Below are 55,070 nucleotides of genomic sequence, written 5' to 3' on the forward strand. Positions count from 1 at the left end.
CCAGGCAAACGTCCGCCGGCTTGATGCGGCAGGCGAAGTCGATCATTTCCTGCGTGACGGCCGCTTCCAGGTTCATGCGCGTGAGCAATTGCGGCGCGATGGCGATCACGTCCGCATCCTTGATATGGCGGCGGTCTTCGCGCAAATGCAGGGTGATGGCGTCGGCACCCGCCTGCTCGGCCAGCAGGGCCGCGCGGATGGGGTCGGGATAGGCGGTGCCGCGCGCATTGCGCAAGGTGGCCACGTGGTCGATGTTGACGCCCAGGTCGATGACGGGGCCGGAAGGCTGCAAGAAGCTCATGGTGGTATCCGTAAAGTGCGGCTATGCTGTAAAGCACTACTATAGCTGCATTAAATCAATCAGTATCTGGCGCGTGTTCAAGGTGGCGCCGCCCAGCTGGTGGGCCAGCAAGAAACGCATCAGCAGCTTGCTTTGCGCCTGCGTGGCCACATCCGTGTATTCTTCGCGCTCCATGTCGAGCAGGGTCTTGCCCGTGATCTTGGGCCAGGCATCGGCGGCGCGTGCCGGACGCGGCCCCCGTTCCGGGTCCACCACGTACACCTGCCCCGCGTCGACGGCCTGGCGCGTGCCCGTGCAGCGCGTCAGGTCGGCCGCCACGCCCGTTTCCTTGAGCAGGGCGCGCTCGAACTTGCGCAGCACGATGGGCGGCGGCTCATTGTGCGCCAGTTGATTCAAGGTGGCAACGTAGTGGTCGAACAGGACGGGGTGCGGGTCGTCGCGCGCCAGCAGCTTCACCAGCAATTCATTCAAATAGAAGCCGCACAGCAAGGCCGTCTTTTCCAGCGGCAGCATGCCGCCCACCCATTCGGCGCCCGTCAAGATGCGCAGTTCGGATTTCCCCGTCCAGCCCGCTTGCAGGGGCTGGAAAGTCTGCAGCACGCCGCGCAACTGCGAATGGGGCCGCTTGGCGCCCTTGGCGACGAGCGCGATGCGGCCGTACTCGCGGGTAAACACGTCGACGATGAGACTGGTTTCTTTATGCGGATAGCTGTGCAGCACGAAGGCTGGCTGGCCCGTGACCTTGCCGTCGCGCGCGGGCGGACGGCTGCGCCGCGGTGCTGCGGGAGCTGCGGCCGGCGGCGCGATGGCTGCCGGCGCGGGGACGACGAGGGTGGCTGGCGCAGGATCGTGCAGCGCTGGCGTGGTGGTGCTCATGCGTGTGGCGTCGCCCCCGGGTTGCGGATTACTCGTAGCCGTAGGCGCGCAAGCCCGCCTCGTTATCGGCCCAGCCCGACTTGACCTTGACCCAGATTTCCAGGTACACGGGGCCGCCGAACAGCTTTTCCATGTCCAGGCGGGCCTGGGTGGAGACTTCCTTCAGGCGCGCGCCCTTGTTGCCGATAATCATGGACTTGTGCGTGTCGCGCTCGACCAGGATGGCGGCAAACACGCGGCGCAGATCGCCTTCCTGCTCGAATTTCTCGATCAGCACGGTGCTCGTGTACGGCAGTTCGTCGCCGACGAAGCGGAACAGCTTTTCGCGCACGATTTCCGAGGCGAGGAATTTCTCGCTGCGGTCCGTGATGTCGTCCGGGCCAAAGATGGGCTGGTTTTCCGGCAAGAAGCGCTTGATCTCGTTCTGCAAGCCTTCCAGCTGGAAATGCAGCTTGGCCGAGACGGGCACGATGGCGGCGAAATCGCGCATGGCGGCGATCTTTTGCGCGAACGGCAGCAGCACGGCCTTGTCCTTGACGCGGTCCGACTTATTGATGACGAGGATGCATGGCACTTCCTTCGGCAGCAAATCCATCACTTGCTGGTCGGCCGGGCCGAAGGTGCCCGCCTCGATCACGTACAAAATGACGTCCGAGGAAATCAGGGTGTTGGTGACGGTCTTGTTCAGCGTCTTGTTCAGCGCGTTCGAATGGCGCGTCTGGAAACCAGGCGTGTCGACGTAGATGAATTGCGCGTCCGGCACCGTCTGGATGCCCGTGATGCGGTGGCGCGTGGTTTGCGCCTTGCGCGAAGTGATGCTGACCTTCGCGCCGATCAGCACGTTCATCAGGGTCGATTTGCCCACGTTCGGGCGGCCCACGATGGCGATATAGCCGCAGCGGAAGTTGTCGGGCATTTTGGTGGCTGTCATGCTAGTGTCGATTCTGTGTAGTGCGAGCGGCGATCGCCGGGGCCGCGGGGGCCTGCGCGTCGTCGCTCTGGATGGTGGCAATGCCGGCCAGCTTGAGCTGGGCGGCGCGCGGTTTTGGCTTGCGGCTGGCGGCGGGCGACTTCAAGAGTGCCTGCTCGGCCACGTCCAGCGCCAGTTTGGCGGCGGCTTGCTCACCGGCGCGGCGGCTTCCGCCACGGCCGTAGACCTGGATATTCAATTTCGGCACCAGGCATTCGATCTCGAATTCCTGGCTGTGGGCGGCGCCGTGGGTGGCCACCACGTTGTACTGTGGCAGCGAAATTTTCTTGCTCTGCAAAAATTCCTGCAGCAGGGTCTTGGCATCCTTGCCCAGGGTTTGCGGATCGACCGAGTCGAGGATGGGGATATAGAAGGCGCGGATCACCGTGCTGGCCGCATCGAAACCCGTGTCGAGGAAGATGGCGCCCAGCAAGGCTTCCAGGGTATCGGCGAGGATGGACGGACGGCGGAAGCCGCCCGATTTCAATTCGCCTTCGCCCAGGCGCAAAAATTGCGACAATTCCAGCTTTTGCGCGATTTCGTACAGCGACTGCTGCTTGACCAGGTTGGCGCGCAGGCGCGACAGGTCGCCCTCGTCGATGGCCTTAAAGCGTTCGTACAGGATGGCAGCGACCACGCAGTTGAGGATGGAGTCGCCGAGAAATTCCAGCCGCTCATTATGCAAACTGCTGTGGCTACGATGCGTCAAGGCTTGCTGCAACAGGCCAGCATCCTGGAACGTATAGCCTAAACGGGTTTGCAATAGCTGAAGATTCATTGTTGTTTCTGTGTCATCTGAGTAATTCGGCTGGCCGCCGCGCGGGGAATCGGCGCGGCAGCCATGGGCGGTCTGTCTCTGCAGACCTGGCCGGCTTAGTGTATGCCGCCCACGCGTTTCGGATTGCTGAAGTTCATCCACACCAGGAAAGCCTTGCCGACGATGTTTTCGTTCGGCACGAAGCCCCAGTAGCGGCTGTCCGCACTGTTGTCGCGGTTGTCGCCCATCATGAAGTAGTTACCTGCCGGTACCACACACGTAAAACCGTCTTCGTTGTAGTCGCACGCTTCCTTGTGCGGGAAGTCCTTGACTTCACGCAAGTTCAACGTGGGAGCAGGCTCGTCGTTGAGGATGCGGTGGCTTACGCCCGTCAGGTTTTCTTCCAGCTGCTTGTGGTACACGGTGCTTTCATCGTCCAGGTAGTCGTCCAGCGGCGTGTACTGCACTTCCTTGCCGTTGACCGTCAAGCGCTTGTTTTCATAGGTGATTTTATCACCGGGCACGCCGATCACGCGCTTGATATAGTCTTGCGACATATCTTTCGGGTACTTGAAGACCATCACGTCGCCGCGCTGCGGGTCGTTCACTTCGATGATGCGCTTGTTGACGATCGGCAAACGGATGCCATAGGTGAACTTGTTCACCAGGATCAGATCGCCCACCAGCAAGGTCGGCACCATCGAGCTCGACGGGATCTTGAATGGCTCGTACAGGAACGAACGCAGGCAGAACACGAGGGCGATGACGGGGAAGAAGCTGCCCGAATACTCAACCCATGTCGGCTGGCGCAACAGGGCCGCCTCGATGGCGGCACGGCTGCCGCCGGCATCGGACTTGATGCCTTCGGCCGACAGCTTGGCCTGGCGCGCGTCGAACTCGGCCAGGGCGCGGTCGGCCGCCTTGCGGCGCTGCTTGGACAGGTAAAACACGTCGAGGCACCAGACCAGGCCCGTCAGCACCATCAGCACGAACAGGATTAAAGCGAAATTTCCTAAGATCACTTGCAGGTTCATTTATCGTCCACTTGTAAAATTGCCAGGAATGCTTCTTGCGGGATCTCCACGGAACCCACTTGCTTCATGCGCTTCTTACCCGCTTTTTGTTTTTCCAGCAATTTTTTCTTGCGGCTGATATCGCCGCCATAGCACTTCGCCAGCACGTTCTTGCGCAAGGCCTTGACGTTTTCACGCGAAATGATGTTGGCGCCGATGGTGGCCTGGATGGCCACGTCGAACATCTGGCGCGGAATCAGTTCGCGCATCTTGGCGGCCACCTGGCGGCCACGGTACTGGCTGTTCGAACGGTGCACGATGATGGCCAGCGCATCGACTTTTTCGCTGTTGATCAGCATGTCGACCTTGACCACGTCGGCCGCGCGGTATTCCTTGAACTCGTAATCCATCGACGCATAGCCGCGCGACGTCGATTTCAGGCGGTCGAAGAAGTCCAGCACGATCTCGGCCATCGGCATTTCATACACCAGCTTGACCTGGCGGCCGTGGTAGCTCATGTCGAGCTGGATGCCGCGCTTGGCGATGCACAGCGTGATCACGGAACCCACGTATTCCTGCGGCATGTACAGGTTGACGGTGACGATAGGCTCGCGCACTTCTTCGATGCGCGACGGGTCCGGCATCTTCGACGGATTGTCGACGTTGATCAGGGTGCCATCGCGCTGGATCACTTCGTACACCACGGTTGGCGCCGTCGTGATCAGGTCCATGTCGAATTCGCGCTCCAGGCGCTCCTGCACGATTTCCATGTGCAGCAAGCCCAGGAAGCCGCAGCGGAAGCCGAAGCCCAGCGCCTGCGACACTTCCGGCTCGTACATCAGGGCGGCGTCGTTCAGTTTCAGTTTTTCCAGCGAATCGCGCAGCGCGTCGTACTGGTTCGCTTCCACGGGGAACAGGCCGGCAAACACTTGCGGCTGCACTTCCTTGAAGCCGGGCAAGGGCTCGGCGGCAGGACGGCTGACCAGGGTCACGGTGTCGCCCACTTTCGCCGCTTTCAATTCCTTGATGCCGGCGATGATGAAGCCCACCTGGCCAGCGGACAGTTGCGGCAAGGATTGCGAACGGGGCGAGAACACGCCGATGTCTTCCACCAGCTGCACCGAGTCGGTGGCCATCAGGCGGATCTTGTCCTTCGGTTTCAGGGTACCGTTGACCACGCGCACCAGCATCACCACGCCCACATACGGGTCGTACCACGAGTCGACGATCAGCGCCTGCAGCGGCGCGTCCGGATCGCCCTTCGGCGGCGGCACCTTGGCGATCAGCGACTCGAGCACGTCCTGCACGCCCAGGCCCGTCTTGGCAGAGCAATGCACGGCGTCGGCCGCATCGATGCCGATCACGTCTTCGATCTCGGCAATGGCGTTCGGCGGGTCCGCGTTCGGCAAGTCGATCTTGTTCAGCACGGGCACCACTTCCACGCCCAGGTCCAGCGCCGTATAGCAGTTGGCGACGGTTTGCGCTTCCACGCCTTGCGAGGCGTCAACCACCAGCAGCGCGCCTTCGCAGGCGGACAGCGAACGCGATACTTCATAGCTGAAGTCGACGTGGCCCGGCGTATCGATCAGGTTCAGATTGTAGATCTGGCCATCGCGCGCCTTGTAGTGCAGGGCCGCCGTTTGCGCCTTGATGGTAATGCCGCGCTCGCGCTCCAGATCCATCGAATCGAGCACCTGCGCCTCCATCTCGCGGTCGGACAAGCCGCCGCACAATTGAATGATGCGGTCAGCCAGGGTCGATTTACCGTGGTCAATATGGGCGATGATGGAGAAGTTGCGTATGTTATTCATTAACTAATATATGTGCGAGTGACAACACTGCTTTAACAGGAATCAAGGGGATCATGTCCGGGCCAAACAGGGCCAGAAACGGGCGCCCCACTCATGATGAAAAAAGCGCTCCGAGCAGGACATCTGCATGCCCAGGCGAGCGCTTTTGAAGCGACAGAAGCTGCTGCCTCGGACAGTAGCTTTTTCGACCTCCCCATTTTACCGGATTTCAGAGTAGAAAGCCCGTCTTTCAGAGGCCGGCGCCGGGGCAAGGCCACAAATCTGCCTGTATTCAGCACCAGGATGGTGCAATACGGTGGAAATATTGCCAGTTAGGCTACACCAGGCAACGCCGCACGGCCGCTTCATCGAGGAAATAATGGCACAGCTCCGGCTGCGCCAGGTCGCCGAACAGGACCGGCACCAGCTCGTCGTAGCGGGCCAGCAAGGCGGCGTCCGGCGACGCATCGATATCGATGACGTCTACCGTGAACGGCTTGCCAGGCGGCTGCAGCAGGAGCAAGGCGTCGAGCATGTCCTGGCATAAATGGCAATAACTGCGGGAATAGAGGGTGAAGTGCATGGCCGGCAGGATACCGCATCCCGGCGGCGGCCGGGACGCGGAACAGTCAAATATTACTTCGCCGACGGACGCAGCGGCACGAACTGCGCCACATCGCCACGGCGCACCAGCACGGCCGCGGATTTCTTCGGATCGAGCTTGGCCACCAGCGCATTGAACTGCTTGGCATCCTTCACGGCAACGTTATTCAGCTGCAAAATGATGTCGCCAGGCTGCAAGCCCGCCAGGGCCGCCACGCCGTCAGCATCGTCGACCTGCACGCCGCCGTCGATTTTCAGCTCCTGCTTCTTGGCCGCCGGCACGTCGCTCACCTTCAGCCCCAGCGCATTGACCGCTTGCGCCTCCGGCTCCCGGGCACTCTTCTTGGCCGTTTTCTCGCCTTCCAGCTCGACTACGGTGACGGGAATGTCCTGCTGCGCGCCCTTGCGCCAGACGGTGACGGTGGACTTGCCATTGACCGGGGCGCCACCGACCAGGCGCGGCAGGTCGGACGAACGCTCGATGACGGTGCCGTTGAATTTCAGGATGATATCGCCCGGCTTGATGCCCGCCTTGTCGGCAGGACCGTCCGGCTCCACCATCGACACTTGCGCGCCCTTGGCGTTCGGCAAGCCCAGCGATTGCGCCACTTCCTTGCTCACTTCGCCGATCTGCACGCCGATGCGCCCGCGCACCACCTTGCCCGTCTTTTTCAGCTGCTCGCCCACGCGCATGGCTTCATCGATGGGCACGGCAAACGAAATGCCGTTATACGCGCCGGACAAGGTGGCGATCTGCGAGTTGATGCCGATCACTTCACCGCGCATATTGATCAGCGGGCCACCCGAGTTGCCGGGGTTGACGGCCACGTCGCTCTGGATCAGCGGCAGGTAGTCGCCCGTATCGCGCGACTTCGCGGAAATGATGCCGGCCGTCACCGTATTTTCAAGGTTGAACGGCGAGCCGATGGCGATTACCCACTCGCCCACGCGGATCTTGTTGGAGTCGCCGATGGTCAGGCGCGGCAAGTTGCCGCCTTCGATTTTCAGCAGGGCCACGTCGGTGCGCGCATCGGCGCCGATCACCTTGGCCTTGAATTCGCGCTTGTCCGTCAGGGTCACGTACACCTCATCGGCGCCGTCGACCACGTGCGCATTGCTCAGCACGTAACCGTCCGCCGAGATGATGAAACCGGAACCGACGCCGCGTTGCACTTCCTGTTCCTGCGGCACGGCGCGGCGGCCACCGCGCGGCGCCTGCTGGCGCGGCGTCGGCATGGCGCCGCCGAAGAAGCGGCGCAGGAATTCCTGCATTTCCTGCTCGTCCTGGCCACCCATGCCAGGCCCGGCGCCTCCCATTTTCAGGCGCTCGGTGGTGCGGATGTTCACGACGGCAGGACCGACGGCATCGACCAGGTCCGAAAAATCAGGCAGCTTCACGGCGGGCACGGCCGCCTGCGCTTGCGGCGCCAGGCCCAGCATGGTCGGGGCGAAAAAGACGCCAGCCGTACCGAACAATAAGGCGGAAAGCGTCTTCACTGAAAACGTCTTGCTGGCGGCACACATGTTTTTTTTCATGGAAAGGATCTTTTCGAATATTAAAACGGATCAGGCGATTGCCCGCGTGCATGATTCGCCGTCATCACGACCATTCCAGGGCAGGCACACCCGGGCGCACGCATGGCAAACCATGCAACAATATATCGCAAAAGCAAGATATTGCCTGCGCCTAGTGTCAATCGTGCAGAAGGCCGGTGTCAAGAGCGGAAGGTGGAAGTTAAGCCTCGCGTAAGGGACAAGAGCGCTCACCGGCGTTGCGCCAGCGGCCCCGCTTCCAGCGGCTCGGGCAAGCCCGGCGGCACGATGCTGCCGGAAACAGCCGCCAGCGCGCCTTCCGCCGCCGCGCCCCGATCATCGGCCAGGCGGCTGGCCAGCCGCGCATCGAAACCGGCCCGCAACTCATGGCCGCACAGATCCGAGCGCAAGGCATCGCCGATGCGCCGATAGGCGTCCCAGGCTTGCCGTCCGGACTCCGTGTCGAGGGCGGCAAACGCCAGCTCGAGCTCACTGGCCGCCAGCTCGCCATCGGCCAGGGCGGAAATAATCTCGTGCAATCGTGTGTGCGTATCCATGATAGGCCCTGCCATGTCAAGAGGATCGGTGCGGAAACCGGGCGCAGCCATGCCAAACCCCATACTCATCAGATTACCAGCGCTTGTCAATCGGCATGTCCAGCAAAGGCTTCAATTTCTCCGCGATCACTTCGCGCGCGCGAAAAATGCGGCTGCGCACGGTGCCGATGGGACAAGCCATGATCTCCGATATTTCTTCATAGCTCAGTCCCTCGATCTCGCGCAGCACGATGGCCGTGCGCAACTCGATGGGCAGCACATCCATGGCGGCGTTGACGGTCGCCGCGATCTGCTTGCTGGCCAGCACCGATTCGGGTGTATTGTTGTCGCGTAACTTGTTGCCGTCATCGAAGGACTCCGCCTGCTCGGCATCGGCATCGCTGGACGTGGCGGCGCGCCGCCCCTGCGTGACGAGATAATTCTTGGCCGTATTGATGCCGATGCGGTACAGCCAGGTATAGAAGGCGGCCTCGCCGCGAAAATGGCGCAGTGCCCGGTACGCCTTGATAAAGGTTTCTTGCACCACATCCTCGGCCTCCGCCGGGTCATGTACCAGGCGCGACACCAGGCGCATCAGCCGACGCTGGTACTTCGATACCAGGACGTCAAATGCCCGCTTGTCGCCCGCCTGCACCCGCTCGACCAGCAACTGGTCATACTCGCGCTCTGTCCTCACGCCCAATGTCCCTGTAGTCATGCAGCGTGGGCGCCTGTATGGATATAGAGTTGGCCCGCTGCAAGAAGTTCAGTGTTCGTCCCACTTTTATTCTTCCTCTCCCCGCGCCGCGATGGCCCGGCACGCCACGGCCAGCGGACGGAAGGCGGCACAGCCGCGCCTCCGCTGCGCCAGCACGGCCGTGCGTCGCCCCGCATCATCGGCCAGGCACAGCACCAGCAGCGACGGCCACAAGGTAGAGCCCGGCAACAAACGCCATACGGGCGGCGCCGGCAATACGGGTGGCGCTGGCGATGCCGGCGGCAATGGCGTCACCCCCGGCGCCCGCGCGGCCGGCATCGCCGCCCCGGCCGCCAGATCCCCGGGCGCCGTGCCATGTTCCAGATATACCGCCAGCCGCAGCTGCCCAACCGGCGAAATATCAAGCGCCCAGGGCTTTCTGCGCGCGCGCAGCAAAAGCAGCAAAAACGCGCCGCCAGCCGCACTCAGCACTGCACCGCAGCCCTCCAGCGCATAGCCGCCGACCAGTTCGCCAAGAGCGGAAGCAGGAACAGGCGCACTAGGCCACAGTCCGCACAAGGGCACGGCAGCCAGCACGGCACACAGGCCCAGCACCGCTTGCAGCCAGCGCAAACAGACAGGCGTGCGAATGACCACCGAGACAGCGATTGACATACAACATGGGAAAAAAAGGCGCGCCGGCAACATGCCGGGCAAATTCAGGCGCCAACGAATGTTGGCGCCGAATCAGCGCTCACTACGGTTTGACCGCAGCGAGCGCTTGAAAGTTCCTGCTTATTTCGCTTTGCCGAAAATCAGCGTGCCATTCGTGCCGCCGAAGCCGAACGAATTCTTCACTGCATAATCGATCTTCATTTCACGCGCCGTGTTGGCACAGAAATCGAGATCGCAAGCCGGATCCTGGTTGAAGATGTTAATGGTCGGTGGCGACACCTGATGGTGTACTGCCAGGACCGTAAACACGGCTTCCAGACCGCCCGCGCCGCCCAGCAAATGGCCCGTCATCGACTTGGTCGAGTTGACAACCAAATTCTTGGCATGCTCGCCGAAGGTGCGCTTGATGCCCATCACTTCCGCCACGTCGCCTTGCGGGGTCGACGTGCCGTGCGCGTTCAGGTACTGAATCTGATCCGGGTTCAAGCCTGCGTTGTTGAGCGCCGCGATCACCGATTTGCTGCCGCCGCTACCATCTTCCAGCGGCGAGGTCATGTGATAAGCATCTGCGCTCATCCCGAAACCATGCACTTCGGCATAGATCTTGGCACCACGGGCCACCGCGTGCTCGTACTCTTCCAGCACCATGACACCGGCGCCCTCGCCCAGCACGAAGCCGTCGCGGTCGGTATCCCACGGACGCGAAGCCGTTGCCGGATCGTCGTTGCGGGTCGACAAGGCGCGTGCCGAGGCGAAACCGCCCAGGCCCAGCGGCGACACGGTCGATTCAGCACCACCGGCGATCATGACGTCGGCATCGCCGTACTCGATCATGCGCGCTGCGGCACCGATGCTGTGCAAACCGGTGGTACACGCCGTAACGATCGCCAGGTTCGGGCCCTTCAGACCATATTTGATCGAAAGGTTGCCAGAGATCATGTTAATGATCGAGGCAGGCACGAAAAATGGCGAGATACGGCGCGGACCGCGCTTTTCGTACTCGGACTTGGTTTCCTCGATCAGCGGCAAGCCACCGATACCGGAACCGATGATGACGCCGATACGCTCGGCGTTCTCTTCGGTGACTTCCAGACCGGAGTCCTGGATCGCCTGGATGCCCGCAGCCATGCCGTAATGGATAAAGGTATCCATGTGGCGGGCTTCCTTACCGGAGATGTAATCTTCGATATTGAAACCTTTGACTTCACCGGCAAAATGCGTGGTGAATGGCTGTGCATCAAACTTGGTAATCGTGGCAATGCCGGATTTACCTTCAATGATTGCGCCCCACGCCTCGGCAATAGTATTGCCGACAGGTGAAACGCAGCCCAGGCCGGTGACAACAACACGACGGTTTTTAGAACGGCTCAAGCGATTCTCCTGAAGTCGGTCAGACAGGCTTAGGCCTTGACGTGTGCAGTGGCGTAGTCGATCGCCTGTTGCACGGTGGTGATTTTTTCAGCTTGTTCGTCAGGGATTTCCATTTCGAATTCGTCTTCCAGGGCCATCACCAGTTCCACGGTGTCCAGGGAATCGGCGCCCAGGTCGTCGACGAAGGAGGATTCGATTTTGATGTCTGCTTCTGCAACGCCCAGTTGCTCAGCGACGATTTTCTTAACGCGTTGTTCGATATCCGACATGTTATGGCTCCAAAGTGTGTGTTACGGAAAGTGCGCGCATTTTATCAGGTTTGCGCGTCCGAATACTAATTTCGGTGTCTGCTGCTAATTCGACCGAAGCTGCTGCTAAAAGATGCGATTATAGACAAAAACGGCCCGTGAATCATGCCACAAATGGCCGCCCCGTCTAGCGTTCACATCAATTCATGTACATACCGCCGTTCACGTGCAGGGTCGTGCCCGTGATATACGCCGCTTGCGGCGAGGCCAAAAAGGCCACTGCGGCAGCCACATCTTCCGGCTTGCCCAGACGGGACAAGGGAATCTGCGTCAACAGCGCCGCGTGCTGCTCTTCGCTCAGCGCCTTGGTCATGTCGGTATCGATGAAGCCCGGCGCGATGCAGTTCACCGTAATGTTGCGGCTGCCGATTTCACGCGCCAGCGCGCGGCTCATGCCTTCCACGCCGGCCTTGGCCGCCGCGTAATTCATTTGCCCCGGATTGCCCGACGAGGCAACCACCGACGTGATATTAATGATACGCCCAGTTTTGGCTTTCATCATGCCGCGCAGTACGGCGCGCGACAGGCGACCCACGGCGGACAGGTTCGTCAGAATCACGCTGTCCCACTCTTCATCCTTCATGCGCATGGCCAACTGGTCTTGCGTGATGCCCGCATTGTTGACCAGGATCGACAGGCTGCCGTAGGTTTTCTGCACTTCATCGACGACTTGCGCGCAGCGCGCCGCATCGGTCACGTTCAGGACCAGGCCCTTGCCCGTCACGCCTTCGGCGGCCAGGTAATCGGTGATGGCTTGCGCGCCGCTTTCCGAGGTGGCGGTGCCGACCACGGTGGCGCCCTGTTTGCCCAGTTCGGTGGCGATGGCGCGGCCGATGCCGCGCGATGCGCCCGTGACCAGCACGACTTGATTTGCTAAATTCATGAGTATCCTTAAAGATGGCTGGCGGCAGTCATCGTTGCGCTGCCGCTTGCTGTTTACTTGAGCTGCGTCAAAATGCGTTCCAGCGAGGCCTGGTCGACGATGGCGTCGCCCACCAGCACGGGATCGATGCGCTTGGCCAGGCCCATCAGGACCTTGCCCGGACCGCATTCGATCACTTGCGTGATGCCGTCGGCGGCCACTTTCTGCATGGTTTCCACCCAGCGCACGGGACTGGCCGCCTGGCGTACCAGCGCATCCTTGATGCCGGCCACATCGTTGACGATGGCGACGTCGACGTTGTTGATCAGGGCGATCTGCGGCGCGGCGAAAGTCAGGCCGGCCATGTATTCGCGCAGACGGTCAGACGCAGGCTTCAGCAGCGACGAGTGGAATGGCGCGGAGACGGGCAATTTCATGGCGCGCTTGGCGCCCTTGGCCTTGGCCAGTTCGCAGGCGCGCTCGACCGCAGCCGTGTGGCCGGCGATGACGACTTGCGCAGGCGCATTGAAGTTGACGGGCTCGACCACCAGGGCCGGATTTTCCGCCGCTGCTGCCGCGCACACGGCGCGCACGTCGTCATCCGACAGGCCCAGCACGACAGCCATCGTGCCCTGCCCGACGGGCACGGCTTCCTGCATGGCTTGCGCGCGGAAACGCACGAGCGGCACGGCATCCTTGAAATCGATGACGCCGGCGGCGACCAGCGCCGAGTATTCACCGAGGCTATGACCGGCAACGACCGTCGGCAATGGGCCGCCGGCGGCCAGCCAGGCGCGGTAGAACGCCACGGCGGCCGTCAGCATCACGGGCTGGGTGTTCGTCGTCAGGTCCAGCTCTTCCTTCGGACCTTCGGCGATCAGCTTGCCCAGGTCGAATTGCAGGGCATCCGACGCTTCGGCCACGGTCTGGGCCACGACCGGATTGCCGGCGAAGCCGTCGAGCATTGCAATCGCTTGCGAGCCTTGGCCTGGGAAAACAAAAGCAAATTGTGTCATGGTGACTCCGTTTTGATTTTTTGGTATTCGAGTTACGGTATGGCAGTTTCCTTACCCCAACGGCAAAGGCCGGGGCCAGTCCCGCCGGGTCTGACCCCGGCGCGAAACAGCTTACATCCTTGCCAGCACGGCGCCCCAGGTAAAGCCGCCGCCCACGCCTTCCATCATGACGTTGTCGCCCTTCTTGACGCGGCCATCGCGCACGGCGATGTCCAGGGCCAGCGGGATGGAGGCGGCCGAGGTGTTGCCATGCTGGTCCACCGTGACGACCATCTTTTCCAGCGGCAAGCCAAGTTTCTTGGCCGTGCTGTTCATGATGCGGATGTTCGCCTGGTGCGGGATCAGCCAGTCGATCTGGTCCGAGGTCATGTTGGCGTGCTCCAGCGCTTCGTGGGCCACTTTTTCCAGCACCGACACGGCCAGCTTGAATACGGCCGGGCCGTCCATGTACAGGAAGGCGCTGCCGTCGAGCGCGCCGCCGGCCAGGCTGCCCGGGACGCTGAGGATGTTCGAGTGGCGGCCGTCCGCGTGCAGCTTGGTGGCCAGGATGCCCGGCTCCGCGGAGGCCGTCATGACGATGGCGCCGGCGCCGTCGCCGAACAGCACGCAGGTGCCGCGGTCATCGAAATTGAGGATGCGCGAAAACACTTCGGCGCCGATCACCAGCACGTTCTTGTGCATGCCCGATTGAATGAAACTGTCGGCGGTGGCGACCGCATACACGAAGCCGCTGCAGACGGCTTGCACGTCGACGGCGGCGCAATTGTTGGTGATGCCCAGCTTGTTTTGCACGATGCAGGCGGTGCTGGGGAAGCTGCCGAAGAAATCGGGGGTCGAGCTGGCGACGATGATCAGGTCCAGGTCGTTGCCGTTCAGGCCGGCCATTTCCAGGGCCTTTTTGGCCGCTTCCACGCCCAGGTCCGAGGAATTTTGCGTCGGCGCCGCGTAATGGCGCGCCGAGATGCCGCTGCGCGAGACGATCCATTCATCCGACGTCTCGATGCCCTTGGCGGCGAGCTGTTCGGTCAAATCCTGGTTGGTGACGCGCTTTTCCGGCAGGTAGCTGCCGGTGCCGATAATTTTGCTGTAGATTTTGCTAAAAACAGTCATGCAAGTACCCGTCCACTAAATGGTAGAGCTTGTTGATGTAGGTTCGTCCGGTACTGGCGTGCGCGGCATCAGCTCGGCGATCAGGCTGGCCAGGTGCGCTTGCACGTCATTTTTTGCCGCATCAAAGGCGCGGCGCAAGGCCCATTCGAAGGAATAGGCATCGGCGCTGCCGTGGCTCTTGAAAACGAGTCCACGCAAGCCCAGCAGGCTGGCGCCGTTGTAACGCGACGGATTCAGGCGGTTGCCGATGGCTTTCAGGGCCCCGCGGGCGATCAGCGCGCCCAGCATGGTAATCGGATTGCGCTTGAATTCGGAAGTAAGCACGTCTTTCATGAAGCGCGCCAGGCCTTCGATGGCTTTCAGGGTGACATTGCCGACAAAGCCGTCGCAGACGACGATATCGGTGGTGCCCTTGAAGATATCGTTGCCTTCCACGTTGCCGTAGAAGTTCAGCGCGCCACGCTCGTGGTCGGCTTGCAGCAGCTTCGAGGTGAGTTTCACCACTTCATTGCCCTTGATATCTTCCGTGCCCACGTTCAGCAAGCCGATCGTGGGACGTTCGATGCCTTCCATGGCGGACACGAGCACGGAACCCATGATGGCGAACTGGTGCAGGTGATGCGGTTCGCAATCGACATTGGCGCCCAGGTCCAGCATGTAGGTGGGACCGTTCTTTTGATTCGGCAAGATGCTGCAGATGGCCGGGCGGTCGACGCCGGACATGGTTTTCAATACATAGCGCGACACGGCCATCAGGGCTGCCGTATTACCGGCGGAGACGGAGGCTTGCGCCACGCCGCTCTTGACCTGTTCGATGGCCACGCGCATGGACGAATCCTTCTTGCGGCGCAGGGCCACTTCCAGGGGGTCGTCCATGGTAACTTGTTCGGAGGCATGCAGTACCGACAGGCGCGGATGCGTGTCGGCTTTATGTTTTTTCAGTTCGGCACGGATCACGTCTTCCAATCCAACAAGGATCAGTTCGGCTTCAGGCTCATGTTTTACGAAGGAAATTGCTGCGGGGATAGTGACTGAGGGACCGTGATCTCCGCCCATGCAGTCGATAGAAATTTTGATTGTCATTTGGTTTGATTCAGTACCGCTGCGGGCTTGCGGCAAGATGTGAATCGGACTGGAGCATACCAAGGCGGCATATGTCACCACAGCTCTGGCAAGCTTGATTCAAAATGACGGTGTGCAAGATGAATTGCAGCCGATAAAAAAGAAGAAGCGGCGCCACGCCGAATAACCACGTAACACCGCTTTCATCTTACCCAACAAAAACGTCGATTACTCGTCGTTTTTGGTCTTCAGCACTTTACGGCCACGATAGAAGCCGTTAGGGCTGATATGGTGACGCAGGTGGGTTTCGCCGGTTACTGGCTCGACGCTCAATTGCGGCGCGACCAGGAAGTCGTGCGAACGGTGCATGCCGCGCTTGGAAGGGGTTTTCTTGTTCTGTTGAACTGCCATGATGACTCCTAATACATAAGTTCTAAAATTTTAGCACATTCGATTAGCAAATACATGCGAATCGAGTATCCCAGCGGCAAAGACTACCCGAAAATAGCCCGGACCGACATCGTTTATTACAATTACATTTCACTACACTTGCCATACTCGATTACTACACGCGTTTGACACGTTCTTTACTGGAAGCATAAAAACCTGCTGCGCTTCCCGCCATCGCCCCGATGTTGCCCAGCCTACCTTCGTACGCTTGCGCTACTCAAGACGCTATCGGGCCGCTCGCTACGGTTTTTGAGGCCCCCTACAAAACCACCACTACTACTTAACTTATTCTGGCTTCAAGTCTTTCAGTGCCGCGAACGGCGACTTCTTTTCAGTCTTGAGAGCATCGAGCTGCGCCGTATCGGGGCAGACGTCGTGTTTGGGTACCTGCGGCAGGGCCAGCAAGGCTTCATCTTCGATCAGGGCCGAGGCATCCATGTTGCGGCTGCCGACGATCACGTCGATCGTTTCATCGTTGATGATTTCTTCGATCTCGTCGGCATGCTCGTCATCCTTGCCCAGCATCAAAACAGTCGAAGAATCAATCGCGTAAGCATACGGAGTCAGGCAGCGCTGGCAAACCAGCTGAACGGTGCCGTTGACCGACAAGGTCAGTTGTGGGTAGCCCAGCTTACTGGTGCCGCCAACGACCTTCCAGGCGATCTCGCCGGAAGCATCTGCACAATCCTTGGTCAACCGGGTCATTTCAGCGACAGGAGTTACACCCTCGCGGCTCCCGCTGATACGACAAAAATCAAAGGCGTCGATCACAAAAGCATTCATTGGTAGAAAATTTCCCCGGAAAACCTGCGATAATAACAGGGTTTTTAGCACGGAGTCAAAGGCTATGCATCTTTTTTGACGCAGTAATTGCCATAAACATGACAACTTCATCAACACTGCCATGCCGCATGGAGCCTCAGTTATGGGCTCTGCGCCGTGGAACCACGTGAAATTCCACTGACATCGATTAGCGCGGCCATGCCGGCCGCCATCCACTACCGAATGATACCAACTTCCGCCCCACTGCGCTTGATTCTTGCATCGAGCTCGAGCTACCGCAAGGAATTGCTGCAACGCCTGCGCCTGCCTTTCGAGGTGGCCGTGCCCGATCTCGACGAAAGCCCCCTGCCAGGCGAAAGCCCCAGCGCCACGGCCCTGCGCCTGGCGCAAGCGAAGGCGCAGGCCGTGCTCGACCGCTATCCGGGCAGCCTCGTCATCGGCTCCGACCAGGTCGCCACCCTGGACGGCGCGCAGATCGGCAAGCCCGGCAACCACGCCAACGCCCTGCGCCAGCTGCAGACCATGCGCGGACGCCAGACCGTCTTCCATACGGCCCTGTGCCTGCTCGACGGGCGCCACTCGCCCGCCGTGGCGCAGGTGGAAGACGTCCAGACCCTCGTCACCGTGCGCGACTTGCCCGACGCCGAACTGGACGCCTACTTGCGCATCGAGCAGCCGTATGACTGCGCCGGCAGCGCCAAGAATGAAGGCCTGGGCATCGCCCTGCTCGAACGCATCGCCACCACCGACCCCACCGCCCTCACCGGCTTGCCGCTGATCGCCCTGACCGGCATGCTGCGCAAGGCTGGCGTGGCGTTTTTTACTTTTTAATCACCCTGGGGTCAGACCCGACGGGGGAGCGCGCTCGACTGGAGCACGCTCCGATCCCGAAAGAACTGCCCCCGGCCAATACAAAGCTAACAAGATGACCGGCACCCTGTACCTGATCCCCAACCACCTCGGCCTGTCCGACAGCCCCGCCGACCCGCTGGCCCACATCATTCCCGACCAAGTACGGCACATTACGTCGCAGCTCGACTATTTCGTTGCGGAAAACGCCAAGACGGCGCGCGCCTTCCTGAAACTGATCGGCAACCAGCATCCGCTGGCCAAGCCCTTGCAGGAAATCACCATTTCCGAACTCAACGTGAATACCCCTGCGCAAGCGCTGGCCGGCTTGCTGGCGCCGCTGCTGGCGGGACGCGATGCGGGCCTGGTATCGGAAGCGGGCGTGCCCGCCGTGGCCGATCCCGGCGCCGACCTGGTGCGCCTGGCGCATCAGCACTCTATCCGCGTGCGCCCGCTGGTGGGACCATCCTCGATCCTGCTGGCCGTGATGGCCAGCGGCTTGAACGGCCAGAGCTTCGCCTTCAACGGCTACCTGCCCACGGACGCCGCCCAGCGCGCCAAGCGCATCAAGGACCTGGAAAGCCGCTCGCGCAATGAAAGGCAGACCCAGCTCTTCATTGAAACGCCCTACCGCAACGCCGCCATGCTCGAGGCCCTGGTGGCGCACTGCGCGCCGTCGACCCTGATCTGCGTCGCCACCGACCTGAGCCTGGACACGGAAAGCGTGCAGACGTGGAATGGCGGACAGTGGAAGAAACAGCTGGCCGCCGGCAAGGCGCCGGACTTCCACAAGAAACCCACCGTGTTCTTGCTGCTGGGGCAGTAATCCCCCGTCCATAAAAAAACGCCACGGGTACATTCCCGTGGCGTTTTACTTTACCCCACTACGACAGTCACGCCACCGGCTCCCGCGTCATCAGACCCGGCGCGTGCCCGTGTTTTTCTGGCCGCCCTTGCCCGTTTCCAGCACGAACTTGGCGCCATCGTCGCGGCCCAGCACCTTCACCAGGTAGGGCATGACTTCGCGCAGCATCGGTTCCAGCGTGTACGGCGGGTTCAGGATGAACATGCCGCTGCTGTGCAAGCCGAAGCCGTCCGGCGACGGGGTGTTCACCGTCAGGGTCACGTGCAGCCAGTCCGAGCTTGGCAACTGCTTGAGCTTGTCGGCGAACTGGCGCGATTCCATGCGCTGCAGCACCGGGTACCAGACGGCATACATGCCCGACGGGAAGCGCACGAGCGCGTCTGCCAGCGTATCCTTGACCTTGCGGTAATCCATCTTGTCTTCGTATGGCGGATCGATCAGCACCAGCGCGCGGCGCGATGGCGGCGGCAGCAGGGCTTTCAGACTCTGGAAACCGTCGGCCTTGGTGATGATGACGCGCTTGCCGCGCACGGTAGGACGCTCGCCCTGGGCCAGCGCATGCGCCTCGACCTTGCGGAAGTTGTCGGCCAGAATCTTGGCATCGGCCGGATGCAGCTCGAACAGGCGCAAACGGTCTTGCTCGCGGCTCACCTTGTCGGCGCAATATGGCGAACCCGGGTAGTAGCGCATCTTGCCGCTCGGATTCATTTCCTTGATCAGCTTCATGTACTCGGCCAGCGAGGCCGGCAGGTCCGTGCGGCCCCACAGGGGCGCGATGCCCGTTTCGTACTCGGCGTTTTTCGAGGCATAGCCGCCGTCGAGCGCATACACACCCGCGCCGGAGTGGGTATCGATATAACTATAGGCGGTATCTTTTTGATTCAGGTACTGCAACAACTGAATCTGCACATAATGCTTCAACACATCGGCGTGATTACCCGCGTGAAAGGCGTGGCGGTAACTCAACATAAGCTGGCTAATTCCATAATAAAAATAAACAAAGGCGGGAGCGCTGACACCGGGCGGGGCATGAAAACAGACTGGAGGGGGTCAGGCTGCGGGGCCAGGAAACAGCATGGACCAGCGTAATCAGCGCGCAATTACCAGCATTATCCACCAGAAAGGTGCATTGCATCAAAAAACACGGATAAACAAGCCCATGCATTCCCGGGACTGCGGCGGCCGGGCGCGGTAGAATACGCGCATCGGGCGCCCCGCGCCCATCGCCCTACTGAATAGATACCGCCATGCACAGCCTGACCCTGACGACCGATAACCGCGCCGATGTCGCGGCAGCCATTGCCGGCCCGCGCTGGACGGTGGCCTGCCTGTGTGCGCTGTGGTGCGGCACCTGCGGCACCTACCGCGCCACGTTCGAGGAACTGGCCGCGCGCCACCCGGACGCGGTTTTCGTCTGGATCGACATCGAAGACCAGGCCGACGTGGTGGGCGACCTCGACATCGAAAACTTCCCCACCCTGCTGATCCAGCACGCGGACAACGTCGCCTTCTTCGGCACCGTGCTGCCCGACGGCGGCCTGGCGCACCGCATGGTGCAGGCCCAGCAGGCGCTCGGCGCCGAGGAGCTGGTGCGGCTGTCGACCAGCACGCAGGAGCGCCGCGACTGGCAGCGCGATTGCAACTTGCGCAACATGCTGGCCGCCACCCTCGACCAATAAACTCATCCCAGGCGCAGCGGCAGGCTGCGCAGCCGTTTCCCCGTCAGGCTGAACACGGCGCTGGCCACGGCTGGCGCGATGGGCGGCGTGCCCGGCTCGCCCACGCCCTCGGGATGTCCGGCGCTGGCGATGATGACGGTTTCCACCACCGGCGTCTGGCCCATGCGCAGCACGGGATAGTCGTGGAAGTTGCTCTGCTCGACTTTCCCCTCCTTGAAGGTGATCTCGCCGCCCAGCGCCGCCGACAGGCCGAACAGCACGGCCGACTCCATCTGCTGGGCGATGATGTTCGGATTGACGGCGATGCCGCAATCGATGGCGCACACCACGCGCTGCACGCGGATTTCGCCGCTTTCCACGGACACCTGCGCCACTTGCGCGACGATGCTGCCGAACGACTGGTGCAAGGCCACGCCGTGCGCATGGCCCGGCGGCGGCGTGCCCGCCTTCGCCACCGCCGCGTCGAGCACGGCCAGGTGGCGCGAATGCTGCGCCAGCATGGCGCGGCGGAAGGCGACGCCATCCTGCCCCGCCGCATGCGCCAGCTCGTCGATGAAGCCTTCCTTGAAGAACGCGTTGTGCGAGTGGCCCACCGAGCGCCAGTAACCGATGGGCACGCTGCTGTCGGCGATCACGTGGGCGACGCGCTGGTTGGCGATTTCATACGGCATGTCGAATTCGCCTTCGGCCGTGGTCTTGTCCGGCCCCGCTCCCGGCAAGCCGAAATTGCGCTGCAAGAACTGGTGCGTGATGGAGCCGCTGACGGATTTATTGTCCCAGGACGCGATGCGGCCCTGCGCATCGAGGCGGGCAGAAAAGCGCGCCAGCGCGGCGGGACGGTACATATCGTGCTTTGTATCCTGCTCGCGCGTCCACACCAGCTGCACGGGGGCGCCGTCGCACTGCAGCGCGATGGCCACGGCTTGCGCGACCATGTCCACTTCCAGACGGCGGCCGAAACCGCCGCCGAGCAGCAGCACCTCGATCGCCACGTCCTTTGCATCGACGCCGGCCACCTTCGCCGCCACGTCGACGGCGATGCCGGGCGCCTGGGTCGAGACCCACAGCATGACCTTGCCGCCTGTTACTTGCGCGGTGCAGTTGACGGGTTCCATGGCCGCATGGGCAAGGAACGGGGCGCGATACTCGGCGCTGACCTGGCGCAAGCCCTGCAGGGCTTGCGCCTCCACGTCGCCGCTGCTGTAATACGCGTGGCCCGCTTCGCCATCCAACAGGCGGGCAAACTCCGCATACACGTCGGCGCTGGACAAATTCGATTGCGGGCCGGCGCGCCACTGCGTGGGCAGGCTTGCCGCCGCCTGCCTGGCGCGCCACCAGGTATCGGCCACCACGGCGGCGCACGAGACGCTGCGCTGCGCCAGCTGCGGCGTCAGGTCCACCACCTTTTTCACGCCGGGCATGGCCAGCACGGGCGCCGCATCGAACGAGGCAAGCGTGTCGCCCAGGCGCGGCGGCAGGTGCAGGGCCGCGTACAGCATGCCGGGCGGACGCGCATCGATGCCGAAACGCGCGCTGCCATTGACTTTGGCCGGCGTGTCGCGGCGCGGCGCGGGCTGGCCGATCAGCTTGAAATCCGTAGGGGATTTGAGCACAGGAGCGCCCGGATCGATGGCCGCGGCGCGCTGCGCCAGGCTGGCGTAGCTGGCGCGCCGGCCGTCCGGGTGCATGACTTCGCCATCCTGGGTGCGGCACTGCGCGGCCGGCACTTGCCACTGCGCGGCGGCGGCCTGCAGCAGCATGGCGCGCGCGCATGCGCCGGCCTCGCGCATGGGGCCCCAGCCATCCTTCACGCTCGACGAGCCGCCCGTGACGATCACGCCCAGCTCGCGCGCGGCCTTGGCCACCGTCCATTGCGCCAGGGCCTTCACGCGGCCGTGGTCATCCGGATGGAAGGGCAAGCCGTCCGCGAGCATGGCGACATTGCCGAAGATTTTATCCATGGGCGCCTGGATCAGCCTGACGCTGGCCAGGGGCACGTCGAGTTCCTCGGCCACCAGCATCGGCAGGGCCGTATGCACGCCCTGCCCCATTTCGCTGCGCGGCATGGCCAGGAGGACGCTGCCGTCGGCTTGAATGGCCAGCCAGCCGTTCAGCGCCACGGCGCCATCGGCCACGGGCAGCGGCGCGCCGCCATGCAGGCGCTGGCGCGGCGGCAGCACGCCCCAGCCCAGCACCAGGGCGCCCACGCCGGCCACGCCGAGACCCAGGCCACCGAGCAGGAAACGGCGACGCGAGGTGTTTTTTTCTGCGGCCATGGCATACCCTTCATATTAGTTAATTGTCGATCCAGCGCTCCAGCATATCTTGCGCCAGCACCGGACGGCTATAGAAATAACCCTGCGCCAGCTTGCAGCCGTGGCGCAGCAGGAACGCCGCCTGCTCTTCCGTCTCCACGCCTTCGGCGATGACCGACAATTGCATGCTCTTGCCCAGCTGGATGATGGCAATCGCGATGGCCTCGTCGTTGACGTCCGTCGAGATATCCTTGATGAAGGAGCGGTCGATCTTCAAGGTTTGCACGGGCAGCTGCTTCAGGTAGGCCAGCGAGGAATAGCCGGTGCCGAAATCGTCGATGGCCAGGCCCACGCCGATGGCGTGCAAGTCGTTGATGAAGCCCAGCGCGTCGCCCGTGTTCATGATCACCGACTCCGTCACTTCCAGCTGCAGCCGCTGCGGCTCCAGCCCCGTTTCCTTCAAAATATCGGCCACCATGCCGGCGATGCTGCCCCGCTCGAACTGTTTCACGGACAGGTTCACGGCCATCTTCGGCACGCGCAAACCCTGCGCCTGCCAGCGCATCATCTGGCGGCAGGCTTCGTCCAGCACCCATTTGCCCAGCTGATTGATGAAGCCGCTGTCCTCGGCCAGGGGAATGAAGCGGGCCGGCGGCACCAGGCCCAGTTCCGGGTGGTTCCAGCGCACCAGCGCTTCCACGCCCACCAGGCGGCCCGTGTCGATTTCCACCTGCGGCTGGTAATTCAGGAAGATCTCGTTCTTCTCGATCGAGCGGCGCAAGAAGGTTTCCAGGCGCAGCCGCTCGACGCCCTCGCCCGTCATCGACGGCGCATAGAAGCGGTAGCCATTGCGCCCGCGCGCCTTGGCCTGGTACATGGCCACGTCGGCGTTCCGGATCAGCATGTTCAAGTCCAGCGCATCGTCCGGATACAGGCTGATGCCCACGCTGCAGGTGACGAACAGTTCGTGGTCGGCCACGGTGAACGGCTGCTCGAACATGGTCACCAGCTTTTCCGCCACCTGCGTGGCGCCATATTCGCCGTCGATGCGTTCGAGCAGCACGATGAACTCGTCGCCGCCCAGGCGCGCCAGGGTATCGCCTTCGCGCAGGCGCGCCGTCAGCTGGCCCGCCACCTTTTGCAGCAATTCGTCGCCCACATGGTGGCCCAGGGTATCGTTGACGTTCTTGAAGCGGTCCAGGTCGATGAACAGGATGGCCAGCTGCTCCTGGTCGCGCGCGGCGCGCAGCAAGGCGTGCTGCAGGCGGTCGTGGAACAGCAGCCGGTTCGGCAGCGCCGTCAGCGGATCGTGGTGCGCCATGTGGTCGAGCTTTTCCTGCGACTCCTTGATCAGGGTGATGTCGCTGAACACGCCCACGTAATGCGTGGTGCCGGCGCGCGTATCGCGCACGGCGCTGATGGTCAGCCATTCCAGATACACTTCGCCGTTCTTGCGCTGGTTCCATATCTCGCCGCGCCAGAAGCCGGAAACGGCCAGCTCTTCCCACAAGGCCGCGTAAAACGCCGCGTCGTGGCGTGCCGAGCGCGTCAGCGACGCATGCCGGCCCAGCGCCTCCGCCTCGCTGTAGCCCGTGATCTGCGTGAAGGCGGGGTTGATGGTGACGATGATGCCGTCCGCATCGACCACCATCACGCCGTCGGCGATGTGTTCCAGCACGGTGGCCGACAGGCGCAGTTTTTCCTCGGCTTCCTTGCGCGCCGTGATGTCGGCGTACACCCAGATGCTGCCTTCGTTCGGCCGCTGCGGATCGAGCGCGCAGCCGCTGACGAGAGCCCAGAACAGGCTGCCGTCGCGGCGCTTGTACTGGCGCTCCTCGCTGAAATCGCCGCCCGCCGCCAGGGCGGGATACTGGCGCTCGCCCGCCTCCTCGAAGTCGTAGGGATTGGTAAACACGATGGCCGTCGACTTGCCCATCATGTCGCCGGGGCCGTAACCGAACAGATCTTCGCAGCGGCGGTTGACGGAAATGATGCGCCGGTGGCGCACGAACATCACGCCGAACATGACGTTGTCGAGAATCGCGCTCTGCTCGGTCAGCAGCGCCTCGATGCGCATTTCGTGGTGCTTGCGCTGGCTGATGTCGGCGATGATGCCGTCGACCCAGGTCACGCCGTGCTCGCCCGCCTGCGGCTGGCCATTTTCGGCCACCCAGCGCTCGGTGCCGAAGGCGTCGATGATGCGGTATTCCAGCGCGTAGGGCTGCACGTCGTGCACGGCCTGCTTGACGGCGCGGCGGTGCTCGCGGCGGTCTTCCGGACAAATCAGGTCGGCCCAGGCATGCGTGGTGCCGCGCATGAACTGGCGCGCCGAATAGCCGGCGATTTCCTCGATGGCATCGCTGACGAAGTCGATGGGGCCGTCGGGCCGGTAGCGGAAGACGGCGCCCGGCACCTGCGTGACGATGGTGCGGAAGCGTTCCTCGCGCTGGCCCACGTCCTCGAACAGCTGGCGGATGGCGGCGCGCATCTGCTCGAGCTGGGCGGCCAGGCGGCCCAGCTCGTCATTGCTGCCCGACACCAGGCGCGTGTCGAAATCGCCATGCGAGAGGCGGTCGGAAAAGCGCATCAGGCGGCGCAGGGGCTTGAGCAGGCGGCGGTTCAGGAACAGCACGATCAGCGCCATCGACACGGCCAGCTGCGCGCCCAGCACGAAAATATACGACACCTGCTTTTCGCGCAGTTCCTGCTGGCTGCGCGCATCGTCCATCTCGACCACCACGTGGCCGATGCGTTCGCCGCGCACGAGGATGTCGCGCTCGGCCCGGTACAGATTGCCGACGGGGCGCTGCGGCGCCTGCAGGCTGATGAATTCCGTGTCGCCCTGCCCCACCACCTTGACCAGCAGCACGGCGCGGTCGCGCATCACCGATTCGACAAGCGAATGGGCCGACTCCGCGTTCATGTTCCACAGCGATTCCTGCATGCCCAGCGCCAGGATGTCTGCATTGCGCTGCAGCGCCTCGTTCAGGCTGGTGCGCGCCGATTGGCGCTCGTGCACGCCGACCAGCAGGTAGCTGCCGATGATGGCGGGAATGACCAGGCCGCCAAACACCACCAGCAGCAGGGCGCCATAGATCGACGAGCCATACAGGGCGCTCAGGCTGGCGCGCAGGCGTTGATAGGGGGAGTTAGACATGCGGCAACAGGGCAACAGGGATCTGGCGAGCGATCATCGAGCTTTACAGGGGAATCTGGGTGACGGGGCGGGAAGAAACTTTTTCAAGAGCAATTATGCATGGAAAAAGCGGGGAAAGTCACCAATAAACACACGCGGACAGTGACGTCATGTCATATAGACAGGGCTGAAAAACCACACGCCGGCCGGCGCGCGGCGAAGGCGCCAGCAGAAAAGCGCGCGGCTTGCTATCATCGCGCCACTTCACCTAGAGGAACCACCATGACCTTCTCCATCTATTCCGCATCGATCCCCGTCTTCAAACAGATCCTGGGCAGCCTGGCCGCCATCCTGGACAAGGCTGAAACGCACGTGCAAGACAAGAAAATCGACCCGAACGCCCTGCTGCAATTCCGCCTGTTCCCGGACATGCTGCCGTTCGTGCGCCAGATCCAGATCGCCACCGACTTCGCCAAGGGCTGCGGCGCGCGCCTGGCCGGCGTGGCCGTGCCCCCTTATGAAGATAGCGAGCAGAGCTTTGCTGAACTGAAGGCGCGCATCGTGAAAACCATCGCCTTCCTGGAAAGCCTGCCGCAGGCGGACATCGACGGCAGCGAAACGCGCGCCATCACCACCGGCAGCGGCGAAAAGACCAAGCACTTCACGGGCCAGACCTATCTGTTCCACTACGCGCTGCCGCACTTCTTCTTCCACGCCACGACGGCCTACGACATCCTGCGCCACAATGGCATTGAAGTGGGCAAAAAGGATTTCATCGGCAGCTTCTGAAACGCATAAGCAAATCTACTGCGCGGCGCGCTTTGCGGCCTGCGATGCTCGCCGTACTTGAGTACGGCTGCGCTTCTTAGCCGCCAATCATCGCCGCTCGCTACGATTTGCTTCAGCGTCGACGCAATGGAGCAATGCAATACGCTATAGCGTCGCTATTAAGTATTCCGGCGCGGATACCCCTGCGCCAGAATCCGCACCCACACCACTTCCTTCTCTTCATCCGTCATCGATACCCAGTGGGCCACTTCCACCACGCTGCGGCCGCAGCCGCGGCAGATTTCATCGAAGGTGGTCGAGCACACGGCCACGCAGGGCGTGTCGGGACGCAGCGGCAGTTCCTTGTCAGCCATCAGGATACCTTCGGCAAGCCGAGTTTTTCCCAGCCTTCGATGCCCAGCTTTTCCAGGGTGGCGATATTCTTGTCGAAAATCTCGGACGCTTCCGGGAAGGCGTCGACGGCGCGCTCGATGCTGTCTTCGCGCAGCAGGTGCAAAGTGGGGCATGGCGAACGGTTGGTGTAGTTGCTGATGTCGTCCTCGAACGTCTCGGCAAACTGGTAGTGCGGGTGGAAACTGGCAACCTGCAATTCGCCGGCCAGGTGCATGTCTTCCACGGCCGCGTCGGCCACATCGAGGAACTCGTTGTAGTCGAGGAAATCGTTCAAGGTGTATGGATGAATCAGCAGAGTCGTGTCGATCTGCTCGGGGTCCGTATCGGCAAGGATTTGCAGTTCGTCCATCAGCAGCGCCAGCAGGTCTTCCGGGTTGCTCGATTCGCACACCACATAACGGATCTGCTTCTTGACGTGCACGGCCTTGGCGAACGGGCACAGGTTCAGGCCGATCACGGCCTTTTCCAGCCAGGCAACGGTATTGGCGATGATGACGGCGTTGTCGTCGTCGTGGCGCGGCGGGGTGTTCATATTCGTGCTCTCTATCTATCGGTAACGTGGCCGGCGCCTGGATGGCCGGCCCACCCCAAATTGTACGCACTCTTTGCGCAGTCTCATACCCGGCGTCCGCCAGCCTTGCGCCAGGGTCGGTGCCATGTATGCTATAACAGCGGCCGAATCACGCAAATGGCAAATTAAATTTGTAATAATTGCACCATTAGCGAATGGAAACTTAGCTATTTCCCCCTATGTGCTGTCATCATGCTGACATAATTCTTGACTCCGGCATGTGGATATACGTACACTCGCACCTTAATCATGGGTCTGTCCGATGTTTCCTCGACGACAACAATGGAACACTATGCACGAAAACTCCTTTAAATCTACCGTCCTGGCGGCGTTGGCCCTGGCGCTTGCGCCCGCCCTCAGCCAGGCGTACGAAGCCGGTGTTGAGAGCGATAACGCGCCAGTCGCCGCCACTACACCCGCCCTGATCCCGATGACTCCCCAAGTCACGGCGAAACTCCCCACCCTCGACAACCGCCTGCAAAAGACCGACCGTCTGCTGAAAAATCTCAGCGACAATTCCGATCCGCTGCGCGAAGCCGACGTCTGGGGCCGCATCCGCAGCGGTTATGCGATTCCTGACATCAACAACCAGCTGGTGGCCAACCACGTCAACTGGTATGCCACCCGCCCCGACTACATTGCCCGCACGACGGCGCGCGCCTCGCGCTACATTTTCCACGTGGTGCAGGAACTGGAAAAGCGCGGCATGCCGACGGAGCTGGCCTTGCTGCCGTTCATCGAGTCCGCCTTCAACCCGCAGGCGTTCTCCAGCGCCAATGCAGCCGGCATGTGGCAATTCGTGCCCGCCACCGGACGCGACTTCAACCTCAAGCAGAATATGTTCAAGGACGAGCGCCGCGGCGTGCTGGCGTCGACCGATGCGGCCCTGACGTATCTGCAGCGCCTGTATGACATGTTTGGCGACTGGCAACTGGCCCTGGCCGCCTACAACTGGGGCGAAGGCTCCGTGCAGCGCGCCATCAAGAAAAACCAGGCGCTGGGCAAGCCCACCGATTTCGAAAGCCTGGCCGACCTGATGCCGGCCGAAACGCGCAATTACGTGCCGAAACTGCAAGCGGTGAAAAACATCATCGCTAATCCGGCCCAGTACGGCCTGACCCTGCCCGTGGTCGACAACCAGCCCTACTTTACGGCCATCGACAAGACCAGCGACATCGACATCACCGTCGCCGCCCAGCTGGCCGAACTGTCGATGGATGAATTCAAGGCCTTGAATCCGCAATTCAATCGCCCCGTCATCATCGGCGGCGAAAAGACCAAGATTCTGCTGCCGCAGGAAAACGCCGCCAAGTTCACCACCAACCTGGCGCAATGGGGCCATGCCTTGTCGAGCTGGACCACGCACAAGATCACGAATGCGCGTGAACGCATCGAAACCCTGGCGTCGAAATTCGGCACCACGGCCGACGTGCTGCGCCAGGCCAATAACATTCCCCAGCGCACCCGCCTGCGCGCCGGCTCCACCATCCTCGTGCCGAAAACCTCGGCCACGATGAACAAGGATATCACCCAGGAAATCGCCGACAGCGCCACCATGCTGCTGGAAGCGGATCGTCCCGAGCGGGCCGCCAAGGCCGTGCGCCGCGTCGCCAAGGGCGGCAAGGTGCAGGCCGCGCCTATTTCCCTGGTGAAGCCGCGCATCCAGCGCGGCGGCGGCAACAGCCGTGCCAAGGCCCGCCATTGAGTACACCGGACCTAAGCTGCCGCGCGTCGTGAGTAGCAGCCTGCGATGCTCACCGTGCTGCAGTACGGTAGCGCTGCTCGACTGCCACTCACTTCCGCTGGCGACGCGTCTGCCAGGCGTTCTCAGACGTCGCAACCCGTCCAGCTGCTGACCCCACCGGCCGCCACAGCTTAGCTGTCGCGGCCGGTTGTACATCCGCCGCACTCGCCCACCACCCAGACAGGAGTCGTCATGGCTTTCTTGCAAGGCAAAAAAATCCTCATCACGGGCTTGCTGTCGAACCGCTCGATTGCCTACGGCATCGCCAAGGCTTGCCACCGCGAAGGCGCGAGCCTGGCCTTTACGTATGTGGGCGAGCGCTTCAAGGAACGCATTACGGAATTCGCGGCGGAATTTGGCAGCGACCTGGTGTTCGACTGCGATGTGTCCAGCGACGAACAGATCAGCGCCGTCTTCAGCGGCCTGGCGCAGCACTGGGAACACCTCGATGGCCTCGTGCACGCCATCGGCTTCGCCCCGCGCGACGCCATCGCCGGCGACTTCCTCGACGGCTTGTCGCGCGACAGTTTCCGCATCGCCCACGATATTTCCGCCTACAGCTTTCCTGCCATGGCCAAGGCCGCCCTGCCCCTGCTGCATCCGGGCGCGTCGGTGCTGACCCTGACGTACCTGGGCGCCGTGCGTGCCGTGCCTTACTACAACACCATGGGCCTGGCCAAGGCGTCGCTGGAAGCGTCCGTGCGCTACCTGGCCGAATCGCTGGGCCCGCGCGGCATCCGCGCCAACGGCATCTCCGCCGGCCCCATCAAGACCCTGGCCGCTTCCGGCATCAAGGACTTCAGCAAGCTGCTGGGCTTTGTTGCCGAGCACGCTCCCCTGCGCCGCAACGTCACCATCGAAGAAGTGGGCAACACGGCAGCCTTTTTGCTGTCCGACCTGGCCTCGGGCATCACGGGGGAAATTACCTACGTCGATGGCGGCTTTTCGCAAGTGATGGCCGTCAATCCCGAAGTCGAGTGAGGCGGAGATGGCCGATATTCTGCGGTTGTCACTTGACAGCCGACTAATATCGCCCTTCATTGAAGGCATCGCATGGCGCGCTTCCCGCCCCCGGAGAAAGACATCGAAGCGGCATTGCGCCACGCGCGAAGCAGGCTCTGCCAGCGCAGCGCTGCTGAGCGCCGTGGCCGGCGTGAACGCCATCGTGCCCCACATCCGCCTGGTCGAGGCCGCGCCACACAGTCGCGGGCCTGACGGACGTGGGGCAAGTGCCGGGCCTGTCCCGGCAAAACCTGCACAAGCTGATGAACAAAAACCGCCACAGCTTCCCCGCGCCCGCGCATGCAGGCGGCGCCACCATCTGGCACCTGGCCGACGTGTTGTCGTGGCTGCATGTCAAGGGCGTCTGCCGGCTGGAACGCAGCCTGATCGACGTGGCGCAAGCGGCCCGGCACATCAACGGCCCGGGAAGCGGCGCAAGCGCCCCCGCTGCCCGCCGACAGCGCCGCCATGCCTGACTGACTGGCGGAAAACTACGTATTCTTACTGATTTCACATAGGAAACCTGTTCAAAACGTGGTAGGACTTGCGGTTCATCCCATTTAGACAGTGCAAAATGTCGGCAAATACGGTATAGTGTCGTTGTGCGCTGCAATATGTTCCCTTGAAGCGATGGCAACACCGCAGTTACATGCACTACAAACTTAGCAGCTTCGCAAGCCTTAGCGCATCCACAGGATGCCGCTTATAAAGCCCTCCCGCCTTGTGTGTCGCACCTGACACCGTCCCGGCGCAAAGCTTTTGTGCCGAAATTTCTTTCTAGTTGAGTCATTTCGTTTTGGTTGGCGTTGCTATTTTGCGTTCTGCTTTTTGCAAGAACGCTGATTTTCACGAAAGAAAAAGAATGACATTTGAATCCTTAGGCCTGCATCCGTCCATCCTCGCCGCTCTGACCGAATCGGGCTACACCGCGCCAACCGCGGTACAGTCGCAAGCGATTCCAGCCGCGATCGAAGGCCGTGACCTGCTGGTCTCGTCGCAGACCGGTTCGGGCAAGACCGCAGCGTTCATGCTGCCGTCGCTGCACAAACTGGCCAGCGCCGAACAAAGCGCCGCCGGCAAGACGCCAAACCAGGAAATGCAAGCATCGCGCGCCCGCGGCGAGCGTCCACGCTTCAAGGCTGCCCAGCCAAAAATGCTGGTGCTGACGCCAACGCGCGAACTGGCCCTGCAAGTGACCACCAACACCGACAAGTACAGCACCGGCATCCGCCGCATCAAGGCTGTGTCGATCCTGGGCGGCATGCCTTACCCTAAACAGATGCAATTGCTGGCCAAGAATCCCGAGATTCTGGTCGCCACGCCTGGCCGCCTGATCGACCACATGGATTCGGGCAAGATCGACTTCTCGCAACTGGAAATCCTGGTGCTGGACGAAGCCGACCGCATGCTGGACATGGGTTTCATCGACGATATCGAAAAGATCGTGGAAGCAACGCCGGAAGGCCGTCAAACCATGCTGTTCTCGGCAACCCTGGATGGCGTGGTCGGCAACATGGCCCGTCGCATCACGAAAAACCCGCTGGTCATCCAAGTGGCAAGCTCGAGCAACAAGCACGAGAACATCACGCAGCGCGTGCACTTCGTCGACGATCTGTCGCACAAGAATCGCCTGCTGGACCACCTGCTGCGCGACGAAACGCTGGACCAGGCTGTGGTATTCACCGCCACCAAGCGTGACGCCGACACCATCGCCGACCGCCTGAACATCGCCGGTTTCTCGGCTGCCGCCCTGCACGGCGACATGCACCAGGGCGCGCGCAACCGCACCCTGGACGGCATGCGCCGCGGCCAGGTCAAGGTGCTGGTTGCCACCGACGTTGCCGCCCGCGGCATCGACGTGCCAACGATCACCCACGTGTTCAACTACGATCTGCCGAAGTTCCCGGAAGACTACGTCCACCGCATCGGCCGTACCGGCCGCGCTGGCCGCAATGGCCTGGCCATCTCGCTGGTGAACCACGCAGAAGGCATGAACGTCAAGCGCATCGAACGCTTCACCAAGCAATTGATCCCGGTCAATGTCATCGAAGGTTTCGAGCCAAAGAAAACGGCATCGGCACCACGTTCGAGCGCCCGTCCAGGCGGCTGGAAACCAGGCGACAACCGCGGCGGCGCGAAACCAGGCCAACGCACGTTCAGCAAGCCAGGCGCACCACGTAAAGACGGCGCGCCAAGCACCGGCGGCGGCTACAAGGGTTCCAACCCGCGCAGCACCGACGGCGCACGCCGCAGCTACGGCGACCGTTAATCACGGTTTAGCATTGCCTCTAAGCATGCAATGAAAAACGGCCACCAGATCGCTCTGGTGGCCGTTTTTTCATGTCCGGCACATTTACTTCTTCGACACCTTCTGGCGCGACAGCTTGCGCAGCTTGGCCTGCTCGAAGCGCACCTGCTGCTCCGGCGTCTCCAGCGCCAGCGGCGGCACGGCCACCGGCTTGCGGTTGGCATCCACCGCCACCATGGTGAAGTAGCAGCTGTTCGCGTGGCGCACCAGGCGCTGCTGGATGTTTTCCGTCACCACGCGGATCCCCACTTCCATCGACGTCGTGCCCGTGTAATTGATCGAGGCGAGGAACGTCACCAGTTCGCCCACGTGGATCGGCTGCAGGAACATCACCTGGTCCACCGACAGGGTCACCACGTAACTGCCGGAATAGCGGCTGGCGCAGGCATAGGCGACGCTGTCGAGGTATTTCAGGATGGTGCCGCCGTGCACGTTACCGGAAAAGTTGGCCATATCGGGCGTCATCAAGACCGTCATCGTCAGTTCGTGGGCCGACCAGTTCATCGCGCTGTCCAAAGTGTTCTCCAAAGGGGAAATAATAAAAAGGGGAGGATGTGAAAACCGGCCCCAGGGGCCGGTTGCGGGACTTACAGGCCCAGGGTATCGATGTCGGCCAGCGAGTCGCGGCCCTTGTCGGAAATGTCGTGCCCCTCGCCTTCGGCGCGCGCCACGATGTGGGCTTTCTTGCCCAGGAAGTAAGCCACGTCCGTATCCAGCTTGGTCAGCGGATCGGCCGCCACGGCGCGCAAGCCCATGATGCAGCGGCGCAGGAACAGCATCTGCTGCGCCTTCTCGGTGATGGACAGACGGCCATCGCGGGCGTAGCTGAGCAGCTTCAGCCCGGACAGGCGCTTGGCATTGCGGGCAACGCAAGCGCTGGGGCGCTCGGTCTTGATGCCGCGTGCAACTTGCTCCAGCGCGTCATATTCATCGGTCGTTAATTTCTCGTTCTTCATTACTTTTCCATAAAAGGCCAGGTGTTCGGCCCCCATGGTACGCGCCCCGCTGCGCATCGGCAACAGGCAACGTGATTCAGTCGCCGCCCGCCCCACGGACGGCGCGCTGAAATGACGCCGGGATGGCGCTTATTTGTAGCTGCGCAGCAGCAGCCAGGCCAGGCCGCAACCGGCCACGGCGCCTGCCAGCGCCAGCGCCACCAGGTTCTTGCTGGTGATCACAGGGCGACGGCCCAGGTAAATTTTGTTATGCAAGGAATTGCCCATGATGGTCTCCTGTACAAGAATTTTTATGATGTCTCATTATAAGAACAGAATCGTGACGGCCGCATGACACACAGCAGTTAGCCTTTGATTTGTATCCAAGGGGCAACATTTATTGGCATTTTTGTTGTTTATATGGCGTGACGAGTCCGCCGCACGCTTATTCATTTCCGACCAGAAATAAAGCGCACGCACGGCAGCGGCGCGGCCCGCAGCACCGCGCAAGCACTCATGCAGATCCGGCGCTCACGCCATTTTCACGGGCGGCGACGGCGGCGTTGGCTCCTCGACCGGCACGGGATCGATGTGCGGCGGCGGTTCGGGCGGCGGCGCCAAGGGATCGCCTTCCGGTGGCGGCGGAATATCGGGTTCGGGCGTGCTGTGCGCACGCAGCAGGGTGTGATGGGATGCGAGTTGCATGGTGACCTCCTTTGCCCCACTGTAGCCGATACGGACAAATCCTGGCGCCCGCCAGTGGCGCGATGCCGCGGGAACCAAACGGGCGGTTGCCACTCCAACTTCGCAAGCCTCCATTCACCAGGAGCCGCAGCTACTCCTTCATCCGCGAGCCCATGGCGCGTAAAAAGATTCTGTTCATGGCCGAGGCCGTAACCTTGGCCCATGTCGGTCGTCCCCTGAGTCTGGCGCAAGGCCTGGACGAGGAGGCGTACGAGGTGCATTTCGCCTGCGCCGACGGCTACGACTTTTGTTTCAAGCAGATCGCCTTCCGGCGCTGGCGCATCGACAGCATAAGCTCGCTGCAATTCCTGCAAGCCCTGGCCGGCGGCAAACCTGTCTACACGGAAAGTACTTTACAGGGCTACGTGGAAGACGACTTGCGTCTGCTCAAAGCCGTCCAGCCCGACCTCGTGATCGGCGACTTCCGCCTGTCGCTTTCCGTCAGCGCGCGCCTGCAGCGCATTCCCTACATCACCGTCAGCAATGCCTACTGGAGTCCCTACGTGCGCCAGCATTACACGGTGCCCGACCTGCCCCTGACGGGCGTGCTGCCCATCTGGCTGGCCAATCCACTGTTCCGCCTGATCCGTCCGCTGGCCTTTGCCTCCCACGCCGTGCCCTTGAACCGCGTGCGCCGCCGCCATGGCCTGCCGTCGCTGGGGAGCGACCTGCGCCGCACCTACACGGATGCCGACCGCACCTTGTATGCCGACATTCCGCTGCTGTTTCCACCGCACGCCATGCCTCCCACGCACGACTACCTGGGCGCCGTCATCTGGGCCCCGCCGCTCGACTTGCCGGACTGGTGGCAGCGCCCGGAACTGAGCAGTGGGCGGCCCATCGTGTACGTCACCCTGGGCAGTTCCGGCCAGGGCCAGTTGCTGCCGCGCGTGCTGCGCGCGCTGGCGCCGCTGCCCGTCACCGTGCTGGCCGCCACGGCGGGCACCATCCGCGTCGATGCCGTGCCGCCGAATGCCTTTGTCGCCCCCTTCCTGCCCGGCGATGCGGCCGCGCGGCGCGCCAGCCTGGTCATTTGCAATGGCGGCAGCCCCACCAGCCAGCAGGCGCTGACGGCAGGCGTGCCCGTGATCGGCATCGCCGGCAATCTCGACCAGTTCCTCAACATGCACGGCATCGTGGGCGCCGGTGCCGGCGTGCTGCTGCGCGCCGACCGCTTCCAGGAAACCGCCCTGCGCCACGCCGCCACGCGCATGCTGGACGATGGCCAGACGCGGCTGGCTGCACGGCAACTGGCCGTCGCCTTGCGCGACTATCAGCCTGCGCCACGCTTGCTGGCGCATGTCGACGCTCTGCTGGGTCCGCTTCTGCCTGGCAACGCACGTTGACCAGCCAGCGTCGGCATTTCTTACAGCATGCCGCGCAAACCCTGCATTACGTCAACAAAAGCACGCCAAGTCCTTGATTTTAAAAGCACCTCATGCGTTGGCATGGAAGTCGCTTAGTACTGGCCATGAGCACCTGCCCACAGGACTCAGGCAAGACTTCCTGTCCCATTCAACCACGAGGTAAGCAAAATGAAACTGTCTCATTTGAAACTGATCCCGGCGGCTGCGGCACTGGCCATGCTGTGCGCGGCCGGTAGCGCCCAGGCGGGCGCCTACGGCTATTCCTACAACAACATCTTCGGCCTGCAAATCGGCGTGCCCACGGGCCAGATCACGGTAGCCAACAGCACCACCATCTCGCGCAGCACGGCGACCCTGAATGGCGTGAGCGTCATCAACGGCGGCGCCGGTTCGCTCGACGCGCCGCGCGCCAACGTCGGCGCCGTCACCAAGGGCGAGAACGACTTCACGCAGCAAGGCCCGTCGGGCAACTACTCGCGCGGCGATGCGCAGATCGTCAGCACGCAGTTCCCCTCGTTCCCCACCGGCTCCACTTCCACGCAGGCCGTCAACGTGGCCGAGGCCCACCTCGACGGCCCCGCCGGCACGGCGGACGCCTCCGGACGCAACGGTTCGACGACGGGCTTTTCCGTCGATTTCATCGTCGGCTCGCCCACGGCGACACTGAGCTTTGACTTCCTGGCCTCGCCGTTCATGCAAGTCTTCCTGCAAAGCACGGTCGGCCAGCTGTCCACGGCGACGGCCAACCTGGTGGTCACCTTCACCATCACCGATGCCAATGGCGCGACCGTCTTCAACTGGACGCCCGATGGCGTGATCGGCTCCGGCATCTTCGGTGGCACGGAAGCGGCCGATGGTGCCAATCTGAACACCAGCCTGGCAACCAACTTCCTGACGCGCGGCAACCTGTTCACCTATGACCCTTCCGGCTGCGGCACCCCCACGGGTACGGGCGTGGGCACGGGTTGCGGCAGCAACTTCAGCGCCGTCAGCAATGCTTTGACGGCGGGCAACTACACCTTGACCTTGAACGCGGTGGAAAGCGTGGATCTGGTGAAACAGGCGGCCACGCCGGAACCCGGCACCCTGGCCTTGCTGGGCCTGGGCCTGGCGGGACTCGGCTATGCCCGTCGCCGCAAGGTCATCAACTGAAGCAGGCAACAGGGGGGTATTCACAGGCGAGGAGAATTTCCTCGCCTTTTTTATGCTGCCATCCTGTCGGTTTTCCTTACAGCGCGGCCACCGTCCGCCAGCGTGCGATGGCCGCGCCAACCCGCCAGGAGAAAGGAATTTCATGACGCATTTTTCTTGCACCCGTCTCGCAGCGGCGCTGCTGTCCATGCTGCTGACATGCGGCGGCGCCCATGCCGCCGCCTACGGTTACTCCTACACCAGCGTCTATGGCCTGGTCATCAGCAATCCCTCGGGCTCCACCACCTTGCTGAGCAACATCGACCTGTCGCGCACCACCGCCACCCTGAACGGCAGCAGCGTCATCCACGGCGGCAGCAACGAGATCGACGCAGCGCAAGCGACGCGGGGCGCCGTTACCAAAGGGCAAAATGATTTCACGCCACAAGGCCTCGGCAATGCCTCGTACGCGCGCGGCGATGCGCAGATCGTTACCTCGCAAATCCCCCCCTTCCCTCCCGGCTCGACCAGCACGCACACGGTCAATATGGCGGAAACTTACCTGGCGGGCGGCGGCAGCGCCGACGCGTCGGGACGCAATGGCTCCAACACGGCCATGGCCGTCAATTTCGTCGTCGGCGAACCGGGCGCCACCCTGGCCTTCAATTTCCAGGCCCTGCCCTTCATGCGGCTGTACCTCGATGCCGTCGCCAGCACGGGTTCGGCGGCCAGCACGAACATGGCGCTGACCTTCAGCATCATCGATGAACATGGCCAGATCGTCTTCAACTGGGCGCCTGATGGCATACTCGGCTCCAACATTCTGGGCGGCACCGAACTGGCCGACGACGCCAGCCTGAACACGGGCTACGCGCAAACCCCACTCACCAGCGGCAGCGTGTTCACCTACGACCCCAGCGGCTGCGGCGCGCCGACGGGCACGGGCATCGGCACGACGTGCGGCGGCCAATATGGCGCCGTCACCGACACCCTGGCGGCCGGCAGCTACACCCTGGTGTTGAACATGCTCAACAGCTCCGAGCTGGCCTACGTGCCCATCGATACGCCGATGCCGCTGCCGGGCACCCTGGCCCTGCTGGCGGCGGGCCTGGCCATGCTGGCGCTGGCGACGCGCCGGCAATATCGTTGATGCGCGCTAGTCATGGCTGCGCGGCTGGCGCGACGATCAAGTCCGCCAGCGGACGGCGCAGCGAACGGGCCTGCGCCGCCGGCCCGGCGCCTATCCGGCCGAGAAACACGGCCCGGTCGAACGCCGCCGCCCCCAGCACGCCCTGGCATTGCACGGCCAGCTCCTGGGCCAGCTCCTGCATGCCGTCCGTGCGCGAAAAGGCCCGCCGTTCGCGCACATAGCGGGCAAAGATCAGCGGCGTCAGCTCCGGCTGCATTTGCAGGCCCAGCTGCGTGGCCGTCAGCCAGAAGCGCTGCATGGCGCGCCCGGCCGCCACGTAGTCATCCGTGTGGCGCGGCGGGGCATCGGCCAGCAGGACGAAATGCGCGGCGCAGGACAGGCCGGGCAGCAAGTCCATCTGCAGCCGGGGCGCCACGGTGCCCGCCAGCCAGGTATTGAAAAAATCCACGCGGCGCCAGCTTTGCATGACCCAGCGCATCAATCGCGCCGTCATCGGGTCCACGCCCAGTGCCTGGTCCGGAATGCGGTCGGCACTGTAGCGCGCGCCCCACTCGATCACGTCGCGGTGCACCTTGTGTGCTTCGGGCATGGTCAGGCGCAGCCGGGCATTGTCGAACATCAGGCGCGCGCAGGCCAGGCGCGCGCGCCAGCCTTCGAACCATTGCACCTGGTAGCCTGGCGGCAGGCAGTCCGCCAGCGCGGCCTTTTCGCTGGCGCGCAACTGGCGCGTGCTGAGCCGGCGGCGCTGCACGCTGCGGCGCGGCAGGAAGGCCGCCAGCGCATCGGGCAGCATGCCGGGGCTGTCGACCAAATGCACGTCGAAGGTGGGCAAGGTGTCGGGCATGGCCGTGCGCCGCCGCGCTTGCATGCGCAAGCCGTGGCTGCTGGCCGCCAGCGCCAGGCTTTCCAGCAAGGCACCGAGCGACAGCTGGCTGGGATGGCCGTCGAGGTCATATACGCAATGGCTGCGCGTATCGAAGCCATGCACGACGACATGGCGCGCATCGACGATTTCAAAACGCCACGGCTGCGTGTTGTCGCCGCTGGGCGCCCAGCGCGCCTGGTCGAGGATGTTTTCCAGTACGGGATCGATGTGCGGTGCCTGGCCCATTCATTTCCCCTGCGCGGCGCGGCGCCGCTTGATGATGGCCATCGTCAGCCGTTGCAGCGGATGGCGGTTGCCGCCGGGACGCCATGTATGCACGAGCTTGTTGCGGTAGGCATCGAAGTGCATGCCATGCGGTGCCGCCATCACCTTGCCACGTTTTAACAGTATCTTCAGCGCCTCGGTGGCGGCCACGCCCGCGCACAACTGGCAGCCCATGATGGTCGACGGCCCGCGCCGCTCCTTCAGGTTGATGGCGGACGGATCGACGAGATACGGGCCGTGCAGGCCGGCCGGCGCCAGTCCGACGAGGAAGCGCAGGGCTTTTTCTTCCTCGGGCAAGTCGCCCCAGCCAAAGTATTGCTCGAACGTCATGCCGCCCGGCATGAAATTGAGCACGGCCGTGCCCATGCCCAGGGGCGCGGCCGTGATGGCGGGAATGCCCAGGCGCGCGCAGCGGGCGAAGGTGGCCTGGCGCGCGGGAAAGGCGAAGAAATCCAGGCCGTCCACGTACAGGTCGACGCCGTCGAAAAACTCGGCCAGGTTACTGTCGTGTACGCCGTCGGGAAATAGCCGGATGTCCAGTTCGGGATTGATATCACGCGCCATCTGCGCCAGCACGGCCGCCTTGGGCTGGCCCAGCGTGGACACCATGGCACCCGCCTGGCGGTTGAAATTGGCGATATCGAAAGTATCGAAATCGGCGATGTGAAACGCGCCGATGCCCAGCCGGGCCAGGGTCAGCAAATGCACGCCGCCCACGCCGCCCATGCCGGCGATGGCCACGCGCTTGCCGCGCAAGCTGTCCTGCTCCGCCTGCGTGACCCAGCCCAGGTTGCGGGCGAATGCCGCGTGATAGGAAAAACCGTCTGTCATGCTCACCTCGTCTATGCGTCCCTTGCGGACGAAGAAGTTTGGACAGGTGAGCCAGGCGTAAGTTCCCGCCGTGACAGAAAAAAAAGCTTAGCGCGTCAGGCGGCGCGGCGCCGACGCCGATGCCCCCACCTTGAAGACGCTGACGATCTGCGCCAGTCCGGCCGCCTGCTCGTTCATGGCTTGCGCCGCCGCCGACGCCTGCTCGACGAGGGCCGAGTTTTGCTGCGTCATGTTGTCCATCTCGACGATGGCCTGGTTGATCTGTTCGATGCCGGCGCTCTGCTCGGCGCTGGCAGAGGAAATCTCGGCCACGATATCGGTCACATGCTGCACGCTGGAAACGACTTTTTCCATCGTCTCGCCCGCCAGCGCAACGAGTTTTTCACCGGCACCCACCTGTTCGGCGGAACTGTCGATCAATTGCTTGATTTCCTTCGCTGCTGCGGCCGAGCGCTGCGCCAGGTTGCGCACTTCTGTCGCCACCACCGCGAAGCCACGGCCCTGCTCGCCTGCGCGGGCCGCTTCCACGGCCGCGTTCAAGGCCAGGATATTCGTCTGGAACGCAATGCCGTCGATGACGGCGATGATGTCGCCGATCTTTTTCGACGACGCATTGATGGCGCCCATGGTTTCGACCACCTGGCCCACCACGCCGCCGGCCTGGCTGGCCACTTGCGAGGCGGAAATGGCCAGCTGGTTGGCCTGGCGCGCATTGTCCGCATTCTGGCGCACGGTCGAGGTCATCTCTTCCATGGTCGAGGCCGTCTCTTCCAGCGAGCCCGCCTGCTGTTCCGTGCGCGCCGACAGGTCGTGGTTGCCGGAAGCGATCTCGCCCGATGCCGTGGAAATGGCATCGGCATCGTTGCGCACCTGGCTCACCAGATGCGCCAGGTTGTCGCGCATGGCCTTGATGGCCATCAGCAGGCTGGACGTGTCGCCTGGACGGGTCGCGATATGCGTGGTCAGGTCGCCCTGGGCAATTTGCGCGACGACGCCGGCAGCATAGTCGGGTTCGCCGCCGAGCTGGCCCAGGATGCGGCGCAGCATCAGGGCTGCCAGGCCGCCCACCACCAGCATCAGCGCGCCGCCGATGGCCAGCAGCACGCCCGCCTGGGCCCAGAACTTGTGGTTGATGTCATCGATATACGTGCCCGTGCCGATCAGCCAGTCCCATGGGGCAAATTTCACCACCGCATACATCTTCGCCACGGGATCGGCCACGCCGGGACGCGTGCCGTCCGCCTGCACCAGGCCGATGCGGCTGTTGGCCAGCGCCGCGCGATAGCGGTCGCCCGACTGTTTCATGTTCTTTTGCGGCGTGCCGATGCGCGCCGGATTCGGATGCACGTACAGCAAGTCCGTGCTGAAATCGCGCACGAAATAATACATCTCGTCCTTGACGAAACTGCCGACGGCCAGCTTCGCTTGCTGCTGCGCCTGCTCACGCGTGAGCTTGCCCGACTGTTCCAGCGCATAGGCCTTTTCCACCGAGGCATTGGCCAGCTCCACCAGCACCGTCAATTGTTCGACGCGCTCGGCCATCATCGTCTGGCGCAGGGAATACAGGGAAAAGGAGGCGATCAGGACGATGCCCAGCAAGGTACTGAAACACAACAAAAGGATGCGCGAACGGAGAGTCATGGAAACCTGGAGTAAGTAGGAATAAATTGCCCGATGGAAATCTTTTCAGAAAAGCAAAACGGGCGGCGCTACCGGGCTGATGCCCGGCAGGCACCGCCCGCGTTGTTGTTGATAAATCTCTGTGGCCGGTCAGGCCAAGGCTTCCTTGGCCGCCTCTTCCGGCGTCAAGCCGTCATAGAACTGGTCGGTAAACCACTCGACTTGCTCCTCGATATGATCCTGCGCCTGCGCCACGGTGGCGCCGCCGGCCACGAGGAAGCCTTCGACCTCGATGCACCAGTTGATCAGTTCCAGGGTTTCCGGATCGAGTTCTTCTTTCTTAGCCATCGTGCATTCCTTGCCTGTTAATTTGCGATATCACATCAATAAGCGGCAGTTTAACAGCTTCGTCGCCCTGCCGCCCCCGCACGTCAACAACAAGGGTTACTTTGCCGCAACATTTTTGCGTTCAGGATACAGCACCACCTGCACATAGTTATCCATGTTCAGGTAGCGCTGCGCCGCCTGCTTGATGGCTTGCGGCGTGATGGCGCGCACGCGCTGCTCGAAGCGCAGGATCTGCGCCGGATCGCGGCCCTGCGTCACGGAACCCATCAGCTGGCTCATCCAGTAGTTATTTTCCCGCAGGGACTTCTGCTGGCGCGTGATCCAGTTCAGCTTGACCTTTTCCAGGTCGGCCGCCGATGGCCCGTCCGCCTTCATCTTGTTGATTTCGGCAAACGCCGCAGCGATCACCTTGTTCACGTTTTCCGGTCCCGTCGGCAGGTTCAGGGCCACCGAATAATGGCCGTACGGATGCTGGCCCATGGCCGTCTCGAAGCCGCCGCCATAGATCATGCTCATCTTTTCGCGTAGCACTTCGATGACTTTCAGGTTCAGCACTTCGCCCAGCGCCTGCAGCGTCAGCTTCTGTTCATCCGAGTAGGCCGCGTCGCCATTGAAGGTGATGGAAATCGTGCTTTTCGGTTCGCTGCCCACGTAGACATCCTTCTTCACCACCCCGTTGACCGGGCGCATGCCCACGTCGCGGTAGGCATGCGTCACCTCGCCCACGGACAAGGTGCCCAGGTAGCTGGCGATCAGCGGCTTGATCTTGTCGAGCTCGAAGCTGCCCGTGAAGATGAAGGTCATGTCGCGCGCGCTGGAGAAGCGCTGGTGGAAGATGTCGAGTGCCTTGTCCAGGTTCACCTTGTCGAAGTCGGCCGCGCGCGGCACGCCATCGACGCGGGGATTGTCGCCAAACGTGGCGTGCTGGACAGCATCGTAGAACACGGCTTCCGGCTGTGCCATGCTGTTCTTCGCCAGGTCTTGCTGCCTGCCGATGAAGGACTGGTACAGTCCCGCATCCTTGCGCAAGTTGTTGAAATACAGGGTCACCAGCTGCAGCATGGATTCCACGTCGGCGCTGCTCGACGAGCCGCCGAAACCTTCGCTCAGTTCGCCCAGCGAAGCGCCCACGTTGACCGTCTTGCCGGCCAGGACTTTTTGCAAGTCCAGCGGCGCCAGGTCCTTCAAGCCCATGCTGCCGACGATGGCGCTGGCATAGCGGGCGTTATAAATGTCCGCATCGCCAAACAGCGACTGGCCGCCAAAGCGGGTCGAGCCCATCAGCACCTGGTCATTCTTGAAGTCCGTCGGTTTCAGCAGCACGCGCACGCCGTTGCCCAGGGTCAGCTCCGTCACGCCGATGGCGCTGTTCAACTTTTCAGCGACGATGCTGCCGCCCGCCGGCGGGCCGTCCATCAGCTTGCTGGCCAGGACTTTTTCCGTGCGCGGCTCGACCTTCTGCTGCTCGGCCCTGGCCACCGCGTCGAGCAATTGCTGCTGCGTCGGCACAGTCGAGGCCGTGTCGCCTTCCTTCCCTTCGGCGCCCATGAAGACGACGAGTTTCTTTTGCTGGTCGGGAATGACCTTGGCCACCGTCTCGTTAATCTCTTGCAAGGTTACTTGCGGCAAGAGTTCCTGCGCATACAGCAGCTCGTTGGCGATGCCGGGGATGGCTTCCTGCTCCAGGAAGTTGCGCGAATACTCGGCCACGAAACCGGCGGAATCGGACTTGTCGCGTTCGCTATACGCGCGCTCGTAATTGCGCAGCATGTTCTTGCGCGCGCGGTCCAGCTCATCCTGGCTGAAGCCGAAGCGGCGCGCGCGCTCGTCTTCCTGCACCAGCGCATCGACGGCCGGCTGCACGCCGCCCTTGCCCAGCAAGGCGTAGGCGCTGAACGATTCATAGCCGCGCACCAGCTTGCCCATGCTGCTGCCGCCCTGGATGAACGGCGGATTGGCTTGCTGCGACAATTCCTGCATGCGCGCGCTGAGCATCTGGCCATACAGGTTCTCGATCATCTGGCGGCGGTAGTCGGCGATCGTGACGGGTTCCTGCGCCGGGCGGATCGGATAGCGGATGAACACGCTATCGTCCGGCGCTTCCTTGTCCGTGATCACCAGCGCTTCCGTCTGCGCACGCTGCGGCACTTCCGCATACAGGCGCGGACGCGGCTGCGCCGGGTTTTTCAGCTTGCCGAAATGCTGGCGGATCATCGCTTCGGCCTGCTTGGGTTCCACGTCGCCCACCACCATCACGGCCATCAGGTCGGGGCGGTACCAATCCTTGTAGAAACGCTTGATGGTGTCCGGCTTGAAGGTTTTCAGGATGGATTCCTTGCCGATCGGCATGCGTTCCGCATAGCGCGAGCCATTCAGCAGTTTCGGATACAGCACCTTGTTCATGCGGTCGCTGGCGCCCTTGCCCAGGCGCGCCTCTTCCAGCACGATGCCGCGCTCGCTGTTGATGTCGGCCGGATTGAATTTCAAGCCATGCGCCCAGTCCTCGAGCACGAGGAAACCCTTTTCCAGATTGCCCTTCTTGTTCGTCGGAATTGGCAGCACGTAGACGGTTTCATCGAAACTCGTGTAGGCGTTCAGGTCGGCGCCGAATTTCACGCCGATCGATTGCAGATATGAAATCAGTTCATTGCGCTTGAAATGCGTGGAGCCATTGAAGGCCATGTGTTCCGTGAAATGCGCCAGGCCTTGCTGGTCGTCATCTTCCAGGATGGAACCTGCCTTGACCACCAGGCGCAATTCCACTTTCTGCGCCGGGCGGGCATTCTTCTTGATGTAATAGGTCAAGCCGTTCGGCAATTTTCCGACGGTAACTTCTGGTGCCACAGGCAAGGGATCGTTCAAACGGATTTCCGCCTGGGCCATGCAGGCGCAAGCCAACAGGACGGCGCCCGAGACCACGCGTAATTTACTCAGCTTCATGTATTCTCAACGGTAAGATTCAGTAGGCGTACCTTACACCGAATTCCTGTTTCCGCCATTAAAAACAGCTTAGGGAAAACCGTTTTCCCCAGGGAAGATGATCCTACAGCGGACTGAAGAGTAGCCTGCCGCATTTTTTGATCTGTGCTAAAGTATTGCCGCCGGTCATGTGATCGGCACAACAATACGTCTTCGGGGCGGGGTGCGATTCCCCACCGGCGGTAAGACCGGCAACGGTCGAGCCCGCGAGCGCTTGCCAGGCACCGCCTGGTGAGGTCAGCAGATCTGGTGTGACTCCAGAGCCGACGGTATAGTCCGGATGAAAGAAGATGTGCAGTAGTGTGATGTCCCATCGCCACGGCGATGCGGCCAGTTGCGTCTATTCGCTTGCCCTGTTGCGTTTTTCGCTGATGCGAGGAGCGTTTCACCATGTTAGTCAACAGCTATACCCTGGTTTCCACCGACCTGGAAGGTCGCATTCAATCCGCCCTGGCCGCCATGCGCGCCGGCGTGCCCGTCATCCTGCTCGACGATTTCGACCGCGAAAACGAAGCCGACCTGATCCTGTCGGCGGAAAAACTCACGAACGAAACCATGGCCCTCCTGATCCGCGAATGCAGCGGCATCGTCTGCCTGTGCCTGCCGACGGACGTCGTCAGCGCGCTGGAATTGCCGCCCATGTCGCCCGATAATGGCAGCCGCTACGGCACGCCATTCACGGTGTCCATCGAGGCGCGCGACGGCGTCACCACAGGCGTGTCGGCCGCCGACCGGGTCACCACCATCCGCGCCGCCATCGCGCCGGACGCCAAGCCGGCCGACCTGGTGCGCCCCGGCCACGTCTTCCCCCTGCGCGCCGCGCCCGGTGGCGTGCTCGAGCGTCGTGGCCACACGGAAGGCTCCGTCGACCTGTCGCGCCTGGCGGGCCTGAACCCGGCGGCCGTGCTGTGCGAGCTGATGAATCCGGACGGCACCATGATGCGCGGCGACGACATCGAGCGCTTCGCCGAACTGCATGGCATGCCCATCCTCACCATCGAAGAACTGGTGGAATGGCGCCGCAAGCACGCCCAGTAATCGCTCAGGCGGCAGCCACCGCCTTCGGCAGATGCACGTGGCGATACACGAGGCTGGCCGCCAGGCCATACGCGGCGGCGATCGTCGCGTAGGCCAGCGGCAGCCGCAGCGACCAGCTGGGGGCCATGTGCAGGATGCTGCCGATCAGGGCCACGCCCACCAGAGCGCCGATCTGCCGGTTCGCATTCAGGGCCGCCGCCGCGCTGTTCGCATGCTGCCTGCCGGCCACCCGCATCACGGTGGCCGTCATGGCGGGAATGGCGATGCCGATGGCCACATTCATCACGGCCGTGCCCAAGGCCAGCAATGCGTACGGCGTGCCGGGGCGCAGGGCCGTCAGCAGCAAGGCCATGGCCGCCCCCACCAGCAAGCCGGCCAGCATGGGCCGGCGCGTGCCCCAGCGCGCCGCGATATGTCCCGCCATAAAGTTCCCCACCGTATAGGCCGCCATCATGGGCAGCAGGCGCAAGCCCGACTGCAAGGCATCGGCGCCGCCAGATTGCTGCAGGAACAGGCTGAGTAAAAACAGCTGGCCGAAGACGCAGAAATTGATCAGGAAACCCACGCCATTGGCCGCGCCAAAGCTGCTGCTTTCAAACAGGGCGCGCGGCAGCAGCGGATGGCTGCCGCTGCGCTCGCGCCGCAGCAGCTGCCCGGCCGCCACCACCGTCAGCGCCCCCGCCGCCAGCACGCCGGGCGACAGCCAGCCCAGCACGGGGCCTTCGATCAGCACGAAACTCAGGCCCGCCAGCGCCAGCACGCCGAGCGCATGGCTGAACAGGGACAGCGCGCGCGGCTGGCGGGCCGGCGCGGCCAGCAGCACCTGCGCCATGACGATGGCCAGCAGGCCGATGGGCACGTTCACCCAGAAGACGCTGCGCCAGCCGAACTGGTGCACGAGGATGCCGCCGATCAACGGGCCGGACGCGCCGGCCACGCCCACCAGCGCCGACCAGGCCCCCAGCATGCGCGTGCGCACTTTTTCATCGTCAAAACTGTGCGTCAGCAGGCTCAGGGAACTGGGCATGAACAGGGCCGCGCCGGCCCCTTGCAGCAGGCGCGCGGCCGTCAGGAAGTGGCCGTCGGGCGCGGCGCCGCACAGGATCGAGCCGAGCAAAAAAACGCCCAGGCCGGCCTGGTAGACGGCCTTCGGCCCGTAGCGGTCGGCCAGCGCGCCGCCGGCCAGCAGCAGCGCGGCAAACGTCAGCGTGTAGCCATCGACCACCCAGACGAGGCCCGTGAGGGGGATGGCCAGGTCGAGCGCGATATCGGACAGGGCCACGTTGACGGCCGTGACATCGATCATGGCCATGACGAAGCCGAACGCCAGGGTCAGCAGGATCAAGCCGTTGGCGCGGCGCGAGGGAGTGACAGACATGATGGTTTCCTTGCAAAGGCAGCGGGGGCAGTCATTGTAGGAGTCTTGAAGAATGCAGTAAACAGGCATAGAATCAGCACACTGATGCAAAAATGCATCTCAAACCAATAGGGAGCGGATGCATGGAGTGGGCTCATGGACTGGGATAACGCGCGCATTTTCCTGGCCATCGGCCGGGCCGGCACCCTGCGCGGCGCGGCCGCCCTGCTGTGCATCGACCAGGCCACCTGCGGGCGCCGCCTGGCCGCGCTGGAAGCGTCGCTGGGCGCCACCCTGTTCCTGCGCACGCCTTCGGGCTATGTGCCGACGCCGGCCGGCGAACTGGCGCTCTCCGCCGCCGAAGCCATGGAGCGGGCCGCCGACAAGCTGCAGCGCGAGATGCAGGGCGTCGACAACCGTTTAAGCGGCCTGGTGCGCGTGGCCACCACGGATACCATGGCCAGCCATTTTGTCATCCGCGCCATGCAGCGGCTGCATGCGGCCCACCCGGACATCCGCATCGTGCTCAACGTGGCGCCGGCGCTGGCCAGCCTGACGCGGCGCGAAGCCGACCTGGCCGTGCGCGGCGTGCGCCCCACCGACCCGGACCTCATTTCCCGCCACCTGGTCAAGCGCAGCCTGGGTCTGTATGCCTCAAAACGCTATCTGGCCGAGCGGGGCGAACCCGTGCGCGGCACGGCGCTGGCCGGGCACGACATCGTCATCTACCACCATTCCGTCACCCCGCGCCATGGAGACAAGATCGCCGGCGAAGCCGTCGCCAACGCCAGGGTGGCCATGGAAGTGAATTCGGCCATGATGCTGCAGGAAGCCACGCGCGCGGGCCTGGGCGTGGCGGAGCTGGCCACCCACCTGGGCGACAGCGACCCGCAGCTGGTGCGCATCTGGCCCGAGCGGGCGGAAAGCTACGACGTATGGCTGGTGATGCATGCGGACCTGAACCGCTCGGCGCGGGTGCGGGCGGCGGCCGACGCGATTATCGACAGCGTGGCCGGGCAATAGGCCGGCACGCGGCACGCACGCATGCCGGCTGCACGGCTGCACGGCAGGCCAATCGCTTGTACCGAACGCATCCAATGTTAAGATGCCATCATGACCCTTTCCGTCTCCCTCATCATCGGCATGCGCCGCCTGCACCGGGCCACCATCGCCTGGCTGGGCAGCTGGTGGCGCCTGGTGCATTTCGCCATCCTGGTGTTTTCGCTGGCCCTGTCGCCATCGAGCTATAACCGCGCCAACCGCCCCATCCTCGCGCACCGGCTGGTGTCGAACACGGCGCCCAACCTGGTGTGGTTCAGCGTCGCCTGCGCGCTGGTCAGCCTGGTGCTGATCCGCATCGTCGTCGTCAGCGCGCAAAGCTATGGCCTGTCGCGCTATGCGCTGGAAATGGTGGTGCGCGTGCTGGTGCTGGAACTGATCCCGCTGACGGCCGCCCTGTTCGTCGCCCTGCGCCTGACCCTGCCCGACGGCATCGCGTTCGCGCAGATGCGCTCGTCCGGCGTGCTCGATGCCATGCAGCGCCAGGGCGTCGACCTGCTGCGCCGCGAATATTTCCCCCGCGTGATGTCCGGCATTTTCGCCGTGTGGATGCTGGCCATCGTCAGCTGCGTCACCTCGCTGGTGCTCGCCTATCTGACCATCTACGGCTTCACGCCATGGGCGCTGCAAGGCTACACGCGCGTGGTGGGACAGATCTTCAATCCCGCCGTGGCGCTGATCCTGATGCTCAAGGTGATCTTTTTCAGCTTTGCCGTGGCGCTGATTCCGCTGGCTTCCTCGTACTACCCGGAGGAGCTGGCCAAGCGCCGCGGACGCATCTGGGCCGCGCATGGCCTGTCCGAGATGCTGCGCCTGTTTTCCGTTACCCTGCTGATCGAAGTGGCCTCGCTGATGGGCAATTACTACTGATGCCCGCCCGCCGCCAGCGATCCCGATTCCCCCCATACCAGAGCCAGAAGCCATGAGCCAGAACCAGCCCCCCAATCCCGACCAGGTCGACGTCACGGCGCCCGCCGGTCTTACGCCCGAGGCCGTCTTGCCCGCGCCGCCGCCCGTGCGCCACGCCGAACTGAAGGCGGCCATCCTGCTCGTCTTCATGTTCGTGCTGGTGGTCGGTTCCGTCGTCTACCTGATGTATGCGCGCGGCGCCTTCGAAGCCACGCAGACGCTGGTGCTGACGACCGACGATTCCGATGGCGTCGGCGTGGGCGCCGACCTGACCTTCTCCGGCTTTCCCATCGGCCGCGTGCAGCGCATCGAACTGGCGCCGGACGGCAAGGCCCGCGTCATCGTCGACGTGCCGCGCAAGGACGCGCACTGGCTGCGCACCAGTTCCATCTTCACCCTGGAACGGGGCATCGTGGGCGGCGCCAAGCTGCGCGCCTACAGCGGCATCCTGACCGATCCGCCCCTGCCCGACGACGCCACGCGCGACCTGCTGGTAGGCGACATGGCGGCGGAAATCCCGCGCCTGCTGTCGGCCGCGAAGGATTTGCTGAACAACGTGGCCAGCCTGACGGGCAGCGATTCCGCGCTCGATGGCACCCTGCGCAACGTGCAGGCCGTGACGGGCAAGCTGAGCGGCCCTGGCGGCGCCATGGGCTTGCTGACGGGCGACGACAAGCAATCGCGCCTGCTGGTCGAACGGGCCAACGTCCTGTTGAGCACGGCCGACCAGCTGGCGCGCCGCACCGACAGCCTGGTGGCCAACGCGGATACGCGCGTGTTTGGCGAGAAGGGCGTCATGACGGATGCGCAAGCCACCATCGTGCAGCTGAACGCGCTGCTGGCCGACACGCGCAACAGCCTGAAAAAGGTCGACGCCGTGCTGGTCGAGGCGCAAGCCGTGGGCGCCAACGCCAAGGCGGCCACCGCCGACCTGGGCCCGCTGCGCGCCGACGTGGAAAGCAATCTGCGCAAGGTCGAGCAATTGGTCAATGAAATCAACCGCAAGTGGCCGTTCAAGCGCAATCCGGAGATCAAGCTGCCATGAGAAAAATCAATCTCGCCCTGTCCGCCATGGCTGTGGCGGCCCTCGCCGCCTGTTCCAGCGGGCCGCCCGTGCCGGACTGGAAAATGAATGCGCAAAGCTCGATCGAGCGCTTTGAAGCGGCCTACCTGAATGGCAGCGTGCTGGTCGAGCAGACGGAATTCCAGCGCGCGCGCGACCAGGTGGGCTCCACCGGCAAGATCGACCTGATCGCACGGGTCGAACTGCTGCGCTGCGCCACGCGCGTGGCCAGCCTGGCCTTCGCGGACTGCACGGGCTTTGACGCGCTGCGCGCCGACGCCACGCCCGCCGACCGCGCCTATGCGGACTACCTGGCGGGCAAGCTCCAGCCAGCGGACATCGCCCTGCTGCCCGAGGCGCAGCGCGCCGTGGCGGCGGCGACGCCGGACACGGCAGCGGCCAGCGCCGTCGCCGCCATCACCGATCCGCTGTCGCGGCTGGTGGCGGCCGGCGTGCTGCTGCGCTCGGACCGCGCCACCCCTGCCCTGCTGGACACGGCCATCGCCACGGCCTCGGACCAGGGCTGGCGCCGCCCGCTGCTGGCCTGGCTGGGCGTGCAGCGCCTGCGCGCGGAGCAGGCGGGCGACGCGCAGGAAGCACAGCGCATCGGACGGCGCATGGATATCGTGGAAAAGAGCGGCAAGCCGCTGCAGTAGGCGAGCAGATACAGACAGAATCGGCGCTGCCATTCCGTCATGCCATTTCGATGCGGAAGGAGCATGCCGTGGCAACGCCACCGCTATTCAGGAGCACCGCGCCGCCGCGCCATTCCGGCGACAGGCCAGCAGCGCTGAAGTCGGAAGATTGCGAGGTCTTGCACGATACCGTGATGCAGCCGGCCGAGGACAGCTCGCAGGCAATCCCGCGCCAGCTGGCGCGATTCGATTCGCCTCGACGTGACAATGTGTGATTATGTATCAGGGGTAATTCGATATGCTCGGAGGCCGCTGCCAACCACGAGCAAATCTGGAGATTTGCTAAATTGCCGACTGAAAGAAGCACCCAGCCATGCACCTCGCACTTCCGCTTATCCTGTTGTTGAGCATATCAGGCTCTGCCATCGCTGAAGCTGATACGCAAGATTCAGCCCCCGAAGCAACCCAGCAAGTCGCGATCTCGGGCAGCAGGGATCCCGACTGGAAGCCGTATCGTAAAATGTTGGCTGGCATGGACGCATTCGAGCGCTACCACTCGCTGGCGCCCCAGGCGGCGTTGAAATTCATCTTGCGCCCGCAACAGCCCAACTTGACGGTGCCTGATCTGACTTTGCGCATCGTGGGCGACAGCGTCGATATCGCGGTCCCGATCGCGGCCGACAATACTTTCTCGATACCCCGTGACGAGTCGGCATCCAGGGAAGATGCGGATTTGCGGCTCTCCAGCAAGAAGGGCTTGTTCCGCTGGCGCCCGGACATTCATACTCAAGGCCTGCCAGCAGGGACACGCAGGCTGGGTGATCTGCGGCTGGAATGCGAGGTGCGATGGGCTGTCGATAAATTTGACGTGTCGTTCATCCAGCTGGCTTACCTGCTTCCCCTCGGCGGAGTATGTCACACGTCCAGAAGCCGGGTTTTCTATACGACGGCAGCACCGATCACGGGTGTAACGCTGGTATCGGATGCGCGCCGGGAAAAGTTGCCGGCAGAGCGCCTGAGTGCGAAGGACCATACCCGGTATGCACCGCCCCTGCATGATAAGAGCTGGCCGGATGACACACTGGTGGAATTTGAGTTCCAGGCATCGGCCAGCGCGGCCGCAGCCGGCATGGCGGCACATTGACTCCGGCCCGTTCGCCGCATCCCCCGCCATGGCGTGCAGTGCCGTAAAGCGCCGGGACCGGGCAGATGGCAGAAGGCCGCCGTGCAAAACAGCGGATGGCGTCCTCCGTTGCGCACATTGCGCATGCCGCCAGGCACGGCGAGCCGACGCCCGGAACATATTTCTCTCGCTTACCTCTTTCGACTACGTCTCCCGCTCACGGACTCGCGCCCCTGCCGAAAGCCGGTCCGGGCCCTCGTATCAGCCGTTCCTGGCAGCCGGGCAAGGCATGTCGCGGTAGAACAGGAAGCCGCCCAGGCCGATCGCGTCCGTATCGGCCTTGACGCCATACACCAGGGTATTTTTCGCTCCATCGATGCGCAGCAGGTTCTTGTGCAGGACGATTTGCGCGTGCGACAGCTCCAGCGACGGGGTGGGCGCCAGTTGCAGGCTCAATTCGGCCGTGGCGGGATCATAGGTCCAGCGGCCCGGATTATAGAAGGCGAAGCCGCCATCGAAGCGCAGGCTGCCATCCTTGAACTGGGTCAGGCAAATGCCGGGAAATTCGCTGGGCGGGTTGTACCAGGTGGCGGCCACGGCCGCATTCGCCGGCGTCTTGCCCGGCATTTGCATGCCTGCGCCGTCGCTTTTCCCCGCGGGCTTGTCACCTTTGCCGCCCATGCCGGCGCAGCCGGCCAGCGCCAGCGCGCACGCCAGGATGCTGGTGCGTGTGATGAATGTCATGTGCATTGCCGTCCCCTTGCCTTATAGAAACACCATCTTAAAGGGGGATGGCTGGCCGTTCAAGCGGCCAGCGCACATAAGGGCGATTTAAATGTCGCCGCTGCCCTCGGCCGACTGGGCCGCCCTGGCCGCCGCCTCGCGCAGTTTGTCCTTCTTGCTTTTGCGCGCGCCCTTCACGCCGCCGTTCACCGTATCCGTCACGGCGCTCACGGGCGTGGACAGTTCCGTCGGCTCGAAGCCGGCCACCACTTCGCGCACGATGCGCAGGTCGTTGCGGTTTTCGATCAGGCGGAAATGCGCTTCCGTGTCGGCCGTCACGAAACTGATGGCCGTGCCGCTTTCGCCGGCGCGGCCCGTGCGGCCGATGCGGTGCGTGTAGTCGACGGCGGAACGGGGCAAGTCGTAGTTGACGACGGCCGGCAAGCCGGCGATGTCGATGCCGCGCGCGGCCACGTCGGTGGCCACCAGTACTTGCAGGCGCCCCGCCTTGAAGTCGGCCAGCAGCTGGCTGCGCGTGCCCTGGCTGAATTCGCCGTGGAAGGCGCCCACGTGCAGGCCCGCGCGCTGCAGCTTGTCGGCCACGTGTTCGGCCGCATACTTGGTGGCGACAAACACCAGCACGCGCTCCCACTGGTGCTGCAGGATCAGGTAGCGCAGCAGCTGCGTGCGGCGCGGCACGTCGACCGTGATGGCGCGCTGCACGATATCGGGCTTGTCCTGCGGCTCGGAGGCCACTTCGATGCGCACGGGGTGCGTCAGCAGGCTGTCGGCCAGCGCCTGCACGCTGTCCGGGAAGGTGGCCGAGAAGAACAGGTTTTGCCGCTGCTTGGGCAGCAGCGCCAGGATGGCGTTGATTTCTTCGCTGAAACCCATGTCCAGCAGACGGTCGGCCTCGTCGAGCACGAACAGCTGCACGCCGCCCAGCTTCACCGCATTGTGCTTGACCAGGTCCAGCAGGCGGCCCGGCGTGGCGACGACGATGTCGGCGCCGCCGCGCAAGTCCATCATCTGCGGGTTGATCGACACGCCGCCGAACAGCACGGAAATTTTCAGCTTGACGGGCAGCGGCTTGGCCAGCGCGTGCACGGTCTGCCCCACCTGCGCCGCCAGCTCGCGCGTGGGCACGAGGATCAGCGCGCGCACCTGGCGCGGGCCGGCGGCGGGCGCCATCAGCGCCTGCAGCAGCGGCAGCGCATAGGCGGCCGTCTTGCCGGAACCCGTCTGCGCCGCGCCCAGCACGTCGCTGCCGCGCAGGATGGCGGGGATGGCGGCCGCCTGGATGGCCGTCGGCGCGGCATAGCCGGCCTTGTCAACGGCGCGGACCAGGGCGGGAATCAGACCCAGTGAGGAAAATGGCATAGCGGGCCTTCTTGATATTTATGCGTAAAGTGAGACCGGCCGCAATGTGCGGCCGGTCGGGATATGACGACAGTATAAAGCAATGACAGATAAGGCCCAACCAGGCCTGCCGCGCGTCGGCACGGGCGCCCCTGCGATGCTCGCCGTACTGCGGCAAGGCTCCGCTTCCCGGCCGCCTCTGCCTTCCGCTCGCGGCGGCTTGCCCGGACGTCGTGCTGCAGGTCGACTACTGCCTGGGCATCTGCAGCTTCGGATAGCCCGCGTCGTCATAGCCGGGCATGCCGCGGCGGATGGCGTGCGAGAAGTCCGCATCGGCATTCGCCGCCCGCGCGCGCGCCGTGATGTGGCCGCCGTCGCGCAACTGCTGGAAGGCCAGGCCGGGCACCAGGCCCCTGACGTCGTACAGGTAGCGGTCCAGGTAGCCGGAAGCGAGCAGGCGGTAGTCGACGGGCAGGCCCGGCACGATGCGGCGCACCATCTCGAAGACGATGGTGGTGCAGTTGGCCGTCAAGGTATTGTAGAACTGCGGCTGGCGCTTCAGCGATTCCGCCTCGTCCAGGTAGGCGAGGAACAGCGAGCGCATGGCCGCCTTGGGCATCATCACGCGGTACAAATGCATGTCCTCGCCCCGTGCATTCGTGCGCACGCGCAGGATGTCGCGCTCGTCGGCCGCCACCAGGCTCATCTCAAAATGCTTGAAGAAGCCGCCGATGGCGGAAAAACTCTCGCCCTTTTCCTTGCGGATCTCGATGGAAAACGTCAGGAAGCGCCCGTCCGCAAAGCCGAACGAGATCAGGGTGTGCGCAATCAATGGCCCCGTCCAGTACGACAGCGCCACGTCCAGCGTGCGCAGTTCGTCGAGGTTGTAGCTGCGCTGCTCCCACTTGACCGTGTAGTCGTCGTCGCTGCGCCAGTCGAAATTGCGCACGTTCTCCAGCGTGACGATGCTGCCCTTGACGCTGCCCGTGACATTGCGCGCCACGTCGTCGGCCCACACGCGCTGCTGCTTCGGCATGATCAGGCTCCACCACAGCAGCAGCAAGAGAAAGCCGGCCGCATACGGCAGCAGCACGCGCACATCGCCGCGCAGCCACCACAGGACCACGCTGGCCACGCCCAGCGCGCCCCACAGCAAGGCGCCGATGCCTTGCGCCGTGGCGCCGCCGGACAGCTGGTACCACAGCGCCAGCGCGCCCCACAGGGCAGTCAACAGGATAATCAGAG

The 55,070-nt window shown here is 63.3% G+C and carries 54 protein-coding genes and 1 riboswitch (2 of these 55 running past the window's edge); of the genes, 17 read left to right on the forward strand and 37 right to left on the reverse strand.

Going from position 1 to position 55,070, the window contains the following annotated elements; genetic code table 11:
- The 19 genes from pdxJ to ACZ92H_RS07055 all read right to left on the reverse strand — a co-directional run.
- Positions 1–301, reverse strand: partial view of a pyridoxine 5'-phosphate synthase gene (gene pdxJ / locus ACZ92H_RS06965; protein WP_465048794.1) — the 5' end (the start) only. 461 nt of this gene lie to the left of the window's left edge; 301 of the gene's 762 nt are visible here — the first part of the coding sequence; it begins with the start codon at positions 299–301; the stop codon falls past the left edge of the window.
- Positions 302–340: 39 nt separating this feature from the next.
- Positions 341–1,177, reverse strand: coding sequence for a DNA repair protein RecO (gene recO / locus ACZ92H_RS06970; RefSeq protein ID WP_131372949.1), 837 nt, complete (start codon positions 1,175–1,177; stop codon positions 341–343).
- 28 nt (positions 1,178–1,205) lie between these two features.
- The gene (era, locus tag ACZ92H_RS06975; protein ID WP_034749612.1) at positions 1,206–2,108 is read right to left on the reverse strand and encodes a GTPase Era; all 903 of its coding nucleotides are present in this window, start codon (positions 2,106–2,108) and stop codon (positions 1,206–1,208) included.
- A 1-nt stretch (position 2,109) separates the two neighbouring features.
- Positions 2,110–2,925, reverse strand: coding sequence for a ribonuclease III (rnc, locus tag ACZ92H_RS06980; RefSeq protein ID WP_131372948.1), 816 nt, complete (start codon positions 2,923–2,925; stop codon positions 2,110–2,112).
- Between the two features lie 95 nt (positions 2,926–3,020).
- Positions 3,021–3,938 carry a signal peptidase I gene (gene lepB / locus ACZ92H_RS06985; RefSeq protein WP_131372947.1) on the reverse strand — a complete coding sequence of 306 codons (918 nt, stop codon included), beginning with the start codon at positions 3,936–3,938 and terminating at the stop codon, positions 3,021–3,023.
- Positions 3,935–5,728 carry a translation elongation factor 4 gene (gene lepA / locus ACZ92H_RS06990; RefSeq protein ID WP_131372946.1) on the reverse strand — a complete coding sequence of 598 codons (1,794 nt, stop codon included), beginning with the start codon at positions 5,726–5,728 and terminating at the stop codon, positions 3,935–3,937. The genes lepB and lepA overlap by 4 nt, the downstream gene beginning before the upstream one ends.
- A gap of 316 nt (positions 5,729–6,044) precedes the next feature.
- Positions 6,045–6,290: a glutaredoxin family protein gene (locus ACZ92H_RS06995; protein ID WP_465048795.1), complete on the reverse strand. Its 246-nt coding sequence runs from the start codon at positions 6,288–6,290 to the stop codon at positions 6,045–6,047.
- 53 nt (positions 6,291–6,343) lie between these two features.
- Positions 6,344–7,846: a DegQ family serine endoprotease gene (locus ACZ92H_RS07000; RefSeq protein ID WP_465048796.1), complete on the reverse strand. Its 1,503-nt coding sequence runs from the start codon at positions 7,844–7,846 to the stop codon at positions 6,344–6,346.
- 227 nt (positions 7,847–8,073) lie between these two features.
- Positions 8,074–8,400, reverse strand: a complete 327-nt coding sequence (locus ACZ92H_RS07005) for an RseA family anti-sigma factor (RefSeq protein ID WP_465048797.1) — start codon at positions 8,398–8,400, stop codon at positions 8,074–8,076.
- A gap of 73 nt (positions 8,401–8,473) precedes the next feature.
- Positions 8,474–9,097 (reverse strand): RNA polymerase sigma factor RpoE, encoded by a 624-nt coding sequence (rpoE, locus tag ACZ92H_RS07010; RefSeq protein ID WP_035820241.1) that lies wholly within the window; start codon positions 9,095–9,097, stop codon positions 8,474–8,476.
- Positions 9,098–9,163: 66 nt separating this feature from the next.
- Positions 9,164–9,751: a hypothetical protein gene (locus tag ACZ92H_RS07015; RefSeq protein ID WP_465048798.1), complete on the reverse strand. Its 588-nt coding sequence runs from the start codon at positions 9,749–9,751 to the stop codon at positions 9,164–9,166.
- A gap of 120 nt (positions 9,752–9,871) precedes the next feature.
- The gene (fabF, locus tag ACZ92H_RS07020; protein ID WP_071322906.1) at positions 9,872–11,122 is read right to left on the reverse strand and encodes a beta-ketoacyl-ACP synthase II; all 1,251 of its coding nucleotides are present in this window, start codon (positions 11,120–11,122) and stop codon (positions 9,872–9,874) included.
- A 29-nt stretch (positions 11,123–11,151) separates the two neighbouring features.
- Positions 11,152–11,391 carry an acyl carrier protein gene (acpP, locus tag ACZ92H_RS07025; RefSeq protein WP_008449912.1) on the reverse strand — a complete coding sequence of 80 codons (240 nt, stop codon included), beginning with the start codon at positions 11,389–11,391 and terminating at the stop codon, positions 11,152–11,154.
- 178 nt (positions 11,392–11,569) lie between these two features.
- Positions 11,570–12,313 (reverse strand): 3-oxoacyl-ACP reductase FabG, encoded by a 744-nt coding sequence (gene fabG, locus ACZ92H_RS07030; RefSeq protein WP_131372941.1) that lies wholly within the window; start codon positions 12,311–12,313, stop codon positions 11,570–11,572.
- Positions 12,314–12,366: 53 nt separating this feature from the next.
- Positions 12,367–13,308, reverse strand: coding sequence for an ACP S-malonyltransferase (fabD, locus tag ACZ92H_RS07035; RefSeq protein ID WP_131372940.1), 942 nt, complete (start codon positions 13,306–13,308; stop codon positions 12,367–12,369).
- A gap of 111 nt (positions 13,309–13,419) precedes the next feature.
- Positions 13,420–14,418, reverse strand: a complete 999-nt coding sequence (locus ACZ92H_RS07040; RefSeq protein ID WP_465048799.1) for a beta-ketoacyl-ACP synthase III — start codon at positions 14,416–14,418, stop codon at positions 13,420–13,422.
- 15 nt (positions 14,419–14,433) lie between these two features.
- Positions 14,434–15,501, reverse strand: a complete 1,068-nt coding sequence (gene plsX / locus ACZ92H_RS07045) for a phosphate acyltransferase PlsX (RefSeq protein ID WP_035820253.1) — start codon at positions 15,499–15,501, stop codon at positions 14,434–14,436.
- Positions 15,502–15,708: 207 nt separating this feature from the next.
- Positions 15,709–15,891, reverse strand: coding sequence for a 50S ribosomal protein L32 (gene rpmF, locus ACZ92H_RS07050; protein WP_010399517.1), 183 nt, complete (start codon positions 15,889–15,891; stop codon positions 15,709–15,711).
- Positions 15,892–16,215: 324 nt separating this feature from the next.
- Positions 16,216–16,713: a YceD family protein gene (locus ACZ92H_RS07055; protein WP_465048862.1), complete on the reverse strand. Its 498-nt coding sequence runs from the start codon at positions 16,711–16,713 to the stop codon at positions 16,216–16,218.
- 222 nt (positions 16,714–16,935) lie between these two features.
- Between ACZ92H_RS07055 and ACZ92H_RS07060 the strand changes: the two genes are divergently transcribed.
- Both ACZ92H_RS07060 and ACZ92H_RS07065 read left to right on the forward strand, forming a co-directional pair.
- Positions 16,936–17,544, forward strand: a complete 609-nt coding sequence (locus ACZ92H_RS07060) for a Maf-like protein (RefSeq protein WP_465048800.1) — start codon at positions 16,936–16,938, stop codon at positions 17,542–17,544.
- A gap of 94 nt (positions 17,545–17,638) precedes the next feature.
- Positions 17,639–18,388: an SAM-dependent methyltransferase gene (locus ACZ92H_RS07065; protein ID WP_465048801.1), complete on the forward strand. Its 750-nt coding sequence runs from the start codon at positions 17,639–17,641 to the stop codon at positions 18,386–18,388.
- A gap of 90 nt (positions 18,389–18,478) precedes the next feature.
- Here ACZ92H_RS07065 and ACZ92H_RS07070 read toward each other — a convergent pair whose 3' ends face one another.
- Positions 18,479–19,396: a 23S rRNA (adenine(2030)-N(6))-methyltransferase RlmJ gene (locus ACZ92H_RS07070; protein ID WP_465048802.1), complete on the reverse strand. Its 918-nt coding sequence runs from the start codon at positions 19,394–19,396 to the stop codon at positions 18,479–18,481.
- A 278-nt stretch (positions 19,397–19,674) separates the two neighbouring features.
- Here ACZ92H_RS07070 and ACZ92H_RS07075 point away from each other — a divergent pair, with 278 nt between their 5' ends.
- Positions 19,675–20,106 (forward strand): thioredoxin family protein, encoded by a 432-nt coding sequence (locus ACZ92H_RS07075; protein WP_131372935.1) that lies wholly within the window; start codon positions 19,675–19,677, stop codon positions 20,104–20,106.
- 2 nt (positions 20,107–20,108) lie between these two features.
- Here the strand turns inward: ACZ92H_RS07075 and ACZ92H_RS07080 are convergent, their stop codons facing one another.
- Both ACZ92H_RS07080 and ACZ92H_RS07085 read right to left on the reverse strand, forming a co-directional pair.
- The gene (locus ACZ92H_RS07080; RefSeq protein WP_465048803.1) at positions 20,109–22,382 is read right to left on the reverse strand and encodes a xanthine dehydrogenase family protein molybdopterin-binding subunit; all 2,274 of its coding nucleotides are present in this window, start codon (positions 22,380–22,382) and stop codon (positions 20,109–20,111) included.
- Positions 22,383–22,401: 19 nt separating this feature from the next.
- The gene (locus ACZ92H_RS07085; RefSeq protein ID WP_131372934.1) at positions 22,402–25,518 is read right to left on the reverse strand and encodes an EAL domain-containing protein; all 3,117 of its coding nucleotides are present in this window, start codon (positions 25,516–25,518) and stop codon (positions 22,402–22,404) included.
- Between the two features lie 261 nt (positions 25,519–25,779).
- Between ACZ92H_RS07085 and ACZ92H_RS07090 the strand changes: the two genes are divergently transcribed.
- Complete coding sequence (locus ACZ92H_RS07090) at positions 25,780–26,286, forward strand: DUF1993 domain-containing protein (RefSeq protein WP_131372933.1); 507 nt, start codon at positions 25,780–25,782, stop codon at positions 26,284–26,286.
- Between the two features lie 158 nt (positions 26,287–26,444).
- Here the strand turns inward: ACZ92H_RS07090 and ACZ92H_RS07095 are convergent, their stop codons facing one another.
- Together ACZ92H_RS07095 and ACZ92H_RS07100 are read right to left on the reverse strand one after the other, a co-directional pair.
- Positions 26,445–26,639, reverse strand: coding sequence for a DUF1289 domain-containing protein (locus ACZ92H_RS07095; RefSeq protein WP_131372932.1), 195 nt, complete (start codon positions 26,637–26,639; stop codon positions 26,445–26,447).
- The gene (locus ACZ92H_RS07100; protein WP_465048804.1) at positions 26,639–27,211 is read right to left on the reverse strand and encodes a DUF1415 domain-containing protein; all 573 of its coding nucleotides are present in this window, start codon (positions 27,209–27,211) and stop codon (positions 26,639–26,641) included. Before ACZ92H_RS07100 ends, ACZ92H_RS07095 begins: the two co-directional genes overlap by 1 nt.
- 331 nt (positions 27,212–27,542) lie before the next feature.
- Between ACZ92H_RS07100 and ACZ92H_RS07105 the strand changes: the two genes are divergently transcribed.
- The 4 genes from ACZ92H_RS07105 to ACZ92H_RS07120 all read left to right on the forward strand — a co-directional run bounded on the left by ACZ92H_RS07105 (position 27,543) and on the right by ACZ92H_RS07120 (position 32,265).
- Complete coding sequence (locus tag ACZ92H_RS07105) at positions 27,543–28,955, forward strand: transglycosylase SLT domain-containing protein (RefSeq protein WP_131372930.1); 1,413 nt, start codon at positions 27,543–27,545, stop codon at positions 28,953–28,955.
- Between the two features lie 231 nt (positions 28,956–29,186).
- Positions 29,187–29,975 (forward strand): enoyl-ACP reductase FabI, encoded by a 789-nt coding sequence (gene fabI, locus ACZ92H_RS07110; RefSeq protein WP_131372929.1) that lies wholly within the window; start codon positions 29,187–29,189, stop codon positions 29,973–29,975.
- A gap of 284 nt (positions 29,976–30,259) precedes the next feature.
- On the forward strand, positions 30,260–30,472 hold the full coding sequence (locus ACZ92H_RS07115; RefSeq protein ID WP_465048805.1) for a hypothetical protein: 213 nt from the start codon (positions 30,260–30,262) through the stop codon (positions 30,470–30,472).
- A 386-nt stretch (positions 30,473–30,858) separates the two neighbouring features.
- Complete coding sequence (locus ACZ92H_RS07120; protein ID WP_071322891.1) at positions 30,859–32,265, forward strand: DEAD/DEAH box helicase; 1,407 nt, start codon at positions 30,859–30,861, stop codon at positions 32,263–32,265.
- Positions 32,266–32,349: 84 nt separating this feature from the next.
- Here the strand turns inward: ACZ92H_RS07120 and ACZ92H_RS07125 are convergent, their stop codons facing one another.
- The 4 genes from ACZ92H_RS07125 to ACZ92H_RS07140 all read right to left on the reverse strand — a co-directional run bounded on the left by ACZ92H_RS07125 (position 32,350) and on the right by ACZ92H_RS07140 (position 33,944).
- Entirely contained in the window at positions 32,350–32,808 is a 459-nt protein-coding gene (locus ACZ92H_RS07125; RefSeq protein ID WP_071326331.1) for an acyl-CoA thioesterase, read from the reverse strand.
- A gap of 83 nt (positions 32,809–32,891) precedes the next feature.
- Positions 32,892–33,260, reverse strand: a complete 369-nt coding sequence (locus ACZ92H_RS07130; RefSeq protein ID WP_131372926.1) for a hypothetical protein — start codon at positions 33,258–33,260, stop codon at positions 32,892–32,894.
- 129 nt (positions 33,261–33,389) lie between these two features.
- Complete coding sequence (locus ACZ92H_RS07135; protein ID WP_180979422.1) at positions 33,390–33,527, reverse strand: hypothetical protein; 138 nt, start codon at positions 33,525–33,527, stop codon at positions 33,390–33,392.
- A 243-nt stretch (positions 33,528–33,770) separates the two neighbouring features.
- Entirely contained in the window at positions 33,771–33,944 is a 174-nt protein-coding gene (locus ACZ92H_RS07140) for a hypothetical protein (protein ID WP_465048807.1), read from the reverse strand.
- Positions 33,945–34,120: 176 nt separating this feature from the next.
- On the opposite strand from ACZ92H_RS07140, the gene ACZ92H_RS07145 reads away from it, so the two are divergent.
- From ACZ92H_RS07145 to ACZ92H_RS07155, 3 genes are all read left to right on the forward strand, one after another.
- Positions 34,121–35,329 (forward strand): nucleotide disphospho-sugar-binding domain-containing protein, encoded by a 1,209-nt coding sequence (locus ACZ92H_RS07145; protein ID WP_465048808.1) that lies wholly within the window; start codon positions 34,121–34,123, stop codon positions 35,327–35,329.
- Between the two features lie 189 nt (positions 35,330–35,518).
- On the forward strand, positions 35,519–36,502 hold the full coding sequence (locus tag ACZ92H_RS07150) for an EDSAP-1 family PEP-CTERM protein (RefSeq protein WP_131372924.1): 984 nt from the start codon (positions 35,519–35,521) through the stop codon (positions 36,500–36,502).
- A gap of 142 nt (positions 36,503–36,644) precedes the next feature.
- Positions 36,645–37,631, forward strand: a complete 987-nt coding sequence (locus ACZ92H_RS07155; protein ID WP_131372923.1) for an EDSAP-1 family PEP-CTERM protein — start codon at positions 36,645–36,647, stop codon at positions 37,629–37,631.
- A gap of 10 nt (positions 37,632–37,641) precedes the next feature.
- On the opposite strand, the gene ACZ92H_RS07160 is transcribed toward ACZ92H_RS07155, so the two are convergent.
- The 5 genes from ACZ92H_RS07160 to ACZ92H_RS07180 form a co-directional block, all read right to left on the reverse strand.
- Positions 37,642–38,742 (reverse strand): nitroreductase family protein, encoded by a 1,101-nt coding sequence (locus ACZ92H_RS07160; protein WP_131372922.1) that lies wholly within the window; start codon positions 38,740–38,742, stop codon positions 37,642–37,644.
- Complete coding sequence (locus ACZ92H_RS07165; protein ID WP_131372921.1) at positions 38,743–39,612, reverse strand: ThiF family adenylyltransferase; 870 nt, start codon at positions 39,610–39,612, stop codon at positions 38,743–38,745.
- An 87-nt stretch (positions 39,613–39,699) separates the two neighbouring features.
- The gene (locus ACZ92H_RS07170; protein ID WP_131372920.1) at positions 39,700–41,253 is read right to left on the reverse strand and encodes a methyl-accepting chemotaxis protein; all 1,554 of its coding nucleotides are present in this window, start codon (positions 41,251–41,253) and stop codon (positions 39,700–39,702) included.
- Between the two features lie 129 nt (positions 41,254–41,382).
- A complete protein-coding gene (locus ACZ92H_RS07175; RefSeq protein ID WP_010399555.1) occupies positions 41,383–41,580 on the reverse strand; it encodes a hypothetical protein in 198 nt (65 codons plus the stop codon).
- 96 nt (positions 41,581–41,676) lie between these two features.
- Positions 41,677–44,520 carry a M16 family metallopeptidase gene (locus ACZ92H_RS07180; protein WP_465048810.1) on the reverse strand — a complete coding sequence of 948 codons (2,844 nt, stop codon included), beginning with the start codon at positions 44,518–44,520 and terminating at the stop codon, positions 41,677–41,679.
- Positions 44,521–44,704: 184 nt separating this feature from the next.
- Positions 44,705–44,855: riboswitch (FMN riboswitch) on the forward strand.
- Positions 44,856–44,949: 94 nt separating this feature from the next.
- Between ACZ92H_RS07180 and ribB the strand changes: the two genes are divergently transcribed.
- Entirely contained in the window at positions 44,950–45,597 is a 648-nt protein-coding gene (ribB, locus tag ACZ92H_RS07185) for a 3,4-dihydroxy-2-butanone-4-phosphate synthase (protein WP_131372918.1), read from the forward strand.
- 4 nt (positions 45,598–45,601) lie between these two features.
- Here the strand turns inward: ribB and ACZ92H_RS07190 are convergent, their stop codons facing one another.
- Complete coding sequence (locus ACZ92H_RS07190) at positions 45,602–46,975, reverse strand: MFS transporter (RefSeq protein ID WP_465048812.1); 1,374 nt, start codon at positions 46,973–46,975, stop codon at positions 45,602–45,604.
- A 135-nt stretch (positions 46,976–47,110) separates the two neighbouring features.
- On the opposite strand from ACZ92H_RS07190, the gene ACZ92H_RS07195 reads away from it, so the two are divergent.
- From ACZ92H_RS07195 to ACZ92H_RS07215, 5 genes are all read left to right on the forward strand, one after another.
- Entirely contained in the window at positions 47,111–47,977 is an 867-nt protein-coding gene (locus ACZ92H_RS07195; RefSeq protein ID WP_131372916.1) for a LysR family transcriptional regulator, read from the forward strand.
- A 90-nt stretch (positions 47,978–48,067) separates the two neighbouring features.
- A complete protein-coding gene (locus ACZ92H_RS07200) occupies positions 48,068–48,883 on the forward strand; it encodes an MlaE family ABC transporter permease (protein WP_465048813.1) in 816 nt (271 codons plus the stop codon).
- 52 nt (positions 48,884–48,935) lie between these two features.
- Positions 48,936–49,967: an MlaD family protein gene (locus ACZ92H_RS07205; RefSeq protein WP_465048814.1), complete on the forward strand. Its 1,032-nt coding sequence runs from the start codon at positions 48,936–48,938 to the stop codon at positions 49,965–49,967.
- Complete coding sequence (locus ACZ92H_RS07210; protein ID WP_465048815.1) at positions 49,964–50,641, forward strand: hypothetical protein; 678 nt, start codon at positions 49,964–49,966, stop codon at positions 50,639–50,641. The genes ACZ92H_RS07205 and ACZ92H_RS07210 overlap by 4 nt, the downstream gene beginning before the upstream one ends.
- A 352-nt stretch (positions 50,642–50,993) precedes the next feature.
- A complete protein-coding gene (locus ACZ92H_RS07215) occupies positions 50,994–51,764 on the forward strand; it encodes a hypothetical protein (protein ID WP_131372912.1) in 771 nt (256 codons plus the stop codon).
- Positions 51,765–52,004: 240 nt separating this feature from the next.
- On the opposite strand, the gene ACZ92H_RS07220 is transcribed toward ACZ92H_RS07215, so the two are convergent.
- The 3 genes from ACZ92H_RS07220 to ACZ92H_RS07230 form a co-directional block, all read right to left on the reverse strand.
- Positions 52,005–52,487 carry a hypothetical protein gene (locus ACZ92H_RS07220; protein ID WP_131372911.1) on the reverse strand — a complete coding sequence of 161 codons (483 nt, stop codon included), beginning with the start codon at positions 52,485–52,487 and terminating at the stop codon, positions 52,005–52,007.
- Between the two features lie 87 nt (positions 52,488–52,574).
- The gene (locus ACZ92H_RS07225) at positions 52,575–53,846 is read right to left on the reverse strand and encodes a DEAD/DEAH box helicase (protein ID WP_465048816.1); all 1,272 of its coding nucleotides are present in this window, start codon (positions 53,844–53,846) and stop codon (positions 52,575–52,577) included.
- Positions 53,847–54,072: 226 nt separating this feature from the next.
- Positions 54,073–55,070, reverse strand: partial view of an Lnb N-terminal periplasmic domain-containing protein gene (locus tag ACZ92H_RS07230; RefSeq protein ID WP_465048817.1) — the 3' portion only. The gene runs 61 nt beyond the window's last position; the window shows 998 of its 1,059 coding nt (coding positions 62–1,059); the start codon falls outside the window, past its right edge — the gene reads right to left on this strand; the stop codon is at positions 54,073–54,075.

The sequence above is a fragment of the Janthinobacterium foliorum genome, from assembly GCF_978021625.1.

What these genes read in the sequence shown, in the direction of transcription:
- recO (WP_131372949.1), bottom strand. Translation starts at nt 1,177, where the DNA reads ATGAGCACCACCACGCCAGCGCTGCACGATCCTGCGCCAGCCACCCTC.
- era (WP_034749612.1), bottom strand. Translation starts at nt 2,108, where the DNA reads ATGACAGCCACCAAAATGCCCGACAACTTCCGCTGCGGCTATATCGCC.
- rnc (WP_131372948.1), bottom strand. Translation starts at nt 2,925, where the DNA reads ATGAATCTTCAGCTATTGCAAACCCGTTTAGGCTATACGTTCCAGGAT.
- lepB (WP_131372947.1), bottom strand. Translation starts at nt 3,938, where the DNA reads ATGAACCTGCAAGTGATCTTAGGAAATTTCGCTTTAATCCTGTTCGTG.
- lepA (WP_131372946.1), bottom strand. Translation starts at nt 5,728, where the DNA reads ATGAATAACATACGCAACTTCTCCATCATCGCCCATATTGACCACGGT.
- ACZ92H_RS06995 (WP_465048795.1), bottom strand. Translation starts at nt 6,290, where the DNA reads ATGCACTTCACCCTCTATTCCCGCAGTTATTGCCATTTATGCCAGGAC.
- ACZ92H_RS07000 (WP_465048796.1), bottom strand. Translation starts at nt 7,846, where the DNA reads ATGAAAAAAAACATGTGTGCCGCCAGCAAGACGTTTTCAGTGAAGACG.
- ACZ92H_RS07005 (WP_465048797.1), bottom strand. Translation starts at nt 8,400, where the DNA reads ATGGATACGCACACACGATTGCACGAGATTATTTCCGCCCTGGCCGAT.
- rpoE (WP_035820241.1), bottom strand. Translation starts at nt 9,097, where the DNA reads ATGACTACAGGGACATTGGGCGTGAGGACAGAGCGCGAGTATGACCAG.
- ACZ92H_RS07015 (WP_465048798.1), bottom strand. Translation starts at nt 9,751, where the DNA reads ATGTCAATCGCTGTCTCGGTGGTCATTCGCACGCCTGTCTGTTTGCGC.
- acpP (WP_008449912.1), bottom strand. Translation starts at nt 11,391, where the DNA reads ATGTCGGATATCGAACAACGCGTTAAGAAAATCGTCGCTGAGCAACTG.
- fabG (WP_131372941.1), bottom strand. Translation starts at nt 12,313, where the DNA reads ATGAATTTAGCAAATCAAGTCGTGCTGGTCACGGGCGCATCGCGCGGC.
- fabD (WP_131372940.1), bottom strand. Translation starts at nt 13,308, where the DNA reads ATGACACAATTTGCTTTTGTTTTCCCAGGCCAAGGCTCGCAAGCGATT.
- ACZ92H_RS07040 (WP_465048799.1), bottom strand. Translation starts at nt 14,418, where the DNA reads ATGACTGTTTTTAGCAAAATCTACAGCAAAATTATCGGCACCGGCAGC.
- plsX (WP_035820253.1), bottom strand. Translation starts at nt 15,501, where the DNA reads ATGACAATCAAAATTTCTATCGACTGCATGGGCGGAGATCACGGTCCC.
- rpmF (WP_010399517.1), bottom strand. Translation starts at nt 15,891, where the DNA reads ATGGCAGTTCAACAGAACAAGAAAACCCCTTCCAAGCGCGGCATGCAC.
- ACZ92H_RS07055 (WP_465048862.1), bottom strand. Translation starts at nt 16,713, where the DNA reads ATGAATGCTTTTGTGATCGACGCCTTTGATTTTTGTCGTATCAGCGGG.
- ACZ92H_RS07060 (WP_465048800.1), top strand. Translation starts at nt 16,936, where the DNA reads ATGATACCAACTTCCGCCCCACTGCGCTTGATTCTTGCATCGAGCTCG.
- ACZ92H_RS07065 (WP_465048801.1), top strand. Translation starts at nt 17,639, where the DNA reads ATGACCGGCACCCTGTACCTGATCCCCAACCACCTCGGCCTGTCCGAC.
- ACZ92H_RS07070 (WP_465048802.1), bottom strand. Translation starts at nt 19,396, where the DNA reads ATGTTGAGTTACCGCCACGCCTTTCACGCGGGTAATCACGCCGATGTG.
- ACZ92H_RS07075 (WP_131372935.1), top strand. Translation starts at nt 19,675, where the DNA reads ATGCACAGCCTGACCCTGACGACCGATAACCGCGCCGATGTCGCGGCA.
- ACZ92H_RS07080 (WP_465048803.1), bottom strand. Translation starts at nt 22,382, where the DNA reads ATGGCCGCAGAAAAAAACACCTCGCGTCGCCGTTTCCTGCTCGGTGGC.
- ACZ92H_RS07085 (WP_131372934.1), bottom strand. Translation starts at nt 25,518, where the DNA reads ATGTCTAACTCCCCCTATCAACGCCTGCGCGCCAGCCTGAGCGCCCTG.
- ACZ92H_RS07090 (WP_131372933.1), top strand. Translation starts at nt 25,780, where the DNA reads ATGACCTTCTCCATCTATTCCGCATCGATCCCCGTCTTCAAACAGATC.
- ACZ92H_RS07095 (WP_131372932.1), bottom strand. Translation starts at nt 26,639, where the DNA reads ATGGCTGACAAGGAACTGCCGCTGCGTCCCGACACGCCCTGCGTGGCC.
- ACZ92H_RS07100 (WP_465048804.1), bottom strand. Translation starts at nt 27,211, where the DNA reads ATGAACACCCCGCCGCGCCACGACGACGACAACGCCGTCATCATCGCC.
- ACZ92H_RS07105 (WP_131372930.1), top strand. Translation starts at nt 27,543, where the DNA reads ATGCACGAAAACTCCTTTAAATCTACCGTCCTGGCGGCGTTGGCCCTG.
- fabI (WP_131372929.1), top strand. Translation starts at nt 29,187, where the DNA reads ATGGCTTTCTTGCAAGGCAAAAAAATCCTCATCACGGGCTTGCTGTCG.
- ACZ92H_RS07115 (WP_465048805.1), top strand. Translation starts at nt 30,260, where the DNA reads ATGAACAAAAACCGCCACAGCTTCCCCGCGCCCGCGCATGCAGGCGGC.
- ACZ92H_RS07120 (WP_071322891.1), top strand. Translation starts at nt 30,859, where the DNA reads ATGACATTTGAATCCTTAGGCCTGCATCCGTCCATCCTCGCCGCTCTG.
- ACZ92H_RS07125 (WP_071326331.1), bottom strand. Translation starts at nt 32,808, where the DNA reads ATGAACTGGTCGGCCCACGAACTGACGATGACGGTCTTGATGACGCCC.
- ACZ92H_RS07130 (WP_131372926.1), bottom strand. Translation starts at nt 33,260, where the DNA reads ATGAAGAACGAGAAATTAACGACCGATGAATATGACGCGCTGGAGCAA.
- ACZ92H_RS07135 (WP_180979422.1), bottom strand. Translation starts at nt 33,527, where the DNA reads ATGGGCAATTCCTTGCATAACAAAATTTACCTGGGCCGTCGCCCTGTG.
- ACZ92H_RS07140 (WP_465048807.1), bottom strand. Translation starts at nt 33,944, where the DNA reads ATGCAACTCGCATCCCATCACACCCTGCTGCGTGCGCACAGCACGCCC.
- ACZ92H_RS07145 (WP_465048808.1), top strand. Translation starts at nt 34,121, where the DNA reads ATGGCCGAGGCCGTAACCTTGGCCCATGTCGGTCGTCCCCTGAGTCTG.
- ACZ92H_RS07150 (WP_131372924.1), top strand. Translation starts at nt 35,519, where the DNA reads ATGAAACTGTCTCATTTGAAACTGATCCCGGCGGCTGCGGCACTGGCC.
- ACZ92H_RS07155 (WP_131372923.1), top strand. Translation starts at nt 36,645, where the DNA reads ATGACGCATTTTTCTTGCACCCGTCTCGCAGCGGCGCTGCTGTCCATG.
- ACZ92H_RS07160 (WP_131372922.1), bottom strand. Translation starts at nt 38,742, where the DNA reads ATGGGCCAGGCACCGCACATCGATCCCGTACTGGAAAACATCCTCGAC.
- ACZ92H_RS07165 (WP_131372921.1), bottom strand. Translation starts at nt 39,612, where the DNA reads ATGACAGACGGTTTTTCCTATCACGCGGCATTCGCCCGCAACCTGGGC.
- ACZ92H_RS07170 (WP_131372920.1), bottom strand. Translation starts at nt 41,253, where the DNA reads ATGACTCTCCGTTCGCGCATCCTTTTGTTGTGTTTCAGTACCTTGCTG.
- ACZ92H_RS07175 (WP_010399555.1), bottom strand. Translation starts at nt 41,580, where the DNA reads ATGGCTAAGAAAGAAGAACTCGATCCGGAAACCCTGGAACTGATCAAC.
- ACZ92H_RS07180 (WP_465048810.1), bottom strand. Translation starts at nt 44,520, where the DNA reads ATGAAGCTGAGTAAATTACGCGTGGTCTCGGGCGCCGTCCTGTTGGCT.
- ribB (WP_131372918.1), top strand. Translation starts at nt 44,950, where the DNA reads ATGTTAGTCAACAGCTATACCCTGGTTTCCACCGACCTGGAAGGTCGC.
- ACZ92H_RS07190 (WP_465048812.1), bottom strand. Translation starts at nt 46,975, where the DNA reads ATGTCTGTCACTCCCTCGCGCCGCGCCAACGGCTTGATCCTGCTGACC.
- ACZ92H_RS07195 (WP_131372916.1), top strand. Translation starts at nt 47,111, where the DNA reads ATGGACTGGGATAACGCGCGCATTTTCCTGGCCATCGGCCGGGCCGGC.
- ACZ92H_RS07200 (WP_465048813.1), top strand. Translation starts at nt 48,068, where the DNA reads ATGACCCTTTCCGTCTCCCTCATCATCGGCATGCGCCGCCTGCACCGG.
- ACZ92H_RS07205 (WP_465048814.1), top strand. Translation starts at nt 48,936, where the DNA reads ATGAGCCAGAACCAGCCCCCCAATCCCGACCAGGTCGACGTCACGGCG.
- ACZ92H_RS07210 (WP_465048815.1), top strand. Translation starts at nt 49,964, where the DNA reads ATGAGAAAAATCAATCTCGCCCTGTCCGCCATGGCTGTGGCGGCCCTC.
- ACZ92H_RS07215 (WP_131372912.1), top strand. Translation starts at nt 50,994, where the DNA reads ATGCACCTCGCACTTCCGCTTATCCTGTTGTTGAGCATATCAGGCTCT.
- ACZ92H_RS07220 (WP_131372911.1), bottom strand. Translation starts at nt 52,487, where the DNA reads ATGACATTCATCACACGCACCAGCATCCTGGCGTGCGCGCTGGCGCTG.
- ACZ92H_RS07225 (WP_465048816.1), bottom strand. Translation starts at nt 53,846, where the DNA reads ATGCCATTTTCCTCACTGGGTCTGATTCCCGCCCTGGTCCGCGCCGTT.